The organism is Ditibartonella choladocola (genome assembly GCF_002007565.1).
In the GTDB taxonomy this organism is placed as follows: domain Bacteria; phylum Pseudomonadota; class Alphaproteobacteria; order Rhizobiales; family Rhizobiaceae; genus Bartonella; species Bartonella choladocola.
Genome location: NZ_CP015625.1, coordinates 1,095,758 through 1,153,428 on the forward strand (window position 1 = coordinate 1,095,758; position 57,671 = coordinate 1,153,428).

At 46.5% G+C, this 57,671-nt stretch carries 54 protein-coding genes, 3 tRNA genes and 2 pseudogenes (2 of these 59 running past the window's edge); 44 read left to right on the plus strand and 15 right to left on the minus strand.

Translation table 11 applies throughout. The annotated features are described in order from the left end of the window. From tig to BBC0122_RS04930, 9 genes and pseudogenes are all read left to right on the plus strand, one after another. A protein-coding gene (gene tig, locus BBC0122_RS04890) for a trigger factor (protein WP_077991844.1) crosses the window boundary here: on the plus strand, window positions 1-914 show its 3' portion. The gene continues 583 nt to the left of window position 1, outside the view; 914 of the gene's 1,497 nt are visible here — the last part of the coding sequence; its start codon lies off the left edge, out of view; it ends in the stop codon at window positions 912-914. Window positions 915-1,053: 139 nt separating this feature from the next. Next, window positions 1,054-2,553 (plus strand): Asp-tRNA(Asn)/Glu-tRNA(Gln) amidotransferase subunit GatB, encoded by a 1,500-nt coding sequence (gene gatB, locus BBC0122_RS04895; RefSeq protein ID WP_077991846.1) that lies wholly within the window; start codon window positions 1,054-1,056, stop codon window positions 2,551-2,553. Window positions 2,554-2,558: 5 nt separating this feature from the next. Beyond that, the gene (locus tag BBC0122_RS04900; RefSeq protein WP_225868152.1) at window positions 2,559-3,134 is read left to right on the plus strand and encodes a GNAT family N-acetyltransferase; all 576 of its coding nucleotides are present in this window, start codon (window positions 2,559-2,561) and stop codon (window positions 3,132-3,134) included. 16 nt (window positions 3,135-3,150) lie between these two features. Further along, window positions 3,151-3,549, plus strand: coding sequence for an NADH:ubiquinone oxidoreductase subunit NDUFA12 (locus tag BBC0122_RS04905; RefSeq protein ID WP_077991848.1), 399 nt, complete (start codon window positions 3,151-3,153; stop codon window positions 3,547-3,549). Window positions 3,550-3,642: 93 nt separating this feature from the next. Next, window positions 3,643-4,070, plus strand: a pseudogene (locus BBC0122_RS04910) (DUF2155 domain-containing protein). Window positions 4,071-4,651: 581 nt separating this feature from the next. Then, window positions 4,652-5,155: a hypothetical protein gene (locus BBC0122_RS04915; RefSeq protein WP_077991849.1), complete on the plus strand. Its 504-nt coding sequence runs from the start codon at window positions 4,652-4,654 to the stop codon at window positions 5,153-5,155. Window positions 5,156-5,365: 210 nt separating this feature from the next. Continuing rightward, window positions 5,366-5,707, plus strand: coding sequence for a L,D-transpeptidase (locus BBC0122_RS04920; RefSeq protein ID WP_257788085.1), 342 nt, complete (start codon window positions 5,366-5,368; stop codon window positions 5,705-5,707). A 137-nt stretch (window positions 5,708-5,844) separates the two neighbouring features. Next, window positions 5,845-6,915: a hypothetical protein gene (locus tag BBC0122_RS04925; RefSeq protein WP_149866638.1), complete on the plus strand. Its 1,071-nt coding sequence runs from the start codon at window positions 5,845-5,847 to the stop codon at window positions 6,913-6,915. Then, window positions 6,899-7,618 (plus strand): rhomboid family intramembrane serine protease, encoded by a 720-nt coding sequence (locus BBC0122_RS04930; protein ID WP_225868153.1) that lies wholly within the window; start codon window positions 6,899-6,901, stop codon window positions 7,616-7,618. The genes BBC0122_RS04925 and BBC0122_RS04930 overlap by 17 nt, the downstream gene beginning before the upstream one ends. A 96-nt stretch (window positions 7,619-7,714) precedes the next feature. Here the strand turns inward: BBC0122_RS04930 and BBC0122_RS04935 are convergent, their stop codons facing one another. Continuing rightward, on the minus strand, window positions 7,715-8,548 hold the full coding sequence (locus tag BBC0122_RS04935) for a TrmH family RNA methyltransferase (protein ID WP_077991854.1): 834 nt from the start codon (window positions 8,546-8,548) through the stop codon (window positions 7,715-7,717). 206 nt (window positions 8,549-8,754) lie between these two features. Here BBC0122_RS04935 and BBC0122_RS04940 point away from each other — a divergent pair. From BBC0122_RS04940 to rpoC, 12 genes are all read left to right on the plus strand, one after another. Continuing rightward, window positions 8,755-8,839: transfer RNA gene (locus BBC0122_RS04940), tRNA-Tyr, on the plus strand. A 23-nt stretch (window positions 8,840-8,862) separates the two neighbouring features. After that, window positions 8,863-8,936: transfer RNA gene (locus BBC0122_RS04945), tRNA-Gly, on the plus strand. A gap of 162 nt (window positions 8,937-9,098) precedes the next feature. After that, window positions 9,099-10,274: an elongation factor Tu gene (tuf, locus tag BBC0122_RS04950; protein ID WP_077991855.1), complete on the plus strand. Its 1,176-nt coding sequence runs from the start codon at window positions 9,099-9,101 to the stop codon at window positions 10,272-10,274. A 47-nt stretch (window positions 10,275-10,321) separates the two neighbouring features. Beyond that, a tRNA-Trp gene (locus tag BBC0122_RS04955) sits at window positions 10,322-10,397 on the plus strand. A gap of 360 nt (window positions 10,398-10,757) precedes the next feature. Next, entirely contained in the window at window positions 10,758-10,970 is a 213-nt protein-coding gene (gene secE / locus BBC0122_RS04965) for a preprotein translocase subunit SecE (protein ID WP_077991858.1), read from the plus strand. Between the two features lie 19 nt (window positions 10,971-10,989). Beyond that, a complete protein-coding gene (nusG, locus tag BBC0122_RS04970; RefSeq protein WP_077971157.1) occupies window positions 10,990-11,520 on the plus strand; it encodes a transcription termination/antitermination protein NusG in 531 nt (176 codons plus the stop codon). Window positions 11,521-11,687: 167 nt separating this feature from the next. Then, complete coding sequence (gene rplK, locus BBC0122_RS04975) at window positions 11,688-12,116, plus strand: 50S ribosomal protein L11 (RefSeq protein WP_077971159.1); 429 nt, start codon at window positions 11,688-11,690, stop codon at window positions 12,114-12,116. Between the two features lie 4 nt (window positions 12,117-12,120). Further along, window positions 12,121-12,822 (plus strand): 50S ribosomal protein L1, encoded by a 702-nt coding sequence (gene rplA, locus BBC0122_RS04980; protein ID WP_077991859.1) that lies wholly within the window; start codon window positions 12,121-12,123, stop codon window positions 12,820-12,822. A 319-nt stretch (window positions 12,823-13,141) separates the two neighbouring features. Continuing rightward, window positions 13,142-13,660, plus strand: a complete 519-nt coding sequence (gene rplJ / locus BBC0122_RS04985; protein ID WP_077991861.1) for a 50S ribosomal protein L10 — start codon at window positions 13,142-13,144, stop codon at window positions 13,658-13,660. A gap of 99 nt (window positions 13,661-13,759) precedes the next feature. After that, on the plus strand, window positions 13,760-14,131 hold the full coding sequence (rplL, locus tag BBC0122_RS04990) for a 50S ribosomal protein L7/L12 (protein WP_077991862.1): 372 nt from the start codon (window positions 13,760-13,762) through the stop codon (window positions 14,129-14,131). 354 nt (window positions 14,132-14,485) lie between these two features. After that, complete coding sequence (rpoB, locus tag BBC0122_RS04995) at window positions 14,486-18,625, plus strand: DNA-directed RNA polymerase subunit beta (RefSeq protein WP_077991864.1); 4,140 nt, start codon at window positions 14,486-14,488, stop codon at window positions 18,623-18,625. Between the two features lie 147 nt (window positions 18,626-18,772). After that, window positions 18,773-22,981 (plus strand): DNA-directed RNA polymerase subunit beta', encoded by a 4,209-nt coding sequence (rpoC, locus tag BBC0122_RS05000; RefSeq protein ID WP_077991865.1) that lies wholly within the window; start codon window positions 18,773-18,775, stop codon window positions 22,979-22,981. Window positions 22,982-23,136: 155 nt separating this feature from the next. Here the strand turns inward: rpoC and BBC0122_RS05005 are convergent, their stop codons facing one another. Beyond that, window positions 23,137-23,520, minus strand: coding sequence for a VOC family protein (locus BBC0122_RS05005; RefSeq protein WP_077991867.1), 384 nt, complete (start codon window positions 23,518-23,520; stop codon window positions 23,137-23,139). Between the two features lie 309 nt (window positions 23,521-23,829). On the opposite strand from BBC0122_RS05005, the gene BBC0122_RS05010 reads away from it, so the two are divergent. After that, a complete protein-coding gene (locus BBC0122_RS05010) occupies window positions 23,830-24,054 on the plus strand; it encodes a hypothetical protein (RefSeq protein WP_077991869.1) in 225 nt (74 codons plus the stop codon). A gap of 121 nt (window positions 24,055-24,175) precedes the next feature. Here BBC0122_RS05010 and BBC0122_RS05015 read toward each other — a convergent pair whose 3' ends face one another. Beyond that, complete coding sequence (locus tag BBC0122_RS05015) at window positions 24,176-24,559, minus strand: hypothetical protein (RefSeq protein WP_077991871.1); 384 nt, start codon at window positions 24,557-24,559, stop codon at window positions 24,176-24,178. 437 nt (window positions 24,560-24,996) lie between these two features. Between BBC0122_RS05015 and BBC0122_RS05020 the strand changes: the two genes are divergently transcribed. Then, on the plus strand, window positions 24,997-25,383 hold the full coding sequence (locus BBC0122_RS05020) for a MerR family transcriptional regulator (RefSeq protein ID WP_077991873.1): 387 nt from the start codon (window positions 24,997-24,999) through the stop codon (window positions 25,381-25,383). A gap of 44 nt (window positions 25,384-25,427) precedes the next feature. Here BBC0122_RS05020 and BBC0122_RS05025 read toward each other — a convergent pair whose 3' ends face one another. Then, window positions 25,428-26,396: an acetyltransferase domain-containing protein gene (locus BBC0122_RS05025; RefSeq protein ID WP_077991875.1), complete on the minus strand. Its 969-nt coding sequence runs from the start codon at window positions 26,394-26,396 to the stop codon at window positions 25,428-25,430. 96 nt (window positions 26,397-26,492) lie between these two features. Between BBC0122_RS05025 and BBC0122_RS05030 the strand changes: the two genes are divergently transcribed. From BBC0122_RS05030 to BBC0122_RS05040, 3 genes are all read left to right on the plus strand, one after another. Further along, window positions 26,493-27,170, plus strand: coding sequence for a nitroreductase (locus BBC0122_RS05030; RefSeq protein WP_077991876.1), 678 nt, complete (start codon window positions 26,493-26,495; stop codon window positions 27,168-27,170). 376 nt (window positions 27,171-27,546) lie between these two features. Beyond that, window positions 27,547-28,944, plus strand: coding sequence for an L-serine ammonia-lyase (locus tag BBC0122_RS05035; RefSeq protein WP_077991878.1), 1,398 nt, complete (start codon window positions 27,547-27,549; stop codon window positions 28,942-28,944). Window positions 28,945-28,954: 10 nt separating this feature from the next. Beyond that, window positions 28,955-29,386 (plus strand): DUF1489 family protein, encoded by a 432-nt coding sequence (locus tag BBC0122_RS05040; RefSeq protein WP_077991880.1) that lies wholly within the window; start codon window positions 28,955-28,957, stop codon window positions 29,384-29,386. A gap of 35 nt (window positions 29,387-29,421) precedes the next feature. Here the strand turns inward: BBC0122_RS05040 and BBC0122_RS05045 are convergent, their stop codons facing one another. Both BBC0122_RS05045 and BBC0122_RS05050 read right to left on the minus strand, forming a co-directional pair. Next, window positions 29,422-29,697, minus strand: a complete 276-nt coding sequence (locus BBC0122_RS05045; RefSeq protein WP_077991882.1) for a hypothetical protein — start codon at window positions 29,695-29,697, stop codon at window positions 29,422-29,424. 42 nt (window positions 29,698-29,739) lie between these two features. Next, window positions 29,740-31,194: a D-alanyl-D-alanine carboxypeptidase gene (locus BBC0122_RS05050; RefSeq protein ID WP_077991883.1), complete on the minus strand. Its 1,455-nt coding sequence runs from the start codon at window positions 31,192-31,194 to the stop codon at window positions 29,740-29,742. A 255-nt stretch (window positions 31,195-31,449) separates the two neighbouring features. Here BBC0122_RS05050 and clpS point away from each other — a divergent pair, with 255 nt between their 5' ends. Beyond that, a complete protein-coding gene (gene clpS, locus BBC0122_RS05055) occupies window positions 31,450-31,812 on the plus strand; it encodes an ATP-dependent Clp protease adapter ClpS (RefSeq protein ID WP_369805229.1) in 363 nt (120 codons plus the stop codon). A 6-nt stretch (window positions 31,813-31,818) separates the two neighbouring features. Continuing rightward, window positions 31,819-34,164, plus strand: a complete 2,346-nt coding sequence (clpA, locus tag BBC0122_RS05060) for an ATP-dependent Clp protease ATP-binding subunit ClpA (protein WP_077991885.1) — start codon at window positions 31,819-31,821, stop codon at window positions 34,162-34,164. A 94-nt stretch (window positions 34,165-34,258) separates the two neighbouring features. Here clpA and BBC0122_RS05065 read toward each other — a convergent pair whose 3' ends face one another. Genes BBC0122_RS05065 through BBC0122_RS05075 form a run of 3 tightly spaced genes read right to left on the minus strand, consistent with a single transcriptional unit; the run spans window position 34,259 to window position 35,919 of the window. Beyond that, on the minus strand, window positions 34,259-34,681 hold the full coding sequence (locus tag BBC0122_RS05065) for an HIT family protein (protein WP_077991886.1): 423 nt from the start codon (window positions 34,679-34,681) through the stop codon (window positions 34,259-34,261). A 53-nt stretch (window positions 34,682-34,734) separates the two neighbouring features. Next, on the minus strand, window positions 34,735-35,454 hold the full coding sequence (locus BBC0122_RS05070; protein WP_077991887.1) for a glycerophosphodiester phosphodiesterase family protein: 720 nt from the start codon (window positions 35,452-35,454) through the stop codon (window positions 34,735-34,737). Between the two features lie 3 nt (window positions 35,455-35,457). Beyond that, the gene (locus BBC0122_RS05075; RefSeq protein WP_077991888.1) at window positions 35,458-35,919 is read right to left on the minus strand and encodes a RidA family protein; all 462 of its coding nucleotides are present in this window, start codon (window positions 35,917-35,919) and stop codon (window positions 35,458-35,460) included. 163 nt (window positions 35,920-36,082) lie between these two features. Between BBC0122_RS05075 and BBC0122_RS05080 the strand changes: the two genes are divergently transcribed. The 14 genes and pseudogenes from BBC0122_RS05080 (at window position 36,083) to lpxB (ending at window position 50,300) form a co-directional block, all read left to right on the plus strand. Then, a complete protein-coding gene (locus BBC0122_RS05080; protein ID WP_077991889.1) occupies window positions 36,083-36,907 on the plus strand; it encodes a cell envelope integrity EipB family protein in 825 nt (274 codons plus the stop codon). Window positions 36,908-37,120: 213 nt separating this feature from the next. Beyond that, a complete protein-coding gene (gene rpsB, locus BBC0122_RS05085; protein WP_077991892.1) occupies window positions 37,121-37,897 on the plus strand; it encodes a 30S ribosomal protein S2 in 777 nt (258 codons plus the stop codon). A gap of 119 nt (window positions 37,898-38,016) precedes the next feature. Continuing rightward, complete coding sequence (gene tsf, locus BBC0122_RS05090; protein ID WP_077991893.1) at window positions 38,017-38,940, plus strand: translation elongation factor Ts; 924 nt, start codon at window positions 38,017-38,019, stop codon at window positions 38,938-38,940. Window positions 38,941-39,089: 149 nt separating this feature from the next. Next, complete coding sequence (gene pyrH, locus BBC0122_RS05095) at window positions 39,090-39,809, plus strand: UMP kinase (RefSeq protein WP_077991894.1); 720 nt, start codon at window positions 39,090-39,092, stop codon at window positions 39,807-39,809. A gap of 27 nt (window positions 39,810-39,836) precedes the next feature. After that, window positions 39,837-40,397, plus strand: coding sequence for a ribosome recycling factor (gene frr / locus BBC0122_RS05100; protein ID WP_077991895.1), 561 nt, complete (start codon window positions 39,837-39,839; stop codon window positions 40,395-40,397). Between the two features lie 27 nt (window positions 40,398-40,424). Then, window positions 40,425-41,155, plus strand: a pseudogene (locus BBC0122_RS05105) (isoprenyl transferase). 76 nt (window positions 41,156-41,231) lie between these two features. Then, window positions 41,232-42,047 (plus strand): phosphatidate cytidylyltransferase, encoded by an 816-nt coding sequence (locus BBC0122_RS05110; RefSeq protein ID WP_077991896.1) that lies wholly within the window; start codon window positions 41,232-41,234, stop codon window positions 42,045-42,047. 15 nt (window positions 42,048-42,062) lie between these two features. Further along, window positions 42,063-43,211, plus strand: a complete 1,149-nt coding sequence (rseP, locus tag BBC0122_RS05115) for an RIP metalloprotease RseP (protein WP_077991897.1) — start codon at window positions 42,063-42,065, stop codon at window positions 43,209-43,211. 228 nt (window positions 43,212-43,439) lie between these two features. Next, a complete protein-coding gene (gene bamA, locus BBC0122_RS05120; protein ID WP_077991898.1) occupies window positions 43,440-45,854 on the plus strand; it encodes an outer membrane protein assembly factor BamA in 2,415 nt (804 codons plus the stop codon). Between the two features lie 47 nt (window positions 45,855-45,901). Further along, a complete protein-coding gene (gene lpxD / locus BBC0122_RS05125; RefSeq protein ID WP_077991899.1) occupies window positions 45,902-46,945 on the plus strand; it encodes a UDP-3-O-(3-hydroxymyristoyl)glucosamine N-acyltransferase in 1,044 nt (347 codons plus the stop codon). Window positions 46,946-46,949: 4 nt separating this feature from the next. Then, on the plus strand, window positions 46,950-47,429 hold the full coding sequence (gene fabZ / locus BBC0122_RS05130) for a 3-hydroxyacyl-ACP dehydratase FabZ (RefSeq protein WP_077991901.1): 480 nt from the start codon (window positions 46,950-46,952) through the stop codon (window positions 47,427-47,429). 9 nt (window positions 47,430-47,438) lie between these two features. Next, complete coding sequence (lpxA, locus tag BBC0122_RS05135) at window positions 47,439-48,266, plus strand: acyl-ACP--UDP-N-acetylglucosamine O-acyltransferase (RefSeq protein ID WP_077991902.1); 828 nt, start codon at window positions 47,439-47,441, stop codon at window positions 48,264-48,266. A gap of 2 nt (window positions 48,267-48,268) precedes the next feature. Further along, entirely contained in the window at window positions 48,269-49,141 is an 873-nt protein-coding gene (locus BBC0122_RS05140; RefSeq protein ID WP_077991904.1) for an LpxI family protein, read from the plus strand. Further along, complete coding sequence (gene lpxB / locus BBC0122_RS05145; RefSeq protein WP_077991906.1) at window positions 49,134-50,300, plus strand: lipid-A-disaccharide synthase; 1,167 nt, start codon at window positions 49,134-49,136, stop codon at window positions 50,298-50,300. Before BBC0122_RS05140 ends, lpxB begins: the two co-directional genes overlap by 8 nt. Window positions 50,301-50,564: 264 nt before the next feature. Here lpxB and BBC0122_RS05150 read toward each other — a convergent pair whose 3' ends face one another. The 5 genes from BBC0122_RS05150 to BBC0122_RS05170 form a co-directional block, all read right to left on the minus strand. Beyond that, window positions 50,565-51,341 (minus strand): amino acid ABC transporter ATP-binding protein, encoded by a 777-nt coding sequence (locus BBC0122_RS05150; protein ID WP_077991907.1) that lies wholly within the window; start codon window positions 51,339-51,341, stop codon window positions 50,565-50,567. Between the two features lie 18 nt (window positions 51,342-51,359). Beyond that, window positions 51,360-52,613: an NAD(P)/FAD-dependent oxidoreductase gene (locus tag BBC0122_RS05155; RefSeq protein WP_077991909.1), complete on the minus strand. Its 1,254-nt coding sequence runs from the start codon at window positions 52,611-52,613 to the stop codon at window positions 51,360-51,362. Window positions 52,614-52,655: 42 nt separating this feature from the next. Beyond that, a complete protein-coding gene (locus BBC0122_RS05160) occupies window positions 52,656-53,363 on the minus strand; it encodes an ABC transporter permease (RefSeq protein ID WP_077994512.1) in 708 nt (235 codons plus the stop codon). Beyond that, on the minus strand, window positions 53,363-54,082 hold the full coding sequence (locus BBC0122_RS05165) for an ABC transporter permease (RefSeq protein WP_077991911.1): 720 nt from the start codon (window positions 54,080-54,082) through the stop codon (window positions 53,363-53,365). The genes BBC0122_RS05160 and BBC0122_RS05165 overlap by 1 nt, the downstream gene beginning before the upstream one ends. Window positions 54,083-54,149: 67 nt before the next feature. Continuing rightward, window positions 54,150-54,902 (minus strand): transporter substrate-binding domain-containing protein, encoded by a 753-nt coding sequence (locus tag BBC0122_RS05170; RefSeq protein WP_077991915.1) that lies wholly within the window; start codon window positions 54,900-54,902, stop codon window positions 54,150-54,152. 236 nt (window positions 54,903-55,138) lie between these two features. On the opposite strand from BBC0122_RS05170, the gene BBC0122_RS05175 reads away from it, so the two are divergent. Further along, window positions 55,139-55,324 carry a hypothetical protein gene (locus tag BBC0122_RS05175; protein WP_077991918.1) on the plus strand — a complete coding sequence of 62 codons (186 nt, stop codon included), beginning with the start codon at window positions 55,139-55,141 and terminating at the stop codon, window positions 55,322-55,324. Between the two features lie 123 nt (window positions 55,325-55,447). Here the strand turns inward: BBC0122_RS05175 and BBC0122_RS05180 are convergent, their stop codons facing one another. After that, entirely contained in the window at window positions 55,448-56,350 is a 903-nt protein-coding gene (locus tag BBC0122_RS05180; RefSeq protein ID WP_188318085.1) for a LysR family transcriptional regulator, read from the minus strand. Window positions 56,351-56,507: 157 nt separating this feature from the next. On the opposite strand from BBC0122_RS05180, the gene BBC0122_RS05185 reads away from it, so the two are divergent. Then, on the plus strand, window positions 56,508-57,671 hold the 5' portion of the coding sequence (locus BBC0122_RS05185) for an MFS transporter (RefSeq protein ID WP_077991922.1). The gene runs 141 nt beyond the window's last position; the window shows 1,164 of its 1,305 coding nt (coding positions 1-1,164); the start codon lies at window positions 56,508-56,510; its stop codon lies off the right edge, out of view.

The following is a 57,671-nucleotide window of genomic DNA, read 5'->3' on the forward strand; positions in this document are numbered from 1 at the left end:
TCGTTCTTGGTTCAAAACAGTTTATTCCGGGTTTTGAAGAACAGCTTATCGGCGTAAAAGCCGGAGATAAAAAGGTCATCACAGTAAAATTCCCTGATGATTACAATGCAAAACATCTTGCCGGTAAGGAAGCAACTTTCGACATCACTGTAAAGGAAGTTTCAAAACCGGACGAACTCAAGATCGACGATGAGGCCGCCAAAAAGCTTGGTCTCGAATCACTGCAAAAGCTTCGCGATGTCATTCGTGAGCAGATTGAAAATCAATATGGTACAATTACCCGCCAAAAGGTAAAACGCCAGATTCTTGATGCTCTTGACAATGATTATGATTTCGAGACACCTGAACGCTTGGTCAATGTGGAATTCAATAATATCTGGGCACAGATTACCAATGAATTGAAGCAGGCCGGTCGCACTTTCGAGGATGAGGAGACAACAGAAGAAGCAGCTCGTGATGAATATCGCAAGCTTGCCGAACGCCGTGTCCGCCTTGGTCTTGTTTTGTCCGAAATCGGTGAAAAGGCCGGAATCAACGTTTCGGAAGATGAGTTGCAACGTGCGGTTTACGATCAGGTTCGTCAGTATCCCGGACAAGAAAAGCAGATTATCGAATTTTTCCGTCGCACTCCCGATGCAGTTGCCAATTTGCGTGCACCGATCTTTGAAGAAAAGGTTGTCGATCATCTCTTGGGCAAAGTCAAAGTTACTGACAAGAAAGTAACGGCTGAAGAACTGCTGAAAGAGGACGAAGACGAAACGTCGCCGAAGAAATCCGGCTCCAAGAAGAAGGCTGAAAGCAAGAAGTCCGACGACAAAAAGTCGGATGAAAAGAAAGCTGCTTCAAAATCTCAGAGTGAAGAAAAAGCTCCGGCCAAAAAGCCGGCTGCCAAGAAAACAGCCAAAAAAGATTGATTTGCTTTTGAAAGCGAATTTATGGCCCGGTTTTTCCGGGCCTTTTTTATAAGCCCGACACTCTTTACTTGCACTTGGCGCTTGTTTGGACTAGCCATTAGAGACAATTTTATTTTGAAATAACTATGATGGATTTCTGATGACAATCGTTGATGCCCGCACAGCTGACCCGAAACGTTTCATTTCTGGAGCTACCGGTGACTGGGAAGTCATTATCGGGTTGGAAGTACATGCACAGGTAACCTCCAATTCAAAACTTTTTTCCGGTGCTTCGACAAAATTCGGAGCCGAACCCAATGCGCATGTGTCACTCGTCGACGCGGCGATGCCGGGAATGCTACCTGTCATTAATCTCGAATGCGTAAAACAGGCTGTACGAACCGGATTAGGACTTAATGCCAAAATCAATTTGAAGTCGGTGTTCGATCGCAAAAATTATTTTTATCCCGATTTACCCCAAGGCTATCAGATTTCACAGTTTGAGCAGCCGATTGTCGGCGAGGGAAAAATCACCATTTCGGTGGGGCCGGACAAGAAAGGTGAGTTCGAGGATGTAGAAATCGGTATCGAACGTCTCCATCTCGAACAAGATGCAGGAAAGTCTATTCACGACCAACACCCGACAATGTCATTTGTTGACCTTAACCGCTCTGGCGTTGCCCTGATGGAGATTGTTTCCAAGCCGGATTTGCGTTCATCGGATGAAGCAAAAGCCTATGTGACCAAGTTGCGTACCATTGTGCGCTATCTTGGCACATGCGACGGCAATATGGATGAAGGCGCAATGCGTGCCGATGTTAATGTCTCGGTGCGTCGTCCGGGAGAGGATTTCGGCACAAGGTGCGAAATCAAAAACGTCAATTCGATCCGTTTTATCGGGCAGGCAATCGATTACGAAGCACGTCGACAGATAGCGGTTCTTGAGGACGGCGGTACAATCGATCAGGAAACAAGGCTGTTTGATTCCGCCAAAGGTGAAACACGGCCGATGCGTTCCAAAGAAGAAGCGCATGACTATCGTTATTTTCCTGATCCCGATTTGCTGCCTTTGGTTTTCGACCAGAAATTTGTCGATGACCTGAAAGCCGGATTGCCGGCCTTGCCGGATGAAATCAAGTCGAACTTTATCAATGAAATGGGGTTGAGTGCCTATGACGCCTCGATCCTTGTGAGTGAAAAAGCGATTGCGGATTTCTTCCAGGCCGTTGCCGAAGGTCGCGATGGTAAACTTGCCGCCAATTGGGTGATTAACGATTTGCTCGGCGCTTTGAACAAGGCAAGTCTTGATATTTCGCAATCTCCGATGACGGCAGATCAACTTGGCGGAATTATCGACCTTATCAAAGAGGGTACGATTTCAGGTAAAATCGCAAAAGATCTCTTCGAGATTGTTTGGAATGAAGGCGGAAATCCTGCGAAAATCGTTGAAGAACGTGGAATGAAACAGGTGACCGACACCGGAGCTATCGAAAAGGCTGTCGATGAAATCATTGCTGCCAATCCGGATAAGGTTGCACAAGCCAAAGAAAAACCGACTCTGGCAGGCTGGTTTGTTGGTCAGGTTATGAAAAAGACCGGTGGCAAGGCAAACCCGCAAGTGGTGAACAAATTGATAAAGGCAAAACTTGGGATTGAATAACGATCATGTGGATTCGCACTGCATCCAAGGATGATATCAATGCTATTCATGATCTTCTGATCGAAACATGGCATGCTGTATTTGATGATCTCGTCGGACGTGAAGAGGTAGACCGTAGAATCTCCCATGATTATACGCCCGACATATTGAAGAAAATGCTCAGCCGTCCCGCATCCGAATTTATCGTCGCAGATGATGGCGAACTGCTTCACGGGGTGGCTTATGCAGCGCAGGGCGCTGTCAAGGGTGATTCGGAAATAGCTCTTGTGTTTCATTTATGTGTAAAGCCGGAAAGTCAGGGGCAGGGGATCGGTCAACGTTTGTTGATAGAACTTGAAGAAGCCTTTCCTGCTGCGCGGAAAATTCGTATCTCGCTCAATAAAAAGACGAGCGGGCGCAAAAATTCTTTGAAGAACAAGGCTATAAAAGACTGGGGAAAAATAGCGACAATGTCCCGAACGATGATATTGTGTTCGAGAAAACGCTATTTTGACAATGTGAATAATAACTTGCTTTTAATGCTGTCGGGCTGCATAACATTTAAAGTTTGTTATTCGTTTGAAGCTTATGGGCTGGACTGAAGGAGCTCGCACTGAAATGGCTGGTATCTGGAAACAGGTTTTTACGTGGTGGAATGGTAACACCATCAATACGCGGTTTTTTACGTGGCTACATGGCAAGCGCGTCGGCGAGGACGAGTTCGGAAATATCTATTATGAAGGTGGCCTTCATAAAGACGGTTATCCACGTCGCTGGGTCATTTATAAGAATTATTCCGAAGCTTCGACAATTCCCGCCGGTTGGCATGGCTGGATCCATCATCGGACAAATACACCACCAAGCGCTGAAAATTATCACGCACGTGAATGGGAAAAGCCGCATCACCCAAATCTCACCGGCACAAGTCAGGCCTATACGCCAAAAGGCTCGATTACACATCATGGTGAGCGGCCACATGTGACCGGCGATTATGATGCCTGGACACCGGGTAAATAATTAAACAGTGGCGGACAAACCGAAGGTTTCCGCCATATTGCCATAATTGGCAGATAAGCTTCGGGCTTTAATTGAAGTTGTTGATGCGGTGCTATGAAATTTTTTAAACCGTTTCCAAAAAGTTGCTTATTTGCCGTGATTGGCGTTGCCGGTATCCTCGCTGGCACCACGTCGGTATTTTCTCAGGAAACAACACGTTTGAGCAATCCGGTTGCCGTCTTTTCGGGGCTGGATAAAATAACCGGCCGTATTACAACATTCGATGTCTATATCGGCGAGACATATCAATTTGGTGCGTTGCAAGTAACCCCGCGTGTCTGTTACTCGAACTCGGCAGATGAGGCAACGCGTACCGATGGATTTGTTGAAGTCAATGAAATCACGTTGGACAAAAAATAAAACGCATTTTCACAGGGTGGATGTTTGCCGACAGTCCTGGTCTTAATGCTGTCGAGCACCCGATTTATGATGTTTGGCTGAAAGACTGCAAACAAAAATCGAAAGTTCCCGCACCTCAGTGATCTTTCTGAATTGGCATTTATTATTCATTTCATCCGGTTCATGTAATGGGTGGGCAATCGCCGTGCTATTCCCCCCATAACAATGCGAATGTTGTCTGAAATCGGCATTAACCGGTTGGAAGCTGTCATTTTCCGGAAATCTCTTGGTTGAAATCAACATTTTACGCAGGATAGCCGTTTGTTTTTTCAAAACTTCAGGCAAAAGCACCGGTCATCTGAAAGGCGTGAATCCGGAATGTTCTGACGTGACACTGCTTTTGGTGCAAGGCCATCCCGAAAGGAAATCTATTTTTCACCCAAAGGCCGCTTAATCCGGTTTTATATGAAATGGATATTAAAAATTATAAAAAGCTTGGCCCCGTCAATAATTGTGACTTCAAGTCTTCAAGCGATTTGAATTACACATTGCGAAGTTGAAAAGTTAATATTCGGGCGTGATGTTCGTTGTTTTCAGAAGCGGATTGCCTTTATTTTCGATTTATTTGCGTTTTTATATCTCAAACAACAAGGCTTAAGCTTGGCGTAAGCGTCGCGCATTAATCTTTCAATCGGAAAATCCGCAGTGTTTCAGAAGGCGCAACATGCTGTCAATTCGTTTTGTGAAAAAGAGTCTTGCTTATCTGATTTTGGCTTGTTGTCTCACCGCCTGCCAGTGGACAACAGAACCTTCAACAACACATGATTATTATACGCGTGTTACGGAACTTAGCTCCAAAAGTTTCTATTTTACGAACAATCCTTTGATACAACTGGAAATGCAGGCAAAATGGATAAGCAATCAAGGTTACGTCATTGATACGATCGCAACGTCTACAAACAGCAACGATCTTGATATTAGTCTGGCATGGTCGCAGAAACGAAACTATCGTTATGTTGCACGGGAAAAACTGAATATAGTTTGTACGATCGGATGTACAAATTCGGAAAAAGGCCGCATTTTTATTCCTGAAGATGAATTTCGCCAATATGCTGTCAGCGGATTTATTTTTAAACTTGTCGGGCGCGGGAATTATGTTGACGGATTTCTTGATAAAAGAGCTTTTCAGCAAGTTCTTGACCAGATGCAATCCATGCCGAAATATTGAATATCAAAATCAATTTATCAGGTAAAAATTCAACGATTTTTTATTTTTTCATTTCCTTTAGTTTTTTAGCGTTTTACGCTGGGCTATGAATTTTTTGAAAGTAAAGTGGGGTGGGGATGCAATGCGTTGGAAAATATCTGCTGTTTTTATGGGAGTGTTGGTACCGTCATTTTTTTGACAGATTTTGCTTTGGCTGACGACTTATTGGCGTTGGTGAATGTATCGGAACAAACAATGGTCGTTAAAAAAAACGGCAAGACACTTTATCATTGGAAAGTATCGACAGGCCGTAAAGGTTATACGACGCCAAGCGGAACTTTCAGACCCGTCAGAATGCATAAAATGTGGCGGAGCAGAAAATATGACAACGCGCCTATGCCTTATGCGATTTTCTATAACGAAGGCTATGCAATCCACGGAACTTCATATGTAAGCAGGTTAGGTAGCCCTGCAAGCCATGGCTGCATACGCCTGAATACGGCAAATGCGCAGATACTCTATAAAATGCTGCAAGAAGCGGGGCCGGAAAATTTGAAAATTGTGATTAAATAATGGTTTGTAATCACCGGAACTGGCCAGCATTTTTTGAACATTATCAAATATGGTTTTATTGCGTAGCAATCGTTATAGGGCTCGTTACCGGATGCTTTTCGCCAATATCAGGTTTTGCCAATCGAGCATTACAAGTGATGTTACCTCTATTGCTGCTTGTCACATTTTTGCAGGTTCCGTGCGCAGCAATTGTCAATAGTTTCAGTGACAAACGTTTTATTGCGGGGCTAATCGTCGGCAATTTCCTGTTTATTCCGGCTCTCGTGTTTTTATTATTATGGTCGGGTTTGTCGTGGCTGGATTTTCCGGATAAACAGCTTTCTTTTTCGACATTAACATCCGGCAACAATCCTTATCTTTACTTTTCCCTATTTGGAGCAATCCTGCTTTGCGCACCTTGTGTTGATTATGTTGTGTCTTTTTGCCGTATGGCAAAAGGTGATGCCACAGCTCTGACTGCGATGCTTCCGGTTTTATTGATCGTCCAACTGTGTTTTCTGTTTCTTTGGGGGGTAATGGGCTTCGGGAATACCACAACTCTTGCAGATGAACGGCAAAAAATCGGTGAATTTTTGTTTTCGGTTGTCTCGGTTCTGGTTTTACCGTTATGTATTGCCTGGCTTCTTCAGGGAATATCCCGTCATAACAAATTCATTTCCACTTCGACTTCGGTCATGGAAAAAAGTGTCGTTCCTGTTACCGCACTCACATTGATGGTTATCGCTACCTATGCCAGTTCGGAAATTTTTTCGACATTCAAAAATTGCTGTTCTGCTGCGGAAAATACGAGTTTATTTGGCCTGAATAATCGGCTATCGGGCGAAAATTTACCTATGCTCGATAATGCTGAACCCGTTTCTTGTTGTGATAAAAAGCAATTATCCGGTGCATTTTTATACGGGGTTTTATTTTATGCGCTATATGCCTTTCTTGCGCCATTTATCGGTTTTTTAACTGCAAAATTAACGAGGCTTGGCCGGAAAAAGGCAATTGCTCTGAGTTTTAGTGTTTCCACGCGAAATTCTCTGGTTTTGTTGCCACTTTTGCTATCTATAGCACCCTCTGGTGGACGCGCTCTGATTACCGGCGTTGTTTTGACACAAACCTGCGTCGAACTTGTTGCCGAAATTATATATTTACGTTTGATACCGCGTTACGCACAAAAACATTTCCGATGTCAGGAGACTGAATGTGAACAACGACTATAACGACCACGCTTTTAACCGAAGGCAACACACACCGCTGTTCAATATACCAACCATCATCGTTATCATCGTTGCGGTATGTGCTTTCAGTTTTTTAATTCCGGAATATTTCTTTTCACCCCGAAACTACGATATATTTTATACCTATCTCGCTTTTATTCCCGATTTCTTCAGTCATGCTTTCCTGAAATTCTGGTATACACCGGTCAGCTATTCATTTTTGCATGCAAGCCTCATGCATGTTGGCGTCAATATGATGTGGCTTGTGATATTCGGCTCACCGCTTGCCAACCGGATAGGCAGTTTGAGGTTTATTGTCTTCTGGTGTGTATGTTCGGCTGCCGCCGCTTTTGCGCATTTATACATTTATCCCGATAGTTATGTGCCGATGGTTGGTGCGTCAGGTGCCATATCCGGTATGATGGGAGCTGCTGCACGCTACGGTTTTAGGCAGGTGCAAAATCAAGGATATAGACAAAGGTCGGAATTTGCCGGACCGATTTTATCCATAGGTCAATCACTGGTCTCGAAGAATGTCGTCGTTTTTATCGGTACATGGATCATCATCGACATCATTACTGGCATTGCGACACCATCTATCGGGGGGGAAGAAAGTTCAATCGCCTGGGTGGCACATATTGGCGGGCTGTTAGCCGGTTTCTTTCTCATAGGAATATTTGACAAACGCAGAAATCAGGAACTTTAGCAGCCACCTGATTCCGGTCGGCATGGTGTTTTCTCAATTTGATGAAAAACCGGCTTGATATATCCGGCGTTGAAAAAATCCGGAATGAAATCCGGATTATTTTTTTGTGAGATAATTGCGTGCAGCATAAAGCGAAATGGCTGCGGCATTGGAAACATTCAGGGATTTTATCGCTCCCGGCATATCGAGGCGGGCAAGCACAGAAACAGTTTCGCGTGTCTTTTGCCTCAATCCTTTTCCTTCAGCACCAAGAACGAGGGCGATATGACCGCCTTTCAAACTTGGTTCGAGAGGAAGTGGTCCTTCCGAATCAAGTCCGAAACTCGTGAAACCGGCTTTGTGTAGTTCTTCGAGTGCGTCTGCGAGATTGCGCACGGCAATGTGGTCTATAAGTTCCAAAGCACCGGAGGCAGCTTTTGCAAGGACTCCGGTCTCCTGTGCCGAATGCCTGTTCGTTGTAATAAGAGCACCGGCATCGAATGCAACCGCCGAACGCATAATAGCGCCGACATTGTGCGGATCGGTGACCTGATCGAGCACGATAACAAGATCGGTATCGGAGAGTTCGTCAAGCGAGCGTGGTTTCAAAGGTTCTGTTTCGAGAACGACACCTTGGTGTACCGCCTCGCTACCGACAAGCGAATCAAGCACTTTCGGCGCAACCACTTCCACCGGACAATTTAATTCTGATTCGTCGAGACCAAGACGGTCAAACGCGTTTTTTGTGACAGAAAGCTTCTTGAGTTTGCGCTTTTTATTGCGAAGGGCGGCAGCAACCGTATGGAGGCCATAAAGCCGGAGTTCTCCGTCATTAAAGGGTGACGGTTCAATTTTCGGGCGGTTGTTTTTTTCACCTCTTAAGCCCGAACGGTCACGATATTGGCGGCGTAGTCGGGCGTAATGGGAATCTTTTGGAGTTTTTTCGTTCATGGTTTTCTATAGCCGATTGCTTGTCCTATCCGATACTAAAAAATGTGAAAAAAGAATTTTTTGATATTAAAATGAAAAGAACGGAATTTAACCTGTTGACAGAGGCAATGCTAAACGGCATAACGCCCCACACAAACAGAACGAGTTCTTTATGTATTTGGTCTGGTTGTATATGCCTTATCGCGCAACTTCGCTAGGTATTTAATGGAGGGGTGCCCGAGTGGTTAAAGGGGACGGACTGTAAATCCGTTGCTTTATGCTACGTTGGTTCGAATCCAACCCCCTCCACCATTTACCGGAGCCGGAGTCAACGTGCGGGTATAGCTCAATGGTAGAGCAGCAGCCTTCCAAGCTGAATACGCGGGTTCGATTCCCGCTACCCGCTCCAAGCGTTCGTTAGCGATAAAGCAATAAAATATTGGGGTAAAACTCCATTGTGACCAGACGGAAGTTTCCGTTTATTAGATGTAAGCCGGTTTGAAGTTTTAATCCGGTAATGTTCGGTTCTGAAACCCTGTAAGGGTGTTAACAAGACGAGAGATCGACGGCGATGGCAAAGAGCAAATATGAACGTACGAAGCCGCATGTAAATATCGGCACGATTGGTCACGTTGACCATGGTAAAACAACGTTGACGGCAGCGATTACAAAGTATTTTGGCGAGTTCAAGGCGTATGACCAGATTGATGCTGCGCCGGAAGAACGCGCTCGTGGTATCACGATTTCTACAGCACACGTAGAATACGAGACAGAGAAGCGTCACTACGCCCATGTCGATTGCCCCGGACACGCTGACTATGTCAAGAACATGATTACCGGTGCTGCCCAGATGGACGGTGCAATTCTTGTTGTTTCTGCTGCTGATGGCCCGATGCCCCAGACACGCGAACACATTCTTCTTGCCCGTCAGGTTGGTGTTCCTGCTATTGTTGTTTTCCTGAATAAAGTCGATCAGGTGGACGACGAAGAGCTGTTGGAACTGGTTGAACTTGAAGTTCGCGAACTTCTTTCAAAATATGATTTCCCCGGCGACGAGATTCCGATTGTCAAGGGTTCGGCATTGGCTGCTCTTGAAGGCACCAACAAGGAAATCGGTGAAGATGCTGTTCGTCTTTTGATGCACGAAGTTGATGAATATATCCCGACTCCGAAGCGTCCGATCGACCAGCCTTTCCTTATGCCGATTGAAGACGTGTTCTCGATTTCCGGTCGTGGTACAGTTGTGACCGGCCGTGTTGAACGCGGTATTGTCAAGGTTGGTGACGAAGTTGAAATCGTTGGTATCCGTCCGACGACAAAGACCACAGTGACCGGCGTTGAAATGTTCCGCAAGCTTCTTGATGAAGGTGAAGCAGGCGACAATATCGGTGCTCTTCTTCGTGGTATTGAACGTGAAGGTGTTGAACGTGGACAGGTATTGGCAAAGCCCGGTACTGTTACACCGCACACCAAGTTCAAGGCAGAAGCCTATATTTTGACAAAGGATGAAGGTGGTCGTCACACACCATTTTTCACCAATTACCGTCCGCAATTCTATTTCCGTACGACAGACGTTACCGGTATTGTAACATTGCCGGAAGGTACAGAAATGGTTATGCCGGGTGATAACGTTACGATGGATGTTACACTGATTGTTCCGGTTGCTATGGAAGAGAAGCTCCGCTTCGCTATCCGTGAAGGTGGCCACACGGTTGGTGCCGGTATTGTTTCCAAAATCATTGAATAGTCAAGAGAAAGACAGACATGCAGTTTGGTGTGTCTGTCTTGACGTGAAGGGGTATAGCTCAGTTGGTAGAGCGGCGGTCTCCAAAACCGCAGGTCGTGGGTTCGAACCCTACTGCCCCTGCCATTTTTTTCAATTAATACCGGATAGATGTATGGGTGCGGTTTTTTTATAAAACCTGCTTATACATTTTTGTTTTTTATAGACAGGTGTTTTTGAAAAAAGTCGGCAAAAGGGTCGCAACTATCGTTGCTATTCGTCACCGGTTTGTTGCTAAACGAATAATCGCTGTTTGCCGTGATTCATTTTTCGGCCAGTTCGGGTTATTAATTGTGCGAAGTTTTGGCTTGTAATTTTATGAATAACGCTTTATTTAGTGTTAACAAGGAAATCGCGTGAGGCTGGGTGATTGGCCTTTCGCGGTTTTGGCATGTTTAAAGTAGATTTTGTGATTCGCGATATAATCAGGAAAACATAGGGAAAGTGATGGCTGCCAAGACAAACCCCATTACCTTTATCAAACAGGTTCGTGCCGAGACTGCAAAAGTAACCTGGCCGACACGTCGCGAAACAACAATTTCGACAGTTATGGTTGTTTTGATGGCAGCTTTTGCGGCTGCATTCTTTTTCATCGCAGACCAGATTATGAATTTTGGCGTTTGGGAGAGTATTGATCTTCTAAAACGTCTTTTCAGCTAATAGTTCAAGGAAAGTAACCGTGGCTGCTCGTTGGTATATTGTTCAGGCCTATTCGAACTTTGAAAAAAAAGTTGCAGAGGCTATTGAAAAGGAAGCAAAGCTGAAAGGCTTGGATCATCTGTTCGAGAAAATTCTTGTTCCGACGGAAAAAGTTGTAGAAGTCCGTCGTGGGCGCAAAGTTGATTCGGAACGGAAATTTTTCCCCGGCTATGTTCTTGTTCGTGCGGATTTGACGGATGACGTTTATCATCTTATAAAAAACACGCCGAAGGTAACAGGCTTTTTGGGGTCTGACTCCAAGCCTGTACCGATTACCGATCGGGAAGCGGATCAGATTCTTAATCAGGTTCAGCAAGGGATTGAACGTCCGAAGTCCTCAGTTTCGTTTGAAGTCGGCGAACAGGTTCGTGTTGCTGATGGTCCATTTGCTTCATTCAATGGAATCGTTCAGGAAGTCGAGGATGAAAGATCCCGCCTGAAGGTGGAGGTTTCGATTTTCGGACGTGCTACTCCGGTCGATCTCGACTTTGGTCAGGTCGAAAAGCTCTGATTGATTTTTCAAAGAACACTCGTCGGAAGCAAGGTGTTTTTGAAATTGGATTGTGGAAGGTGATTATAACTTTAGCCGGTTATATGAGCCAGACCACAAAACTGCAAAACCGGTTATCCGGTTATATAAACCGCCGATTTTCGGCATAGTTAAAAAGGCAGATTATTATGGCTAAAAAAATTGCAGGCCAGCTTAAGCTGCAGGTACCGGCAGGGGCCGCCAACCCGTCTCCGCCAATTGGACCTGCTCTTGGTCAGCGCGGCATTAATATTATGGAATTCTGTAAAGCATTCAATGCTGCTTCTCAGGAAATGGAGAAGAATTCTCCGATACCGGTCGTTATTACCTATTATCAGGACAAGTCTTTCACTTTTTCGATGAAGACGCCTCCGGTTTCCTATTTCTTGAAAAAAGAAGCAAATTTGAAATCGGGTTCAAAAGAACCGGGCAAAACAGTTGCCGGCACGATTTCGCGTGACAAGGTTCGCAAAATTGCGCAAGCCAAGATGAAAGATCTTAACGCCAATGACGTTGAGGCTGCTATGCGTATGATTGAAGGTTCAGCCCGCTCGATGGGTCTACAGGTGGTGGGCTAAGATTATGGCGAAGATAGCAAAAAGACTTAAAAAAATCCGTGAAGGTGTAGACTTCAACAAGTTGTATCCTCTGGATGAAGCGGTCAAGATGGTGAAAGACCGTGCGATCGCCAAATTTGACGAAACAATCGAGATTACCATGAATCTGGGTGTTGACCCCCGCTATGCAGACCAGATGGTTCGCGGCGTTGTCAATCTTCCGAATGGAACAGGTCGTCACGTACGCGTTGCAGTTTTTGCTCGTGGTGATAAAGCTGAAGAGGCAAAAGCAGCCGGTGCCGATATTGTTGGTGCCGAGGATTTGTTCGAGACCGTAAATGGCGGTACAATCGAATTCGATCGTTGTATTGCTACACCGGATATGATGCCGTTGGTTGGTCGTTTGGGTAAAATTCTTGGACCGCGTAGTTTGATGCCGAACCCGAAAGTGGGTACGGTTACACCTGATGTTGCGGCTGCAGTGAAGGCTTCCAAAGGCGGCGCGGTAGAGTTCCGTGTTGAAAAAGCCGGTATTGTACATGCCGGTGTTGGTAAAGCTTCCTTTAGTGCCGAGCAGATTGCCCAGAATGTGAAAGCATTTGCCGATGCAGTTTTGAAAGCCAAGCCAACAGGCGCCAAGGGTGATTATCTGAAGCGTGTCGGTCTTTCTTCAACTATGGGTGTTGGTGTCAAGATCGATTTGGCAACGGTTCGTCCGGAGCAATAAGAATTCAGCCAGTTTTGTTACTGGCGTACTAATCCGGGCTTTTCAGGAAGTCCGGGTCATACCGGGGAAACCCGGAATGTCCTGTCCGAGATTGTGGGTGACACATTAAGTGTCTTAATAGAATTTGAACCTGCATGAGACTGGGGTAATGACCTTGATGTTTTCGAGACTAAAAGGTTTGAACCAGCGTTGCCTTTGAGTGCTTTTCAAAAAAAAGCGTGAAAAAGGGGACAGGATCCTCACTGATAACAGAAATGGTTCTGTTATCTCAAGGCAACCCGACAGGTTTTTGATAGAACCTGTTAAATGGAGAGAGACAGTGGATAGAGCGGAAAAACGCGAATTTGTCACATGGCTCAATGGGACTTTGAAAGAGTCCGGTTCGGTCGTTGTGGCTCACTATTCCGGTCTGACAGTTTCACAAATGAACGAACTTCGTTCTAAAATGAGTGAAGCTGGCGGCGCCGTTAAAGTCGCAAAAAACCGCCTTGCCAAGATCGCTCTTAAGGGCACGGATTCGGAGTCGATTTCAGATCTGTTCACCGGACAGACACTGATCGCCTATTCTTCGGACCCGGTGACAGCACCGAAAATTGCTGTCGAATTTTCTAAAGCTAATGACAAGCTTGTCATTCTTGGTGGCGCTATGGGTGCTACGAACTTGAACGCGGACGCTGTGAAGTCTTTGGCTTCGTTGCCGTCTCTGGACGAGTTGCGTGCGAAACTGGTTGGAATGATTTCCACACCGGCTACCCGTATTGCTCAAGTTGTCAAGGCACCTGCCGGTCAGGTTGCACGTGTTATTGGCGCATATGCCCGCAAGAACGAAGCGGCTTAAGGCTGTTTCGCAAGCCGGCTATAGACGCTTAAAACAAGTCTTTTTAGTCGGTTCGCTGTTAAACAATTGGTTAAACCTTTTATTTGAAGGAATATAAAAATGGCTGATCTCGCAAAGATCGTTGAAGACCTTTCCAACCTCACCGTTTTGGAAGCTGCAGAGCTTTCCAAGATGCTCGAAGAAAAATGGGGCGTTTCGGCTGCTGCACCGGTAGCTGTTGCTGCTGTTGCTGGCGCTGCTGCTCCGGCTGCTGAAGAAAAAACTGAATTTGACGTTATCCTCGTTTCTGGCGGCGCCCAGAAGATCAACGTCATCAAGGAAGTTCGCGGCATTACAGGTCTTGGCCTTAAAGAAGCCAAGGATTTGGTTGAAGGTGCTCCGAAGCCCGTTAAAGAGGGCGTTTCCAAGGACGAAGCCGAGAAACTTAAAGAACAGCTTGAAAAAGCTGGTGCAAAGGTTGAACTTAAATAAGTTCGCAAAACCGGTGGGCTTTCGCTCACCGGTTCCACATCCGCAAGGATGGAAACGAGCTTTGGATTGAACCCTTTTCCTGACAGTTCGGTGGCTGTCAGGAAACGGGTTTAAACCGTTCAAGGACATGACATTAGAATCAACGATTGGATGGTTGGTCGTCGGTCTTTGAGAAAACAAGGCGCTCCGGTTGCATGGGGGTTGCCAATCAACATCCGGTTCCGGATGTCTGATGTAAAACAAGTAAAGTGTAGATCGCTATGATCTACTTGAACTGGTTCGCTTTAAGCGGATTAATGATGTATTGTTCTTAAGGAGTGAAAGCTCCTGAAAGGCACAAATCGAGGAGCGACGATGGCTCAGACCCTTTCATTTAATGGTCGCAGGCGCGTGCGCAAGGTATTCGGAAAGATTCCCGAAGTGGCCAAGATGCCGAACCTTATTGAGGTTCAAAAGGCTTCTTATGACCAATTCCTGATGGTTGATGAACCAAAAGGGGGAAGAAAAGACGAAGGCTTGCAAGCAGTATTCAAGTCGGTATTTCCGATAACGGATTTTTCGGGTGCATCCATGCTCGAATTCGTCCGTTACGAATTTGATCCACCAAAGTTCGACGTTGAAGAATGTCGGCAACGCGATCTTACATATGCGGCACCTCTTAAGGTGACGCTGCGTTTGATCGTATTTGATATTGATGAAGATACCGGTTCCAAAGATATTAAAGATATCAAGGAGCAAGATGTCTATATGGGTGATATGCCCCTTATGACAGATAACGGTACGTTTATCGTCAACGGTACGGAACGTGTTATCGTATCCCAGATGCACCGCTCACCGGGTGTATTCTTCGATCACGATAAGGGAAAATCCCATTCTTCCGGCAAACTGTTGTTTGCTGCTCGTATCATTCCATATCGTGGTTCATGGCTCGACATCGAATTCGATGCCAAGGATATTGTTTACGCACGTATTGATCGGCGCCGCAAGATACCTGTCACAAGTATTCTGATGGCGCTCGGAATGGATGGACAGGAAATCCTGTCGACATTCTATAATACGGTTACTTTCAAACGTGCCAAAGATGGTTGGCGCATTCCTTATTCGGCTGAACGCTATAAGGGAATGAAGTTGCTGGCTGATCTTGTTGATGCCGATACGGGTGAAGTTGTAGCACAGGCAGGCAAAAAGCTCACAGCTCGTGCGGCAAAGCAACTTGTCGAAAAAGGGTTGAAAGAGATCAAGGCGACAGAAGACGATCTTTATGGTTCCTATCTGGCCGAAGATATTGTCAATTACGAAACCGGTGAAATCTATCTTGAAGCCGGTGACGAGATTGACGAAAAGACTCTTCAGGTTTTGCTTGACCAGAATGTCGACGAAATCAATGTTCTCGATATCGACCATGTCAATATCGGTGCATATATTCGCAACACACTCGCGGCTGACAAAAATCAGAGCCGGCAGGATGCATTGTTCGATATTTATCGTGTTATGCGCCCTGGCGAACCGCCCACACTTGAAACAGCCGAAGCGATGTTCAATTCGCTGTTCTTTGATCCGGAGCGCTATGATCTTTCGGCCGTCGGTCGCGTAAAGATGAACATGCGTCTTGATCTTGATTGTCCGGATACGATCCGCATTTTGCGCAAAGAAGATATTCTGGCAGTTGTCAAGACACTTGTCGAACTGCGTGATGGTCGTGGTGAAATCGACGATATTGATAACCTCGGTAACCGTCGTGTCCGCGCTGTCGGCGAATTGATGGAAAACCAGTATCGTATCGGTCTGTTGAGGATGGAACGCGCCATCAAGGAGCGTATGTCTTCAATCGAGATCGACACGGTTATGCCGCAAGATCTTATCAATGCCAAACCGGCTGCTGCTGCTGTGCGTGAATTCTTCGGATCGTCGCAGTTGTCGCAATTTATGGATCAGACCAATCCGCTTTCGGAAATTACCCATAAGCGGCGTCTGTCGGCATTGGGACCGGGTGGTCTTACCCGCGAACGTGCCGGTTTCGAGGTTCGCGACGTGCATCCGACCCATTATGGTCGTATCTGCCCGATTGAAACACCGGAAGGTCCGAATATCGGTCTTATCAACTCGCTTGCAACATTTGCCCGTGTCAACAAATATGGATTTATTGAAAGTCCGTATCGCAAGATCATTGATGGCAAAGTTACACGCGAAGTCGTTTATCTTTCGGCTATGGAAGAGTCCAAGCACTATGTGGCACAGGCAAATTCCAACCTGTCGGATGACGGCAAATTTGTTGATGAATTCGTCGTTTGTCGTCATGCCAACGAAGTGTTGATGGCACCGCGCGAGAATATCGACCTCATGGACGTTTCGCCGAAGCAGTTGGTTTCTGTTGCTGCAGCGCTTATTCCGTTCCTCGAAAACGACGACGCGAACCGCGCTTTGATGGGTTCCAACATGCAACGTCAGGCTGTGCCTCTGGTTCGCGCCGAAGCACCGTTTGTCGGAACCGGTATGGAACCGATTGTTGCCCGTGACTCCGGTGCTGCAATTGCAGCCAAACGAGGTGGCATTGTCGATCAGGTTGACGCAACGCGTATTGTTATTCGTGCAACACAGGATCTTGACCCGACCAAATCGGGTGTGGATATTTATCGTTTGCACAAATTCCAGCGCTCCAACCAGTCGACCTGTATCAACCAGCGTCCTTTGGTTCGCGTTGGCGACCATATCGAAAAGGGCGATATCATTGCTGATGGTCCGTCGACCGATCTCGGTGATCTGGCTCTTGGTCGTAACGTTCTCGTCGCGTTCATGCCTTGGAACGGCTATAACTATGAAGATGCTGTTCTGTTGTCCGAACGGATGGTTGCAGAAGATGTATTCACCTCGATCCATATCGAGGAATACGAAGTTTCTGCCCGTGATACGAAACTTGGACCGGAAGAGATCACACGTGATATTCCGAATGTTTCGGAAGAAGCACTGAAGAACCTCGATGAAGCCGGCATTGTTTATATCGGTGCCGAAGTTCAACCCGGTGATATTCTCGTTGGCAAGATCACGCCGAAGGGTGAAAGCCCGATGACACCGGAAGAGAAACTCTTGCGAGCTATCTTCGGTGAAAAGGCTTCCGATGTTCGTGATACGTCAATGCGTATGCCTCCGGGGGCATTCGGTACAGTCGTTGAAGTTCGTGTTTTCAATCGCCACGGCGTTGAAAAGGACGAACGTGCAATGGCTATCGAACGTGAAGAAATCGAGCGTTTGGCGAAAGACCGTGATGACGAACAGTCCATTCTGGACCGCAGCGTTTATGCACGCCTTGTCGATATGCTGAATGGAAAAACGGCTATTGAAGGGCCTAAGGGCTTCAAGAAAGGCACAAGCCTTACTGAAGCTGTCATGAAAGAGTTTCCGCGTTCACAGTGGTGGCAATTCGCCGTCGAGGATGAAAAGCTTCAGGGTGAAATCGAAGCATTGCGCAAGCAATACGACGAATCCAAGGATGCTCTCCAGCGTCGCTTCATGGACAAGGTTGAAAAAGTCCAGCGTGGTGACGAAATGCCTCCGGGTGTCATGAAGATGGTCAAGGTTTTTGTTGCTGTTAAGCGCAAAATCCAGCCGGGTGACAAGATGGCCGGTCGCCATGGTAACAAGGGTGTTGTTTCGCGCATTCTGCCGATTGAAGACATGCCGTTCCTTGCAGATGGTACACATGCCGATATCGTGTTGAACCCTCTGGGCGTTCCGAGCCGAATGAATGTCGGGCAAATTCTCGAAACCCACCTTGGTTGGGCTTGTGCCGGTATTGGCAAGCAGATAGGCGATTTGTTGGAAGCTTATCGTAAAGGCGGAGACATCAAGCCGTTACGTCAACGGATCGAGGATATTATTCCCGATAATGACCGTAACGAGCCGATCCGCGAATACGATGATCCAAGCATTGTTCGCCTTGCCGACCAGATGAGCCATGGTGTGTCGATTTCGACACCGGTTTTCGATGGTGCACATGATGCCGACATCAACGAAATGTTGAAAGAAGCAGGACTTGCAACATCGGGTCAGGTTCAACTGTTTGATGGCCGTACCGGTGAACCTTTCGATCGTCAGGTGACAGTGGGCTATATTTATATGCTCAAACTGCACCATCTGGTTGATGACAAGATTCACGCCCGTTCGATCGGACCTTACTCGCTTGTTACCCAGCAACCGTTGGGTGGTAAAGCACAGTTCGGTGGTCAACGTTTCGGCGAGATGGAGGTCTGGGCACTTGAAGCTTATGGTGCCGCTTACACCTTGCAGGAAATGCTGACAGTGAAGTCTGACGACGTTGCCGGACGTACCAAAGTTTACGAAGCTATTGTTCGTGGCGATGATACGTTTGAAGCCGGCATACCGGAAAGCTTCAACGTTCTGGTTAAGGAAATGCGGTCTCTTGGGCTTAATGTCGAGCTTGATGATACGCGTGAATTATTGGCTCAGCAGCAAAACTTGCCGGATGCAGCCGAGTAATCGGAAAGGTGCGCCCAAGAGGGCGCACCTCCATTGGCTTTTGTTAAGTCGAACAAATAGATTTCTACTGAGATAGGTTTTTGTTTATCAATGGACAAAAATGACTATCGCAACGGGTTTTAGATAAAACCCCTGAAGGAGAACGGCATGAACCAAGAGGTCATGAATCTTTTCAATCCTCAGGCGCCTACACAGACGTTTGATTCCATCAGGATATCAATCGCCAGCCCTGAGAAGATTCTGTCCTGGTCTTATGGCGAAATCAAAAAGCCTGAGACCATTAACTACCGTACGTTCAAGCCAGAGCGTGACGGGCTTTTCTGCGCACGTATTTTCGGGCCGATCAAAGATTATGAATGTCTATGCGGCAAATACAAGCGCATGAAGTATAAAGGCATTATTTGCGAAAAATGCGGCGTTGAAGTAACTCTTTCACGTGTTCGCCGCGAGCGTATGGGGCATATCGAACTTGCTGCTCCAGTCGCACATATATGGTTTTTGAAATCACTGCCGAGCCGTATCGGTACACTTCTTGATATGACTCTCAAGGATATCGAGCGTGTTCTTTATTTCGAGAACTACATTGTAACCGAACCCGGATTGACTTCGCTCAAAATGCATCAGCTTCTTTCCGAAGAAGAATATATGATGGCGGTTGACGAATTCGGGCCGGACCAGTTTACCGCTTTGATCGGTGCAGAAGCGATCTATGAGCTGCTCGCAGCAATGGATTTGCAGAAAATAGCTGCCGATCTGCGTGCGGAACTCGCAGAGACGACATCGGATTTGAAAATCAAGAAATTGATGAAACGTCTGAAAATCGTCGAGAATTTTATCGAGTCCGGAAATCGTCCGGAATGGATGATTATGAAGGTTATTCCGGTTATTCCTCCGGATTTACGCCCGTTGGTTCCGCTTGATGGTGGCCGTTTTGCGACATCCGACCTTAACGACCTCTATCGTCGCGTTATCAACCGTAACAACCGTTTGAAACGTTTGATCGAACTTCGCGCACCCGGCATTATCGTACGCAATGAAAAGCGTATGTTGCAGGAAGCCGTCGATGCTCTGTTCGATAATGGTCGTCGTGGACGTGTCATTACCGGTGCCAATAAGCGGCCGCTGAAATCGCTTTCGGATATGCTGAAAGGCAAGCAGGGACGTTTCCGTCAAAACCTGCTTGGTAAGCGCGTCGATTATTCCGGTCGTTCGGTTATCGTTACAGGTCCTGAACTGAAGTTGCATCAATGCGGCTTGCCGAAAAAAATGGCTTTGGAACTGTTCAAGCCGTTTATTTACGCACGCCTCGACGCAAAGGGTTTTTCGTCAACCGTAAAACAAGCCAAGAAGCTCGTTGAAAAAGAACGTCCTGAAGTTTGGGATATTCTCGAAGAGGTTATCCGTGAACACCCCGTTCTTTTGAACCGCGCTCCGACCTTGCACCGTTTGGGTATTCAGGCTTTTGAACCGACCTTGATTGAAGGTAAGGCAATCCAGCTTCATCCGCTGGTTTGTACCGCTTTCAACGCGGATTTCGATGGCGACCAAATGGCTGTCCACGTACCGCTGTCGCTTGAAGCCCAGCTTGAAGCCCGCGTCCTGATGATGTCGACCAACAATATTCTGCATCCTGCCAATGGCGCGCCGATTATTGTTCCCTCGCAAGATATGGTGCTCGGCCTTTATTACCTGTCGATTGTTTGCGAACATGAACCGGGTGAGGGCATGGCGTTTGGTGATATGGGTGAATTGCAACATGCGTTGGATAGCAAAGTTGTAACGCTTCACACAAAGATCAAAGGCCGCGTTAAAAGTGTTGACGCCGATGGCAATATCGTCTCGAAAATTTACGACACAACACCGGGACGGCTTATCATCGGTGAAACATTGCCGAAAAATCCGAACATCAAGTTCGATATCGTCAATCAGGAAATGACCAAAAAGAACATTTCCAAGATGATCGACCATGTTTACCGTCACTGCGGGCAAAAAGAAACAGTGATGTTCTGCGACCGCATCATGTCACTCGGTTTTGCCAATGCTTGCCGTGCCGGCATTTCGTTCGGTAAGGACGATATGGTTATACCGGAAAGCAAGGCAAGACTGGTTCAGGAAACCGAGGCTTTGGCCAAGGAATATGAACAGCAATATAATGACGGTCTTATTACACAGGGCGAAAAGTACAACAAGGTTGTCGACGCTTGGGGTAAATGTACCGATCGTGTTGCCGACGAGATGATGAAACGTATTCAGGCGGTTGAATTCGATCCCGTAACAGGGCGTCAAAAACCGATGAATTCGATTTACATGATGTCCCACTCCGGTGCTCGTGGATCGCCGAACCAGATGAAGCAGTTGGGCGGTATGCGTGGCTTGATGGCTAAACCTTCGGGCGAAATCATCGAAACGCCGATTATCTCCAACTTCAAAGAAGGTCTGACTGTGAACGAGTACTTTAACTCGACACACGGTGCCCGTAAGGGACTTGCCGATACAGCCTTAAAGACTGCGAACTCCGGTTATTTGACCCGTCGTCTTGTTGACGTTGCTCAGGATGCTATCATTTCCGAGGTTGATTGCGGAACGGATAAGGGCCTGACAATGCAGGCGATCGTCGATGCCGGTCAGGTTGTTGCCTCTCTCGGCCAACGTATTCTTGGTCGTACCGCACTTCATGATATTATTCATCCGACTACGGGCGAAGTTATCGTTGAAGGCGGCCGCATGATCGAGGAAGCAGACGTTGCCAAGATCGAAGCTGCCGGTATCCAGTCTGTCCAGATCCGTTCGGCACTGACTTGTGAAACCCGCGTCGGGGTTTGCGCCAAGTGCTATGGTCGTGATCTGGCACGTGGTACACCTGTCAATCAGGGTGAAGCAGTGGGTGTTATTGCCGCGCAGTCTATCGGCGAACCCGGTACACAGTTGACAATGCGTACATTCCACTTGGGTGGTACTGCACAGGTTGTTGATACTTCCTATCTGGAAGCATCCTATGAAGGTAAGGTTGAACTGCGCAATCGTAAGGTTGTTCGCAATTCTGAAGGCCATCTGGTCGTTATGGGCCGTAATATGGCTATCCTTATCAAGGATGAAAATGGCAAGGAACGCGCTTCCCACCGTATTACCTACGGTGCCCGCATCTTCGTCGATGATGGCGATGTGGTTAAACGCGGCCAACGTATTGCCGAATGGGATCCGTATACCCGTCCGATTATGACTGAAGTCGAGGGCTATGTCGGGTTCGAGGATATGCTTGACGGTCTGTCTGTTACAGAGACAACCGATGAATCAACCGGTATCACCAAACGTCAGGTTATTGACTGGCGCGCCAACCCCCGTGGTGCAGAACTCAAACCTGCCATTGTTATCTATGCGGATAAGAAGGGCAGCAAGATTGCCAAGCTCTCGAAGGGCGGTGATGCGCGTTACATGATGTCGGTGGAAACCATTCTTTCGGTTGAACCGGGTGCTCATGTCAAAGCCGGTGACGTGATCGGACGTCTGCCGATGGAAAGCGCCAAGACCAAGGATATTACCGGTGGTCTTCCGCGTGTTGCCGAGCTTTTTGAAGCCCGTCGTCCAAAGGATCATGCCATTATTGCTGAAATTGATGGTACAATCCGCTTTGGACGCGACTACAAGAACAAACGGCGTATCACGATCGAACCGAATGATGACACGGTCGAGCCTGTCGAATATCTTATTCCGAAGGGCAAGCCGTTCCATCTGCAGGATGGTGACCAGATAGAAAAGGGTGATTACATCCTTGACGGTAATCCGGCACCGCATGATATTCTGGCAATCAAGGGCGTGGAAGCATTGGCTTCCTATCTCGTCAACGAGATCCAGTCGGTTTATCGCCTTCAGGGTGTTGTGATTAACGATAAGCATATCGAAGTCATTGTTCGCCAGATGCTGCAAAAAGTCGAAATTACCGATTCCGGTGATTCAGGCTATATTCCGGGTGACAATGTCGACCGGATCGAGCTTCAGGAAGTCAATGATCGGCTCATCGAAGAAGGTAAGAAACCGGCAAGCGGTAATCCTGTCTTGTTGGGTATTACAAAAGCTTCGTTGCAAACGCCGTCGTTTATTTCGGCTGCTTCCTTCCAGGAGACCACACGCGTGCTTACAGAAGCTGCGGTTGCCGGAAAGATGGATACCTTGCAGGGCTTGAAGGAAAACGTTATCGTTGGTCGTCTTATCCCTGCCGGTACAGGTGGCACAATTGCCCAAATCCGTCGTATTGCCACAGCTCGTGACGATTTGATCGTTGACGAACATCGCAAGGCAAATGGCGGTGATAAAGCAAATGCAATGTTGTCGGATATGACACATACGGCTGCTGAATAAGCCCATTATTTGGCTGGTTTTGGAAAAAAGAAAAGCCCGACTTAACGGTCGGGCTTTTCTGTATATTAATGTTTAAATCTGTCTATTAATGTTTAAAAAATTTCGGGCTTGAAAGAGGAAAGCCGGTTTTTAGAAAGAAATTGTCCGATCAGTTATCATTTCAGATATTCGGAAATTTCAATCAGATTCAAGTCTGGGTCACGTATGTAAACGGAACGGATTTTCCCGTTCGCTCCGGTGCGCTCGACAGGACCTTCAACAATAGGACAGTTGCTCTTTTTCAGTTGAGTAATGACCATATCTAGCGGAAGTTTTGATATGAAACAAAGATCGAGACTTCCCGGAACGGGTAGGTGAGCTTTCGGTTCATATTCCTTGCCATATTGATGGAGATTGATCTTCTGATTGCCGAAGCGGAGTGCAAAACGGTTTTCTCCGAAAACTTCGAGTTTCAGTTGCAAAACGTCGGTATAAAAGCGTTTGGTCGCTTCCAAATCGATACAGGTCATAACAATATGGTCAATGTGGTCGATAAACATAGAGAGTCTCCGGAACAGTTTGTTTCTTGATGATTGTTCGGAATATAGGCAGAAATCGTTCCCGATAAAGTGGATGACATCATTTCATTATGATGAATATTTATCTCTTCGTTATCTATTCCAATATAGGGATGCGAATTTTTTAAAATAATGTTTGATGGTTGTCTAAGAGAAAATAGCGACATCATTTTTGAAATGGTTTTTAAGTAATGTTTATTTGTTTTTATGTATTATTGTTCAAAAAATATGAAAACACTAAAAAAACAGAAATAAAACCGGTTTTAAATTTGAAAATTTTTAGCAATAGCAATGTCCTTATTTTTTTATGAAACAGTAACGGCTTTTATTGGAGGTATTTTTGCCTCTCCAACGATTGTAAAAGAGGCCATACGCCGTAACCGAAAAATTGTGATGACAAATGGCAAATTTTTTAAATCCGTTTTTATTGATACTGGTCATGTGTCCGGTGCATTTCAGCTTGTTGGAAAAGTGCGAGCAAAAGCCAGAAGCGTTAATGAACGAGGGAGGCGATAAAGTCGGTAAAGCCGCGTTACAAAATCCGGAACGTTCTACAAATCGGGGCTTTGATTTATCAATGTCCCCGTTGATGTTGGCAAAATCATTCACTTGAAGGATCATCGCCGTCTGGAAAGGATCAATGATCCTCTTCATCGTGATGGTGGTCGCCGATTTCGATATTTGCATCGTCGAGAGTAAGCTCGTGACGCTCGCATGTCTGGTACATCCAATTGGTAAATTTTACTTTCAAACCATTCAGAGAATAAAGATCCGTGTAATAGATACGGTTGGTGGCCATACACCAGGGAACGTCTTTTTCTTCAATGCCCGATTGTTTGTGGAGAAGTTCCGTAACGTATTGAATTCCTTCCTCGCAATCAGGCGTTCTGCAATAATTTTTGTCCTGTGCAAACGCATATAGCTCGGAACGTCCGAGTTGATTGACGAGGTAGTTGAATGACAAGGGAATGGCGACAATGACGAGTACAATAAAGCCAATGATCCATTTTTTTTTCTTCATGATGGCATACTTCAGAAGGAGTACTCTTGAACGATAAAGATTGGTCGTTTTCTATCATAAACGGGTTTTGCAGGTTCATATAGAGCATAATTGCATCACTGCTTTAAAAAATGCTGCATGAATCGGGTTGGCTTTGTTTTGAAACGCTATATAGGGTTGATCTATTTTCAGTGTTCCGCTTAATGATTTTATTAACTGTTGACGGGGAAGGCCGGTTTCGCAACCGGTTATTTATGTTAAACGGGTTTGCAAGTTTCTGGCGAAAGTTTTTATTATCGGTTGTTTCGCCCGCTATGTTAAACATATAATTGATTTCAACAATATTTGTTTTGCAACTATCCGCTATTGCACCATCGGTTTGCAAAACTATTGTGGAAAATAAAGAGGGATAGATGAGGGTTCGTGAGGTTTTTGATCGTACCCTGTTTAGTTGACTTATGCATGAATATTATTCAATCGGTGAACTGACAAGGGAATTCGGTGTAACGACGCGAACATTGCGCTATTATGAAGATCAGGGGCTTATTGTTCCGATGCGCAGGGGGCGTACACGGCTTTACACCGAGCTTGATCGCCATCGTCTTCAACAAATATTCAGAGCCAAGCGCCTCAATTTTTCGCTTGCCGAAATCGCCTCGCTCTTGACAGTTACAACAGCTCCGCTTGATGAGGCAATAAAGGTCGAGAATGTCTTGCACGATATCAAGGAAAAACGCGAAGATCTCAAACAGATGCGTCGGGACATTGATGAATCATTACACGAGCTTGAACGTATTGAGGAAATATGTTTTGAGCGTTTGGCCGAACGCGATGTCAATCGTTAGAAGTCCGGCAACCGGTTGTCTTTCGCATGGTTTTAGCGTGCCATCTAATCAAGTTTATTTACAATTCCTGCCCAACATTCATTAACCGGTTCTTGTAGCCTTTCATCTGTTTCTGTTATTTCTCCTTTAGACAATGGCGAAATCAGTTTTCGTGCTTCGATTTTGTCAAACACACAAGTGCAAAAATCGGAACATAAGTGGCCGTTTGGTTGACTTTGACGGCATTCGCTGACGCAAGCTTTCTCCATTGGTGCCCTCAAGGCTTCGGGAGAAGGGGGAAAAACAGAAGAGATACAATAGAGGATAGCTAACAGAACAGGTTGGTGAACCAGATAAAATATGAGGCTGTGGCGCCCGATGAGCTGCAAGAATTTGTTGAGCCATTGTGGGCGGATGCCGTTTTGTAAATATGTCAATAGATGAAAATTGTCGCAGATGCGGGCTGTTGTAAGCCCTAAAAGAGCTGCGCCAAACCACGGAAAAACCGGAACATAATCAAATGAGGGACGGGGATAGCTCGAAAATCCGGTCCATAACAGATAAGGTGCGTTGAAAACATCGGATTTCAGTATGAACGGCAATAGAACGAAAATAAAAATAGCCAAAAAATTCAACACAAGCGGCGTATGCAAAAATAACAAGCCGATGACCGTCGCCACTGCTATTTCATGTAATATTCCGAAATAGATGAAGCCTTGCGGCATGATAAAATAGGTAACGATAGAAACAACAAAAGCAGCCAGTACGATGATCGACAAGCGTCGGAAATAGGTTGAAACGTGGAGTTGTTTTCCCTGTGCAAGATAGAGACTGAAACCGGAAATAAACAGGAAGCAAAACGCGACAATACGCGCCAGAACGCGCAAACTGCCTTCCGCCGGAACTTGTGGGGCAATATAGGAAAAATAGCTCAAATCCCAACTGAAATGGTAAACCACCATGCCAATGAGTGCGAGCCCACGAATAAGATCAACCTTTTGTAATCGTATTTTAATGGTTTCAGGCTGGTTCATATCTGTATCCTTTGCTATCTATCTATCACAAAGTTTTTGCTTTGCTTGGGTAAATTAGCCTGTGTGTTCATTTTTCCTGTGGGTGGAACATAAAAAATGACCAGAATTGAAAAATTTTGCGACGTCGTAAAAAGCCGAAAATCAATTCGCGCTTATCTGGAAAAGGATGTCGACCGGAAGCTGGTGGAAGACATATTACAACTGGCTTCGCGCGCGCCTTCGGGAGCGAATATACAGGCCTGGCAAGTGGTTGTCGTTCATAATGGAGCATTGAAAAAACTTGGCCGGAAACTTTTCGACATGTCGGTTTCCGGCATAAAAGAAGAATGTGAATATCAATTCTATCCCCGCTCCTGGCGTGAGCCTTATCTCGCGCGACGGCGTAAAGTCGGCTGGGATCTTTATCGGGCGCTTGGAATTGCACGTTCGGAAAGAAGCAAAATCGAACGCCAGCAGGCGAAAAATTTCATGTTTTTTGGAGCGCCTGTCGGTCTTATTTTTACAATGGATCGGGATATGGAACTTGGCAGTTGGCTGGATTTGGGAGGTTTTATCCAGACAATTGCATTGGTGGCGCGCAGTTTCGGCCTTGATAGCTGTATTCAGGCGGCCTTTTCCGAATATCATAACACAATATCGCAAGAACTGGATATTCCTCCCGAACGACAGGTCATTTGCGGGCTTGCTCTCGGCTATCGGGATGAAAACGCGCCTGAAAATAATTTCCCGACCGAACGTGTGCCACTCGAAGAGTTTGTACGTTTTGTCGAGTGATGCCGGATTGTGTGTAAAACGGGATATATTGTGTGTAAAGCGGGATATATTGTGTGTAAAACGGGATATTTTGAGTTCCTGATGTTGGAACTTGGCTAAAAAATTTTGTTGAAAATTATTTTTTTTAATTTTTTTTAATGTTGTCTATTTGTCGTTTCACCATTATAGCTTGAGACAATTCAGTTACAGGTTGATTGTTTTGTTATTTTATAGGTGCTTTATGGATGAAATCATTGAAAAATCTTGTTGGAGCATCGCTATAAAAGCAACGATAGTGCTTGTTGCTGTTATTTCCCTTATTTACCTTACAGTGGGTTTTTAAGCTTTATGTTGGGGAATTCCTGATTGTTGGACATTGACGTGTTCGATTAATTCCATGTTTCTTTCGGTCTTTGAACTCTTTAAAATCGGAATTGGTCCGTCGAGCTCGCACACAATGGGTCCGATGACTGCGGCCAATATGTTTCTTGAAGAGATATTGTCGGGTAATTGGCCAAAGCCGAGCCACTCGTCAATTGTGCATTTGCGAGCATTTCTACATGGGTCGCTGGCTTTTACCGGCGTAGGCCATGCGACTGACAGAGCGGTCATTCTCGGCTTGTCGGGAGAGGCGCCGGCAACTGTCGATCCCGACGCGATGGATAGTATCGTTCGTCGTGTATACGAAAGCGGAGAGGTTCATCCGCATGGACATCCTGCATATCGTTTTTCTCCTGAAACGGATCTGATATTCGATTACAAGACACCGTTGCCAGCGCATACCAATGGTCTGGTTTTTGAAGGCCTCGACGAGATGCAAAATGTGCTGTTGCGCCGCGTTTATTATTCTATCGGCGGCGGTTTCGTGGTGACAGAAGACGAAATAAACCGGATCGAGCACAACAGCAGTAACGATAGCTCTTCAGTGCCTTTTCCTTTCGCCACTGCGAAAGACATGCTTGATATGGCAACCCGATCAGGTTTGACAATCGCCGAAATGAAACGCGCCAATGAAGAAACACGTATGACGCGCAGCGATCTGGATGAGGGGCTCGACAAAATATTCTTCGCAATGAAAAGCTGTGTTGAACGCGGACTTGGTCATGAGGGAGAATTGCCCGGAGGACTCCACATTAAACGCCGGGCAAAAAAGCTTTACGAGAAACTGATCGGTGACAGCAAAAAGAATCAGTTGAGCCCGTTGTCGGCAAATGATTGGCTGTCGACATATGCTATTGCTGTTAACGAAGAGAATGCAGCAGGAGGGCGCGTTGTTACAGCGCCGACCAATGGCGCGGCGGGCGTTATTCCGGCAGTGATCAGCTATTATTTGCGCTTTTGTGCCGATGCCAATAAGAGCGGGGTTCGGGATTTTCTGCTCACCGCCGCAGCAATCGGCGGAATTATCAAATCCAACGCGTCGATTTCGGGTGCTGAGGTCGGTTGTCAGGGGGAGGTGGGTTCTGCTTCTTCTATGGCAGCCGCAGGCTTGACAGCCGTTTTGGGAGGTTCGCCCAAGCAGATCGAAAACGCGGCCGAGATTGCGCTTGAACATCATCTCGGAATGACGTGTGATCCGGTTGCCGGTCTCGTTCAGGTTCCGTGCATCGAAAGAAATGCGATGGGAGCCGTCAAAGCCGTAACGGCTGCTTCATTGGCACTTCACGGTGATGGTCACCACTTTGTGTCACTTGATGCTTGCATAAAGACAATGAGGGAAACCGGACACGATATGAGCGATAGATATAAGGAAACCAGCAAAGGTGGCCTTGCAGTTAATGTGACGGATTGCTAAATCTTCAATTATGACGCTTCACATGGTAAAATTATGCGTTGGTTGTTCCTCGATTGAAGACCTCGCAGCCTGGGTTGATTTTCGGCTTGCCGAATTACGTTTGGCGGGAGAAAAGCCGGAACAGTATCATATTACCCGCATGGTTCCCAAAAAAATTGATGAACTCCTCGACGGGGGGTCGCTTTATTGGGTTATGAAAGGTAATATCCAGTGTCGACAAAAATTTCTGGACATCCGCCCGTTTACGGACGAGGAGGGAATTCATCGTTGTAAGCTTGTCCTTGATGACAAGATTATTCCGACCGAATGGCAGCCAAGACGTGCCTTTCAGGGGTGGCGTTATCTCAAGATAGATGAAGCACCCAAGGATGATTTGAACGGAAGCAAAAACCGCTTACCTCCTGCGTTGAGGCAGGAACTTGCTGATCTGGGGCTGTTATAATCTTTCGATGGAATGCGCAATCACACACCCGGTTTTTAACTGTTGGTTGAACCGAGGCGAAGTTTTACGCCGAACGAACCCCGCGGGCTTGCAACACGCAAATGGACGCGAACCGGCGGCAAAGCCATGCGGCGGTTGCGTTGCGTTTGGCAAATCAACAGGCCGAGCAGGGACCGTGTGCTCAAGCCATTGGGCGTGGCTTTCAAACCGTGCAATTTCAAGGCTGCTTGCTGAAGCGACCGCAAAGTGAGTAACGGGTTCTCGAAATTGTGAGAACGGGCTTTTAACACCATATCAGTTGCATTTTCCATGGCTCAATTACCTTTTACGCAAAACTCGAAAATTGTTCTTGATTATTGTGTTATCGCATAGCAGTTAAAATTTGCTTTCTTTAAAACCGAACATGCGTCCCAGGCCGCTTTTTTTGAATTAAATCCGACGAAGCGTGCGCGATAATAGCGTTGGCCGTCTTTATCAAACACTTGGGTATAGGGTTTTGCGTTTGAAAGAGCGGAACGGGCGGCGTCGGAAGCGTTGGAAAGCATGTCTGTTGCCTGTTGTTGATTGGGCAGGGAGCCAATCTGGATGGCCCAGCCATTCTGACCGGCATTCGCGGGAGCTGATGCGGTGATAACAGGATCAATAGCACCGGATCGGGCAGTTCCGGCTTGTGGTTTTGAAAGGACCGCTTCGGTTGCTTCTTTTACCGCAGGTGCATTGGATTGGGATGTGCTCGCAAGTGCTGTCAAAACATCTGAAGCATTATCCGGTTTTTTGGCGGTTGGTGCGTCGGCGACTGCTGTACTTGTGTCGGCTGTGGCATTTGTGACATCCGCTTTTGCAATAACCGCGATTTTATCGGCTTTGACATTCGGCATATTTGCTTTTGTTACCGGAATGGGAGCGTTATTGACTTCCGGTAAATCGTATTGGGTGGCAGCCATGAGCGGAGCGCGTGTTTTACCACGACTGGCTTCCGGCAGATAACGGCGTAAGAGTTCCGCCATATGCACATCACGTAATGCCGAGGAACGCCCGCCCATCACGACCGCAACAATGGAACGACCGTCGAGGCGCATGGACGTTGCCAGATTTGAACCCGACATGCGGGTATAACCGGTTTTAATACCATCAACGCCTTTCATATCGCGGACAAGGCGGTTATGACCGTTGATTGTTTGGCCGCGGAATTGAAAACTCGTCGTCTTGAACCAGTCATATTGCTTCGGGAAATGTTCACGCAAAGCAAGTGAAAGAATGGCGAGGTCACGGGCAGTCGAATAGTTTTGTTCGTCCGGTAAACCGGATGCATTGGCAAAATTGGTATTCATCATACCGAGCCTTCTTGCCTTTGCTGTCATAATCTGGGCAAAACGGGGTTCCGAACCGCCAAGATATTCACCGATAGCGGTTGCGACATCATTTGCCGATTTGGTTATCAAAGCTTTTGCGGCAAGTTCGGCAGGAATTGTCTGGCCGGCGCGAAAGCCGATTTTTGTGGGCGGACGCGAAGCAGCATAGGCCGAAACCGGAATCGGTGTGTTTGGCGTAACCCTTCCGGATTGCATAGCCTCGAAAAGCAGATAAAGCGTCATCATTTTTGTAAGAGAGGCCGGATAACGACGTGCATTTCCGTTTGCCTCGAACAAGGTTCTTCCGGTATTGGCATCAATCACTATTGCTGCATATTTATCGGCATAAGCGCTCTGGGGAGCGGCTTTTGCACAAGTGATAGAAACAGAAAATACGAGTGTTGCAATGGCGGCTGTTCTGAAAAAATTAGCTACTTTTTGGTAGGCTTTTTGCACTTTGAATTACCCTTGATTTCGCCAAACAGAATGAGCGTCAGAGTAGGCTCTGCCGCTTCGGTTGCAGGAAGACTAATCCGACAGCGTTACCAATTTATTTATAAGGGCAAAATTTTTCTTGAATCTAAATAGTCGAAGCGGAACCTAAATGGTGGAAAATGATATAAAACTGTTATCAAACCCGCTATCCGAGGCCTTATAATCTGATAAAAATACATTACATAAATTGCATTCGATAGAGAAAGAAACGCAACAGTGATACAAAGCAAGTTTGAAAGATTAAGCGGCCATAATGATGAAAGAGCTGGCGATAATCCGGAAAATTTTGAAACCGGTATCGCTACCAAAACGCTTCCCAAGGTTAAAAAGCCGGACTTTTATCGCGTCCTTCTTTTGAATGATGATTATACGCCGATGGATTTTGTTATATTTGTTTTACAGAAGTTTTTCCGTAAAAATCGTGAAGACGCAACGCGTATTATGTTGAATGTTCATCACACCGGCGTTGGCGAATGCGGTGTTTATTCTTATGAAGTGGCAGAAACAAAGGTTGCACAGGTTATGGATTGTGCCCGCGAAAACCAGCATCCTTTACAATGCGTAATGGAAAGAAAGTGATCCCCCATGCCATCTTTCACAACCAGCCTTGAAAAGACACTCCATAGAGCACTCATGATAGCGAGCGACGCGCATCAGGAATATGCGACGCTCGAACATCTTTTGCTGGCATTGCTTGATGATGTCGATGCCAAAGCAGTTATTCAGGCTTGCAATGTCGATATTGAACAATTGCGCTCGCGATTGACACAATATGTCGAGTCGGAACTTGATGCACAAATCGGAGACGACGAGGATACCAAGCCGACCAATTCGTTCCAACGTGTTATTCAACGTGCCGTAATTCATGTTCAATCGGCAGGGCGTGATATTGTTACCGGAGCAAATGTGCTTGTAGCGATTTTTGCCGAAAGGGAAAGTTTTGCTGCCTATTTTATGCAAGAACTCGGAATGACCCGTTATGACGCCGTGAACTTTATTTCTCATGGTATAGCGTCTGAAAATGGCGCCGCGAGTTTTCCGCTCGGTGGTGCCGATGACGAACTGCCCGGTAGTGAACAAGCATCCGCAAAAGAAACAGATGCGCTATCGGCATATTGTATCAATCTCAATGAACGTGCCCGTCAGGGAAGAATTGATACGCTCATCGGTCGCAATAAAGAAATTGCGCGGACAATCCAGATTTTGTGTCGTCGTTCAAAAAACAATCCGCTTCTCGTCGGTGATCCCGGCGTTGGCAAGACGGCAATTGCCGAAGGCTTGGCAAAACGCATTGTTGATGGTGAAGTGCCTGAAGTTTTGAACGATGCAACGATTTTTTCCCTTGATATGGGAATGCTGGTCGCCGGTACCCGTTATCGCGGTGATTTTGAAGAACGTCTCAAACAGGTCGTTAAGGAGCTTGAAAACTATAAGGGTGCTATTCTTTTTATCGACGAAATCCACACCCTTATCGGAGCAGGGGCAACGTCGGGCGGTAGTATGGACGCTGCCAATTTGTTAAAACCGGCACTTTCTTCGGGGCTTATCCGTTGCATCGGTTCGACCACTTATAAGGAATATCGCCAAATATTTGAGAAAGATCGTGCATTGGCGCGCCGCTTCCAAAAGATAGATGTTAACGAGCCTTCGATTGATGATGCGATCGAAATATTGAAGGGTTTGAAGCCATATTTCGAGAACTTCCATAAGATCAAATACACCGATGAAGCGATGAAAGCATCTGTCGAACTTTCTTCGCGTTATATGTCTGACAGAAGATTGCCCGATAAGGCTATTGATGTGGTCGACGAAACCGGTGCTGCGCAAATGCTTCTGCCTAAAGATAAGCGGAAAAAAACCATTGGTGTGAAGGAAATAGAGGAAACAGTCGCAACAATGGCGCGCATTCCTCAAAAGACTGTATCGCGTGATGACCGCAAGACGCTGGCAAATCTCGAAAAAGAGCTGAAAAGTGTCGTTTACGGGCAGGATAAGGCAATTTCAGCTCTTGCAGCCTCGATCAAGCTCGCCCGTGCCGGTCTTAGAGAGCCTGACAAGCCGATTGGCAGCTATCTGTTTTCCGGTCCTACAGGGGTTGGAAAAACCGAGGTTGCAAAACAGCTTGCGGCTTCACTCGGAATCGAATTGTTACGCTTTGACATGTCGGAATATATGGAACGGCACACTGTTTCACGGTTGATTGGCGCGCCGCCCGGATATGTCGGTTTCGATCAGGGCGGGTTGTTGACCGATGCCGTCGACCAAAATCCTCATGCTGTGCTTTTGCTTGACGAGATAGAGAAAGCCCATCCCGATCTTTATAATATTCTGTTACAGGTCATGGATCATGGCAGGCTCACCGACCATAATGGCAAAGAGATTGATTTTCGCAACATCATTCTCATCATGACAACCAATGCCGGTGCTGCGAATATGGCAAAATCCGCAATCGGCTTCGGTAAAACGGAACGCGAGGGCGATGATGTCGAAGCAATCAACCAGCTTTTTCCGCCTGAATTTCGTAATCGTCTTGATGCTATTATTCCATTTGCACCGTTGTCGGAACCGATTATCCATCAGGTTGTGCAGAAGTTTATTTTGCAACTCGAAGCACAGCTTGCCGACCGCGATATTACGTTTGAACTAAGCGCGGCTGCCACAAAATGGTTGGCCAATAAGGGTTATGACTCACATATGGGAGCACGCCCGTTATCGCGTGTCATTCAGGAATATATCAAGAAACCTCTTGCTGAAGAAATACTATTCGGCAAGCTGCGTCACGGTGGAACAGTCAAAGTAATGACTGATGAAACCGATAAGAACAAGCTTGCCTTGAAGATAATCAGCAACGAAACACAGGCAAATAAAAAACAGACCCGATCAATAAAAACAGATAAGCGACGGGTTAAAAAAACGACGCCAGCCGATTAAGAAAAACCTGACCGACTGTTTGAATGATCGGTCAGGTTTTTTAGAATAATTTCAACTATTCGCCAGATAAAAGGGAGCCCGAAAAAACAGCTTTTTATAAGGCTGCACGGATTTTTGCTGCCGATTGTTCCAGCGTTTTGGTGTCAACCGGTTCACCACTATGGGGTTTTAGCGGCACATTTTCAAAACGTGGAATGACATGGAAGTGAAGATGGAAAACCGTTTGGCCGCTCGCCGGTTCATTGAACTGCATAACTGTAACGCCATCCGCATTGAAGGCCTTTTTTACGGCCTTGGCAATTTTTTGCACGACCTTGATGACTTTGGAGAGCGTTTCGGGATCGGCATCCAAGAGATTGCGTGAACCTTTGCGCGGGACGATAAGAGTATGTCCCTTTCCCTGCGGCATCACATCCATGAAGGCGACAACATCATTATCTTCATAGACCCGTATCGAAGGAATATCCCCACGAATCAATTTTGCGAAAATATTATTTTCGTCATAGACCTGTTGCATTTTTTCCTCGTTCGATAGATTAACAGTTGTATTTAACCAATTGAAAAAACGATTTAATTAATTCCAGTTGGCTTAAACCCTTCAAAGATCATCTGATCGGCATTAATGCGTGCTCTTTCCCATTCTTCCGCGTTATGGATTGTCCATGCAAGAACCGGCATTGCCAGTTTTTCGCGGGCAAACCTTACAAACGGATTTGCCAATTGGCGAAAATTATAAGCAACGAACTCCATATCATGAGCCAGCATTGCAAAATGTTCTTCTATCTCTGAACGCCGATTTCCTTCGGCTTTTATCCCGTGTGGTATCGCATGATCGGCAAAACGCACACGACGTAAAATGTGTACATCTTGCGACATGATTGCCGAGCTGTTGGGATAAGAAATCAGCAATTCAGTCACTCGCGATATCAGTCCTGCATCTTCACCGTCGTTCCCTTCAAGATTTACCAGAATCGGCACTTTTCCACCAATGTTGTGAAGAAGGGTCTCGAACGGGAGAATGCGCGGCTTGCCGTCATCCGAGCGAATTTTTTCGATTTCGGATGACCGTAAGTCGATAATACGCAAGTTTTTTCCGGTTACCTGTTCCAGCGAAGCGCCATGAAAAACCATAGGCACTCCGTCGTGAGACAATTGAACGTCGCAACAAATCGTATAATTCTCAAGGGCTGCCAGCTCGAATGCAGGGAGTGTATTTTCCAGAACCGTTTTGTCACAACCATGAAGACCACAATTGGCAATGGGCCGTTTTGTTAACCAGTCAAGCCGCATCGCTCAAATTTCCAGAATAGCTTCCACTTCTACAGGTACGTCCATGGGCAGTGTCGCAACTCCGACGGCTGAACGTGCGTGTTTTCCTTTGTCTCCCAAAACATTGACAAACAAATCCGATGCACCGTTAGCCACTTGCGGAATATCGGTAAAATTGGGATCGGCGGCGACAAAGGCAGTGACTTTAACAACCTGTTTTATTTTACCCAAATCACCAAGAGCAGCTTGTGCTTGCGCCAGAATATTGATTGCACAGGCTTCTGCCGATTTTTTTGCCTGTTCGGCATTCACTGTTCTGCCGACTTTTCCGATAGCGACAGGTTTGCCATCGCGCAGCGGAAGCTGGCCTGAGATATAGAGTTGATTACCAGAACGTCTGGCGGTCACATAGTTTGCTACAGGTTGTACAGCAGCGGGGATTTTGATGCCTAGTTTTTCTAAACGGCTTTCAATCGTGTCGGACATTTTCTACCTCTTTATCCCGTCATTTCATATTCGCTTGATTTATATTCGCTCAATAACGCATTTCTTTTTATATGGAAATGCGAAGTTTAAAAAAAGAAATTTACTCGCTTTGTATCTAGCATATATGATAACGCCAAGCTCAGTTAAAAACAGGAATATGTGGATGCCAAGGATTCTCGTTACCATTGCTTTTTTTATTCTGGGTCTTGGCGTAGCGCAGGCCGAAGAAAAAATTGTCATGGTTCCCCATACGGCAATCTATGATCTACAGCTCGAAACTGCATCGGATAAATCCGGTATTTCGGGTCTCGTCGGCCGTATGGCCTATGAATTCAACGGTTCATCATGCGAAGGTTATACAACCCGTTTTCGATTTGTCACACGGATTGATATGACTGATTCACCGGCACGGCTTACCGACCAGCAAATGACAAGCTTCGAGACGGCAAATGGCAAAGAGTTTCGTTTTGTCAGCAAAACCATCATAGATCAGGAAGTGACCAGCGAAACAGATGGCGTTGCCAAAATTGCCAAAGGCGAAATGGTTGTCAATCTGAAGAAGCCCAAAGAAAAAGAAGTCAAACTGAAATCGGCTGCATTTCCTACAATTCAAACGATAGAAGTTATCCGTCAGGCAAAAGCAGGTCGCCACTTCTACCGGACCACGCTTTTTGACGGCTCGGACGACGCCGACCGTTTGACGGATGCGACAGTGGTGATAGGTGATAGGGTGGAAGCCAAAGCTGACAATGAAACCAAAGTCATGGGAAAGCTCGGTAACGAACCCTATTGGCCGGTAACGATTTCCTATTTCAATGATGACGAAAATCAGGATGGCTTACCTGTTTATCGCACGAGTTTTCTGTTGTATGAAAACGGCGTGACCCGCGACCTTGTGATGGATTACGGGAATTTTTCAGTACGCGGAAAATTGCAGACATTCAAATTGTTCGACGTACAACCAGCAAAAGAAACCTGTAAAGAATAGCCTGTTGGTCAAAACCTGCTTGTTGAATTTCCGATTTTTCGTTAGAATATTATGAGTGATGTCAAAAACACTTGAAAGTTTTTTCAACTTCACTTAATTAACCCGACATTCCACACACGGAAATAGGGGAGTTGCGGGAGAAATCCGCAATTTTCCGCCGGTGGCAGTTTTTCTGCCTCTTTCCGTGGAGGTTCAACCGGAAAGGATAAAAAAATGGCATTGCCAGATTTCACTATGCGCCAGCTTCTGGAAGCCGGCGTTCACTTTGGTCACCAGACACATCGCTGGAACCCGAAAATGGCTCCCTATATTTACGGGCAGCGCAATAATATTCACATTATCGATCTCGCACAGACTGTTCCATTGCTTCATAATGCATTGAAGGTGGTTTCGGATACTGTTGCCCGTGGCGGCCGTGTGCTTTTTGTAGGCACAAAACGTCAGGCTTCCGACATTATTGCAGAAGCTGCAAACCGTTCGGCCCAATATTATGTCAATGCTCGCTGGCTTGGCGGTATGTTGACAAACTGGAAAACAATTTCCAATTCCATTCAACGTCTGCGCAAGCTTGATGGAATTCTTGCCAATGAGGCACAAGGTTTTACCAAAAAAGAACGTTTGAATCTTGAACATGACCGCGAGAAACTCAATCGTGCGCTCGGCGGTATCAAGGATATGGGATCGGTTCCCGATCTTCTGTTCATTATTGACACAAACAAAGAAAAAATTGCAATTGACGAAGCCAAGCGTCTTGGCATTCCGGTGGTCGCTGTGATTGATACAAACTGCGATCCGGATAATATCAATTACCCGATTCCCGGTAACGACGATGCATCTCGTGCCATTGCGCTTTATTGCGATCTCGTAGCCAAAGCAGCATTGGACGGTATTGCCCGTCAGCAGGGCGCTATGGGTGTTGATCTTGGTGCACAGGCCGAAGCACCGGCCGAACCTGCATTGGAAAATGAAGCAACTCCTGCCGCAGAATAATGAATAGATTGGCACCTCCTTTTGAACGAGAGGGTGCCAAAATCAAGGATATAGGATCGCGGGCGTGCCGAGGGATAATCCTTGCACGCTTTCGCCGTTATTAAGATTAAGAGGTAAATATGAGCATTACCGCAGCACAGGTGAAAGAACTTCGCGAATTGTCAGGCGCCGGTATGATGGACTGCAAGGCAGCGCTTGCAGAAACAAATGGCGATATGGAAGCAGCCGTTGACTGGTTGCGCAAAAAAGGCATTGCCAAGGCCGATAAGAAGGCAGGGCGTACGGCTGCCGAAGGTCTTGTCGGCGTTGCTTCGGACGGCAAAAAGGCTGTTCTTGTTGAAGTAAATTCCGAAACCGATTTTGTCGCCCGTAACGATGCGTTTCAGGATATTGTTCGCAATATTGCCAAGGCCGCTTTGGGTACTGACGGTACATTGGAAAAAATTTCGGTTTCGGTTTATCCGGGATCAGACAAAACTGTCGCCGAAACTCTCAAAGATGCAATCGGTAAAATCGGCGAAAACATGACATTCCGTCGTTCTGCCGAACTTTCGGTCGATAATGGTGTCATTGCTACATATATTCACAACGGCATCGGCGACGGATTGGGAAAAATCGGTGTTCTTGTTGCTATCGAAACCAATGGTGACAAAGAAGCAGCCGAACATTTCGGTCGTCAGGTTGCTATGCATGTTGCCGCTACCAACCCGTTGGCTCTCACCGCCGAAGAGGTTGATCCGGCTGCTGTCGAACGTGAAAAGGCAATTTATTCCGAACAGGCCAACCAGTCGGGTAAACCTGCCAATATCGTCGAGAAGATGGTAGAAGGCCGTATGCGCAAGTTTTTCGAGGAAGTTGTGCTTCTCTCGCAGGCTTTTGTCATCAATCCCGACCAGACTGTAAGTCAGGCTCTAAAGGAAGCCGAAAAAGAAATCGGTGCTCCGGCAAAAATCACAGGCTTTGTCCGCTTCGCTCTGGGCGAGGGGATTGAAAAGGCCGAAAGTGATTTTGCAGCGGAAGTTGCAGCGGCAGTAAAAGGCTAATTTCTGACAAAATTCGGTTTATTTGCTTGAAAGCGATGCTTTTAGCATTGTGAGAAGCAAAAAAAACGTTGTAGAGAGGGCATCGCGTGACAATGCGATGCCCTTCGTGTATCGAAGGCACAGTCAAATTTTGCATTCGGAGACTACAGATGACAAATAAGCCCCTCTATAAACGGATTTTATTGAAAGCTTCTGGCGAGGCTTTGATGGGGGGGCAAAGTTTCGGTATCGACGTTTCGGTGGTGGATCGTATCGCTAAAGATATTGCCGATGCTCATGAAATGGGCGTCGAAGTCGGAGTTGTTATCGGTGGCGGAAATATTTTTCGGGGCGTTGCGGTCGCGTCGAGAGGTGGCGATCGGGTTACCGGCGATCATATGGGGATGCTGGCAACGGCAATCAATTCGCTTGCGCTGCGCACATCGCTGACCAAATTGGGCGTGGATGTGGTTGTTCTATCTGCCATTGCTATGCCGCAAATTTGTGAAAGTTTCTCGCAACGAAAGGCTGTCGGCTATATCAGTCAGGGTAAAGTCGTCATCTTCGCAGGTGGTACAGGAAATCCCTTTTTTACTACCGATTCGGCTGCCGCCCTCAGGGCTGCGGAAATTGGTGCGAATGTGTTATTGAAAGCTACACAGGTTGACGGAATTTATTCTGCCGATCCGAAAAAGGATCCGAATGCAACCCGTTATGACCGCTTGACACATGAAGAAGTTATCCGAAAAGGACTTGCAGTTATGGATACAACTGCAATTACTTTGGCTCGTGAAAATCATATTCCCATCATTGTCTATTCCATCGGCGAAAAGGGTGGATTGGCAAATGTGCTGAATGGTACCGGACGATACACAGTTGTATCCGAATAATATCAAACGAATTGAAGGAGAATTAGCATGAGTGACGCTACAAATATCGACGATCTCAAGCGCCGTATGGATGGCGCCATTTCATCATTCAAGCATGAGCTTACGGGTTTGCGGACAGGGCGGGCGTCTGTAAGTCTGCTTGAGCCGATTACAGTCGAGGCCTATGGCTCGACTGTTCCCCTTAATCAGGTTGCCAATATTGCTGTACCGGAGCCGCGTATGTTGTCGGTTTCGGTCTGGGATAAGTCAATGGTAAACGCTGTCGATAAAGCGATCAGAGAATCTTCTTTGGGTCTTAACCCGATTACAGACGGTACAACATTGCGTATACCTTTGCCGGAACTTAACGAAGAACGTCGCAAGGAGCTTGTTAAAATCGCTCACCAATATGCCGAGCAGGCTCGTGTAGCAGTTCGCCATGTCCGTCGTGACGGAATGGAAGGTTTGAAAAAAGCTGAAAAAGACAGCGAAATCAGTCAGGATGAAAGCCGGATTGCTTCCGACAAAATTCAAAAATTGACCGATACGACAATCAGTGAAATTGACAAGATTCTTGCAGCCAAACAAGCGGAAATCATGCAAGTTTGAAGATTATCACTGCAACAGGTTGAAACAATGCTTTATCCACGACACATCGCGATCATAATGGATGGAAATGGCCGTTGGGCGCGGACACGTGGATTGCCCCGTATTGCCGGTCATAAGGTCGGTATGGAAGCACTTCACCGGATTGTCCGCCATGCCAGTCGTAACGGTCTCAAGTGGTTGACCGTATTTGCGTTTTCATCGGAAAATTGGTCTCGTCCGGATGAAGAAGTCAATCACCTGATGGGCTATTGAAGCTGTTCATAAAACGTGACTTGAAAGAGCTTCGCGAAAACAATGTCCGTATACGTGTCATCGGTGAGCGTGAAGGGGTTCCTGGCGAAATTGCGAAATTGCTTCAGGAAGCGGAAACGACAACAAAAGAGAATGATGGCCTTAATCTTGTTGTTGCGTTCAATTATGGCGGTCGCGCTGAAATCGTCCGCTCGGCCAAGAAAATGATAAAAGCAGTGGCCGAGGGGCATATCAATGTAGATGACATTGACGAGAAGGTTTTTTCAAGCTGTCTCGACACATATGATATGCCGGATCCCGACCTCATTATCCGCACCAGCGGCGAACAGCGTTTATCAAACTTTTTGCTTTGGCAATCTGCTTATAGCGAGCTTTATTTCGCTTCCTGCTATTGGCCGGAGTTCAACGAGGAACAGCTCGATATTGCTGTATCGGATTATTGGTTGCGTGAACGCCGTTTCGGACGGGTTTATGAAAAAGACAAAGAAAAAGAAGAATTGCCATGACATTGCTCTGGATGATGAAAAATGCGGGGTGCAGGGCTTTGGTTCCTCATGAATTCTTTTATGGAGCGGAATAACAATGTCTAATCTTCTCATGAGAATTCTGACGGCTGTTATTTTTGCAGTTGTGGCGCTTTTTCTGACATGGGAAGGTGGAGCGGCTTTCGCCTTGTTTGCCTGGTGTGTTGGCGGTTTCGTGCTCTTCGAGTGGCGTGGAATCACAAAGAGCCGTTGGCAAAAAGTCGATGATATTCTTGCAAGCGTGTTTTATGTCGTTTTTGGTGTTCTGCTTGTTCTTGATTATTCGGCTCCGCTTATATTCGTTACAATTGCTGTGGGGGCGATTATCCTTGCACTAAGGTCGCTTGGCAATGCAGGCTGGGTAGCAGGCGGATATCTTTACGCCACTTTGCCGGTGGCGTCACTCACTTATCTAAGAGGCGAAGAACCGTTCGGGTTCGGCGCAATTATTTTTCTTTTTGCGATTGTTTGGGGAACCGATATTGCCGCCTATTTTAATGGCCGCTCGCTGGGAGGGCCGAAACTTGCGCCGAAGTTTTCTCCCAATAAGACATGGAGTGGTGCGATCGGAGGTGCTCTTGCCGGTACAGCAGGCGGCTGTCTTGTTGCGTTTCTTGCAGCGGATACAACACCAGCCAATCTGTTTATTCCTGTTCTTGCTTTTGCTCTTTCGGTTGTGTCCCAAATTGGAGACATCTCGGAATCATGGGTGAAACGAAAATTCAATGTCAAAGATTCAGGGCATTTTCTACCAGGGCATGGCGGGTTTATGGATCGCGTTGACGGATTGGTATTTGCCGCCATTCTGCTCTATCTTGTCGGTGCAATTTTTGCAGATATGACTGTCCCTTCCAATATGTTTAACCTGATCTGAATGACGGAGCCTTTCTTGGAAACGATGAGTTTTATTACCGGTGTCGGAGCGCCGGTATTACGTGTTGTCGGAGTGATATGTGTCATCATGGTCATTATTTTTGTCCATGAAATGGGGCATTATCTCGTCGGGCGCTGGTGTGGTATCGGTGCGAGCACTTTTTCACTGGGGTTCGGACCGGAAATTTGTGCTTTAACGGATAAACGCGGAACACGTTGGCGTATCGCACTCATACCGCTTGGCGGCTATGTGAAATTTATCGGTGATGAAGATGCCGCCGGAATGACATCGAAATCGGACGCGGCAGCACTTCCCGGCTCCTTTGCATCGGCCGGTGCATGGGCGAGGGCTGCAACCGTATTTGCGGGGCCCTTTACCAACGCAATTTTCACTGTGGTCGTTTTGTCGTTTTTCTTTTTTTCTTACGGAAGAATAACGGTAGAACCGGTTATCGGCTCATTGGTTGAAGGTGCACCGGCAATGTCGGCCGGATTGAAAACGGGCGACCGTTTCATAACCATGGACGGGCAAAAGGTCGAAAGTTTCGATGATCTCATCTCCTATGTCTCTCTTCATGGAGATGATCCGGTCAATTTCGGTATGGAGCGCGCCGGTTCACCCTTTTCAGTCACGATAACGCCAAAACCTACCGAGCGGGATGACGGCTTCGGCAATAAAGTGCGTGTCGGCATGATCGGGGCCGGTGCGCCGGTTGATCCGCATAATCCGCAAAGATTAGATCCCGCTTATGAACGACATATTGATTACGGTTTGTTTGGTGCAATTGGCGAGGCTACGGACAAGTCGGCATTTATTGTTGTGCAAACTGTGCGTTTTCTCGGCCGCTTGATTGCCGGAAGAGAGGATCGTTGCCAATTGAGCGGACCGTCAAAAACCGCGACAATCGCCTGGCAGGTAAGCGAAACGGGATTTATGTCGCTGCTCAATTTTACGGCATTTCTTTCGATAGGAATCGGCCTCATTAATCTTTTTCCACTGCCTCCGCTTGATGGCGGGCATCTGGTGTTTTACGTCATTGAAGGCATTATCGGGCGTCCGGTTCCAAAACGTATTCAGGAATCGATATTCACAATCGGCTTTATTGCGGTAATGGCTTTTATGTTATTTGCAATATCCAATGATTATTTATGCTGGTTCGGTTGATTAAGCTGTGTTAACAGTTTATCAAGTTCTACGGTAATTCTGATTGAAAATGGTGTAAACTGTTTACCATATTTATGAAATGCCGTGGCATACATGCCACGGTTTATAAAGAAGTAGGCAGAATTTAACGGAAGGCCTTGCTTGTATAAAAAAACCCGTTATTAGGGGTATATAAGCATTTTTGGACGCAATGTGTCCGGAAACAAATAAACAAGGGTAAAGAAGCCAATGACGGCGAATTCGAAATTTCTTAGCGCAGCATCTGCACTGGCACTTACGGTAGCAATGGCCGTTCCGGCAACTGTAGCTGTCTCGGTCTTGGGGATGGGGGTTGCACAGGCGGCTGTCGTTCGCTCCATCGAGGTTCATGGCAATCAGCGTGTTGACGCACAGACGATTCGTGATAACACGGGTATCAAAGTCGGGAAGAATTTTTCCAATACCGATATTGATGAAGGTTTGAAACGGCTCTTTGCAATGGGTCTGTTCTCCGACGTCAAGATGAATCAAGTCGGGAGCACGCTCGTCGTAACCGTTAAGGAATACGAAGTCGTCAATCAGGTGCTTTTCCAGGGCAATAAAAAGGTCAAGGATCCGGATTTGCAGCGTGTTATCTCGCTAAAACCACGCGAAGCTTTTGATCCGGCCAAGCTTGCATCGGACGAGCAGGCTATCCGTGATGCATATCGTTATGTAGGTCGTAATGACGCCGCCGTTTCTGCCCAGACTGTTGATTTGGGGCAAGGGCGTGTCAATGTTGTCTTCAAAATCACAGAAGGCAAGAAGACCAAGATTGATGATATTACATTTGAAGGCAACAAGGCTTTTGGTAACCGCCGTCTACGTGATGTTATCGCTACCAAGCGCTCGAACTTCCTTTCATGGCTGACACGTGGCGACGTTTACAGTGATGATCGTCTTCAGGCCGATCAGGAAGCTCTTCGCCGTTTTTATTTCAATCACGGCTATGCCGATTTCCAGATTGTTTCGGCTGATGCGACCTTTGATGAAGCAAGCAATTCTTATAAAATCAAGTTTGTTGTTGATGAAGGCGCCCGCTACAAATTAGGCGATGTTCAGGTTGATAGCACGATCGAGGGTGTTGATACCCAATCGATGCAAAAAGTGCTCAAGACCCATGAGGGTGACGTTTATTCGGCCAAGCGCATTGAAGATTCGGTTTTGGCAATCAACGACAAGGTCGCTGATTCCGGTTACGCTTTTGCCAAAGTCGAACCACGCGGTGACCGTGATTTCAACAATCATACAATTTCCATTGTTTATAATATCGATCAGGGGCCGCGCGCTTACGTCGAACGTATTGAAATCCGTGGAAACGACAAAACCCGCGACTATGTTATCCGTCGCGAACTCGATTTGAACGAAGGTGACGCTTATAACCAGACAATGGTTCAGCGCGCCAAGCGTCGTCTTGAGGGGCTTGGTTTCTTCCAGACGGTCAATGTTTCGACTGCTCCGGGTTCCGAACCCGATCAAGTTATCCTTGTCGTTGATGTAACTGAAAAATCAACCGGTGAATTTTCTATCGGTGGTGGTTATACAACCGGCGGTGATTCGCCGGGGGCTTCGGTTGAAGCTTCTATCACGGAGCGTAACTTCCTGGGGCGTGGCCAATATGTTCGTATTGGCGCCGGTGCCGGTGAAGATGACGCACGTAATTACAATTTGTCGTTCACCGAGCCTTATTTCCTTGGCTATCGTTTGTCGGCAGGATTTGATATTTTCCGCCGTACATATCGTATGAATGACGATTATGATGTTAAACAAACTGGTGGTTCAATTCGTTTCGGTGTTCCGATTACCGAGCAGTTGACCGGTAGTATCGCCTATAATTACGTTCAGGAAGAATATAATCTCGACCATAAGGGGCACTATAGGAAACTTGCAGCGCAAAACGGTACAACTAAAGAACAAGAGGAAATGAAAGATTATTCCGGCGCTATTATCGAGGCTTCCGAGAATAGTCCGTGGACCCGTTCTTCAGTTAGTTATGGTTTGACCTATAACACGATTGACGACATGAAAAATCCACATGATGGTCTCTTCATTCGCGGTATTCAGGAATATGCCGGTATCGGTGGCGACGCCAACTTCCTGAAGACAACCGGTAAGGCTATGATGTACAAGACGATTTCTGAAACATATGATCTCGTCGGTCTGTTGTCTGTCGGTGGCGGTTATATTCACGAAATCGGTGACGATGGTGTTCGTATCTTCGATATGTTCAAGAGCAATTCGGACATGATTCGCGGTTTCAAATATAACGGTATCGGTGCACGCCAACGGTCTTCGGATGGGGATAAATACTTCCTCGGTGGTACGACCTATATGAATGCTACAGCGGAAATCCAGTTCCCGATGCCGGTTGTGCCGGATAGTCTGGGTATGCGTGGCGCGTTCTTTGCCGATACCGCGACATTATATGGCAATAATTATGAGCCGAGTATTCCCAATGAAAATCCGGTTACGGGTGATGATAGCGCATGGCGTGCATCGGCCGGTGTCAGCTTGATGTGGGCTTCTCCATTTGGCCCGTTGCGTTTTGACTATGCTTGGCCTGTTGCTAAAGAGAGTGGTGATCGGACACAGAACTTCAACTTTGGTGTCTCAACCAAGTTCTAATTTTTCCTTTCTCCCGACCGGACAGGGTCGGGAGAGAAAGTGTTCTGATGGCGGATTCATTATTTTTTACGCCGTCCCGACAGTTGACTGTTGGAGAGGCGGCAGCTTTGACAGGTGCCGCTTTACGCAATCCTGAACAGAGTGCTTTGGTTATAGAGCATCTTTCTTCGCTTGATAATGCGGAGCCGGGCTCGCTGGTTTTTGTTGAAAACAGAAAATTTGCAAAAGCTTTGCGTGATAGTCGGGCACTTGCAGTTTTTTGTTCGGAAGACGTTGCTTCCAAAGTTCCTGATAATATTGCTACACTGGTAACGCCGTCGCCTCATCGCGATTTTGCGATGATCGGGCGTATTTTGTTTCCCACTGCTGCAAAGCCGGCACCATGGTTCGGCGAATATGGTATTTCCCCGCAAGCTTTTATTCATCCCGAAGCAAAGCTCGAAGAAGGTGTTACGGTAGAAGCCGGTGCCGTTATCGGGAGAGGCGCTGAAGTGGGGAGCGGCACACTTGTTTCTTCAACTGCTGTGATTGGTGAAAATTGCCGCGTGGGGAGAGAATGCTATATCGCGCCATCGGTTTCAATCCAGTATAGTTTCATAGGCAATCGTGTCCATCTCTATCCGGGGGTTAGAGTCGGGCAGGATGGATTCGGGTATGTTGGTGGTCCGGGCGGAATTGAAAAAATACCGCAACTTGGTCGGGTTATTATTCAGGATGACGTGGAAATAGGTGCCAATACAACGATTGATCGTGGTGCACTGAAAGATACGGTGATCGGTGAAGGTACAAAGATTGATAATCTTGTACAAATTGCCCACAATGTCCAGATCGGGCGCTATTGTCTTATTGCAGCGCATTGCGGAATCGCCGGCAGTTCCACGATAGGTGACATGACGCAGCTTGGCGGCAGTGTCGGTCTGGCAGATCATGTCAAAGTCGGGTCACATGTTCAGATTGCTGCTGCAAGCGGCGTTATGAATGATATACCCGATGGAGAAAAGTGGGGAGGAAGTCCCGCTCGACCTATTAAACAATGGTTCCGTGAAGTTGCAGCTCTTAGAAATATGACAAAGTTCAATAAGGAGAAATGACGAGATGAATGCTGCTGTCGAGAAAAACAGTTTGGAAGCAGTTGATATACGCAAGCTCTTGTCTATCTTGCCTCACCGCTATCCATTTCTCCTCATTGACCGCATTGTTGATATTGACGGCGATCGTTCGGCAACCGGTATCAAAAATGTTACGGTGAATGAACCACATTTTACCGGCCATTTTCCGGAAAATCCGATTATGCCGGGGGTGCTCATTATTGAAGCCATGGCTCAGACAGCAGGGGCAATTTCTTTGCTTGTGCAGGGAGATGAAAAACCCGGTGTTGTTTATCTCATGACAGTTGATAAAGCAAAATTCCGTAAACCGGTTGTCCCTGGCGATCAGTTAAAGCTCCATGTCAAGAAATTGAAACAACATGGTGGAATTAGGCGCTTTTCCTGCGTTGCAGAAGTTGACGGAAACCGTGTGGCGGAAGCGGAAGTCGCAGCTATGATTGCTGTTGGCGATAATAAAGAAGAATAGGATAATAGAATGGCCGGTGTTGAAATTCATCCAACTGCGATTGTCGAAAAAGGTGCGGAGCTTGGAACCGATGTCAGAATAGGGCCATTCTGTCACATTAGCAGCGACGCGGTCATTGGCGACAATTCTCGTCTACTCAGTCATGTCGTTATTATGGGACCTACTACATTGGGTGAAAATGGTCTTGTCTATCCGAATGCGGTACTGGGCGGGGATCCGCAAAACAACAAACACAAAGGTGGGCGCACCACTTTGGTTATCGGAAAAAATTGTATCATTCGGGAAGGTGTCACGATGCACCGCGGATCTGATACAAGTCGCGGAACAACGACCGTTGGCGATGATTGCGAATTTTTGGCTTATGCGCACGTTGCACATGATTGCGCTTTGGGAAATCATGTCACTTTTTCCAATAATGTAATGATCGGCGGACATGTTGTCATCGGTGATTATGTGATTATCGGTGGAGGCGGCGCGGTTCATCAATTTGTTCGTGTTGGCCATCATGCTTTTGTTGGCGGCTTGGCTGCATTGGTTGGCGATCTCATTCCCTATGGTTCTGCCATCGGTGTCCATGCATGGCTCGGAGGCTTGAATATTATCGGCATGAAAAGGTCGGGATTGCCGCATAAGGAAATTCATGCGGTGCGCCATGCTGTTCCCATGCTCTTTGACAGAACCAAACCGGTCAAGGAAAGAGCCATTGATGTGCGCAATGCTTATCCCGATTCAAAAGCTGTCATCGACATTATCGATTTTATTGAAGCCGATCACAAACGCGCTTTTTGCACGCCAAAACTGGAACATACCATTAGCAGCGACGACACTGGATATTGAATATGGGGAAGGGCGACACAAAACGTAGCCTTTCCGGTCGTACTGCTATCATTGCAGGTAATGGTGTATTACCTTTGGCTGTGGCCAAAGCCATTCAGGAAAGAGGCGAAAAACCGTTTCTGGTTCCCTTGAAAGGCGAGGCCGATTCGAGCCTTTATAATTTCGATCATTGCGAAATATCGGTCGTGCAACTGGCAAAATTGATAAAGGCTTTGAAAAAAGCCGACGTCAAGAACGTTATATTGGCTGGCGGCGTAAAAAGCAGACCGAATTTGACAGATTTGCGTCCGGATTGGACAACGATCTCGGCTTTGCCAAAATTATTCCGGGCGTTAGGGCAGGGTGATGATGCATTATTGAAAGCATTCATCAGTGTTGTGGAAAAATATGGATTTCATGTTGTTGGAGCGCATGAGGTTGTTCCGCAATTATTGGCACCGATAGGCTTTAACCTGACAAAAAAACGCGCCAATGATAAAAATTGGCGCGACATCATGTTGGCAGCAAAGGCTGCGGCGATATTGGGAAAACTTGATATTGGTCAGGGAGCAGTTGCAGTCAGAGGGCGTGTCGTGGCTGTCGAAGGGGCGGAGGGAACCGATAATATGTTACGTCGTATCAAGGAAATGCGTGAGGAAAAACGTATTCCGCCAATTGGCGGGGTGCTTGTAAAACGTACGAAGGCGCAACAGGATGAACGGGCCGATCTACCGACAATTGGTCCCGAAACGATTATCCGCGCCAAAGAATGTCTATTGGAGGGGGTTGCAGTCGAAGCCGGACGAACTTTCATTGTTTCATTGAAAGAAACGGTCGAGCAAGCCGACAAATCTTCGATGTTTATCGAAACTTTCGGAAAAAACGATTATGTCTGACGGTCGTTTGAAAATTGCTATCGTGGCGGGTGAAGAGTCTGGCGATCTTCTCGGTGCTGATCTTGTTTCGTCACTGGCGCGAAAGACGGGGCGAAATATCAAGCTGATCGGAGTTGGCGGCAGCCACCTTGAAGCACTTGGGCTAAAAAGCGTCTTTAATGTCGACGATATAGCATTAATGGGACTTGGAGCAGTCTTGAAAAAACTGCCGAAACTGATCCTCCATATTCATCGTTTGGCGCATTTTATTGCCGATGAAAAGCCCGATTGCCTCATTATCATTGACAGTCCCGATTTCACGCACCGTGTGGCAAAAAAAGTAAGGAAGCTTTCGCCGGAAATTCCGATTATAAAATATATTGCTCCATCTGTCTGGGCATGGCGTCCCGAACGGGCGAAAGCAATGTGTCCCTATATTGACCATGTCCTTGTCGTTTTGCCGTTTGAAAAACAGGTTATGCGCGATTTGCAAGGCCCGCCTGCAACTTATGTCGGGCATCGTCTGTTGACTTATCCGCCACTGGTAGCGATTGAAAAGTTGAGATCTTCTCGCATCGAGGAAGTGAAGCACGCACCAACAGTTGTGGTTTTACCGGGTTCGAGACATTTTGAAATTCGCGGTTTGATGCCGATATTCGGGCAAGCTTTGGAAATATTGAAAAAGCGCCGGCCGGATATAGAATTTGTTTTGCCTACATTGCCGCGTCTTGCCGATCAGGTACGAAAATTTGCAAGCGAATGGACGGTTAAAGTCAATATTGTTACCGGTGAGGATGAGAAATGGGCAGCGTTTGCCAAGGCCGACGCTGCTTTGGCAGCTTCAGGTACAGTATCGCTTGAATTGGCATTGGCCGATGTTCCAATGGTGCTCGGTTATAAAGCCGATCTGTTTTCAAAAACTTTTATTTTGCCCAGAGTGAAAGTGTGGAGTGCGGCTTTGCCCAATATCATCGCCGATCGACCGGTTGTGCCGGAATATTTTAACGAATTTTTGCGTCCGGGTATGCTTGCAAGACAAATTGAACAATTGGTTGCTGCCGGACCGGTGCGTCAGGCTCAACTTGACGGATTTTCTCTCATTAGGAAAACCATGGCAACCACCTTGCCATCAGGTGAAATTGCTTCACAAACCATTCTTAAATATCTGAAACAGAATTAATTATCTTACTGACATTATTGCCAAAACAACATTCGGTGCGCGTGCGGGACAAGTCATTCAACGCCTGCACCAACACAATCTTGCCGAATGAGCACGTCTATTGTGGCAAAACCGGAATGATTATTTGTTAAAATTGTATCAGGCGGGTATTGAAGTGGGTTTAAAGGCGAGATTTGAGTGTAGGGATAGCCTGAAATGCCGCTTCAACCAATGTGGCTGAAGCTTGGCTCAGGTTGGGACCAAGAGTTCTCACCTGTAAACAGCTCAATGTTTGATTTTTGCCAGAAATTCCTTGGCTCGTTGATTATCAGGATTGGTGAAAAATTTATCGGGCGTTGTGTCTTCGATGATTTTACCATTTTCCAGAAACAGTACGCGTTCCGAAACTTCACGGGCAAAACCCATCTCGTGTGTTACACAAAGCATAGTCATGCCGGTGTCGGCAAGCTTGACGATAACATCGAGAACTTCGCCAACCATTTCCGGATCAAGAGCAGAGGTCGGTTCGTCGAATAACATAACTTTCGGTTCCATACAGAGCGCACGAGCAATGGCAACGCGTTGCTGTTGGCCACCTGACAATTGCGAGGGATATTTTTCGCTGTGCGTTTCGATACCCACTTTGCTCAGATAAGTCATGGCACGTTCTTTTGCTTGTTCTTTTGTAAGCCCCTGAACAGTCATTGGCGCAAGAATACAATTTTGCATGACTGTCATATGCGGAAACAAATTGAAGTGCTGAAATACCATGCCCACTTCGCGAAGAACTTTTTTCTGTTCCGGTTGAGGGGCACTCATTATATCGACGCCATAAATGTCGATGCTTCCTTGTTCGGGGATTTCAAGCTGGTTTATGCAGCGTATAAGTGTCGATTTGCCGGAACCGGAAGGCCCACATAGAACAATTCGTTCTCCAGCTTTAACATCAAGCGAAATATCGTAAAGTGCCTGAAATTCGCCGTACCATTTGTTCAATCCTTCAATGACGATAACATGTTCACCTTCTGTGTTTGTGTCGTTCGTTTGCTGAACTGCCGTCATTGCAGTTGTTCTCCGTTTCTATCTTGTAAAACGTGTTAGACTGAATAGATTGGGTGATGTCAATGGTTGTTCGCCCGTCATCATTCCGGCGAGCAATTTTCCACTGACAGGCCCCAGCGTCAATCCATGATGTGCGTGACCGAAATTGAGCCAAAGCCCATGATGTTTCGGAGCTTTTCCGATCACCGGCCGCATATCGGAAAGGCAAGGGCGTTCACCCAGCCATGGGCGGGCTTCGATAGGGTCGCCGAGCGGAAAAATGCTTTTGGCAATTTTTTCCACGCGCTTTATCTGTGTCCAATAGGCCGGCGCTTCCGGATTTGCAAATTCGATTCCTGTGGTCAAGCGAATTCCCTGACGCATCGGTGCAAGAACAAAGCCTGAAACCGGATCACAGATGGAATGGGCAAGAGACGTGTTTTGATCGACCTTCCGGTAATGGATGTGATAACCGCGCTTGATAGCGAAAGGAATATGATGATAACCGAACCGGTTCAGAAACCGAACCGACTGTGCACCGAGTGCAACAACAATATCGGGCGCAGAAACAGAGTGTCCCTGATCTTCGATCTGCCATGTGCCGTCGTTGTTTTTTGTTTTGAATGCATCGAGTTTTAAAAAAGATCCGCCCTGTTTTATAAAATAATTTGCATAAGCGGCAGTAAGACCATCCGGATCATTGACGGTTTTCGGGTCAAGCCAATGAATAGCACCGATCATTGCCGAACTGATGAATGGCACTCTTTCCTGCAATTTTTGCCGGTCGAGAATATCATAGGCAAGATGAAAACGTTGAAGTGTCAGAAGATGTTTTTTCGCTTCGTTGAACGCTTTCTCCGTATGGTAAATTTCCAACCAGCCTTTCGGTTCGATGAAAGACGTTGCTCCTGTTTTTGCGGCAAGAAAGTCATGTTCTTTGACACTATTTTCTATGAGTGGCAACATAGCCTGAGTGGCAATTTCAAGGTTCTTCTGTGACGATTGTTGCCAGAACCTGAAAAGCCAGGGGGCTATTTTTAGTAAATAGGTCCAGTCAAATCTGACATCCGGTTGCCGGTTCAAGGCATAGGCAAGAAGGCGGGAAAATTCTCTTGGGAAATGATAGGGGATGACGCTGGAGCGTTCAATCAGTCCCGCATTGCCGTAACTTGTTCCTTGTCCGGGGTCTTTTTTATCGACGAGACAGACATTATACCCTTTGAATTGAAGATGTAGAGCCGTGCATACGCCGACAATTCCCGCACCAAGTACGATAACATCAAATTTTTCCATTCAAACTACGTCCCGCAAGTCTCTTTTCAAAAAAAACGGAATCTAACGTAAATGCCGTGTCAGTCGACGTTCCGTTATGCCGATTGCGCGTCGAACCACTTCGACAATGAGCAGATAGAGCACCGCTGCCCAGATATAGACCTGAAAATCGAATGTGCGTGAGTATGCGAGTTTGGCTACTCCCATGATGTCGTAAACAGTCACAAGAGATGCGACAGCGCTGGCTTTGACCATAAGGATGAATTCGTTTCCGAGCGGGCGCAATGCCATAATCATGGATTGCGGCAAGATGACACGGATAAATGTGGTTCTTCCGTCAAGCCCCAAAGCTTTTGCCGCTTCATATTGACCGGTTGGTACAGATTGCATACTGCCGCGGAAGATTTCTGCCTGATAGCCAGCCGTGTTGAGTGCAAAAATCAATAAACAACACCACCACGAACTTTGGAAAAACCACCACAACCCGACGCTTTTCCATAGTTCGGTAAAAGACCCGATTCCATAGTAAAACAAAAACAACTGGGCAAGTAACGGCGAACCACGAAAAAACAGAATGTAAATTCGCGCAGGGATACGCAATGCCGAATATTTAGAGCGCACGGCAAGCGTTATGAAAATGCTCAAGAAAAAACCGGCGGTGTAGGAAAGCGCTACAAGCTTGATTGTGACAAAAAAACCGTCGACAAATTTCCAACCATAACGGGTCAATATATCCGGATTAACAAGAAAATGTAAAAAGTCGGGTATCATCATGCCGAAACCTTTTCATAACAGGCATTGGCACGCTTTTCCATAAAACGGATAATGAAAGAAGAGATTGCCGAAAAGATAAGATAAATGACACAGGCGGTCGAATAAAAGAACATCGGCTGTTTTGTTGCGGCCACTGCCAGATTGGTCTGACGCATAATATCGACAAGAGTAATGGTTGAAACCAGCGACGTATCTTTGAGAAGTGTCAGCCAATTGTTGGAAAGACCGGGCAGGGCATTGCGCGCCAACTGCGGTAAAATCACGCGAAAAAATGTTGTCGCGCGTGAAAGGCTCAGCGCTTTTGCCGCTTCATATTGGCCGCTATCCAGTACTTTGAAAGCACCAAGCCAGACTTCACAGGAAAAAGCTGCAAATACTGTTCCGAGTGCCAAAACGCCGGCAAAAAAGGCATTGACTGAAAATTCGGCATTTATATTGAAATGCGCCATGAGGGTTTGCACCAAGGTTTGTAATCCGTAATAGACCAGAAACAATGTGAGCAATTCCGGCAAGCCGCGGAATATTGCCGAAAAAACAGTGGCAACAAGCTGAAAAATCTTCACATCCGACTGAATCATCATGGCACAGACAAGGCCAAGGGGAAGACCAAGCGGCAGGCAGCAAAGCGCGAGCGACAATGTTACCCCCGCACCGGACAACATAACGATTCCCCAACCGCCACTGCCAAAAGAAAGCAATGACAAATATTCGATCATGAAAAAGCTCCGGCTATGTGTGGACAGCAGTCGATTGGATCGTTCACTACACTAAGACAATGCACGATCAATAGACATCGAACTGAAAATATTTTTTGGCTATTTTTTCGTAAGTCCCATCGGCTCTGATTTCGTCAATAGCTTTATTCAAGCGTGCTTTCAATTCATCCGAATTTTTCCGGATAGCGATGGCAACCGGTTCATTCGTTCCATCAAGCTCGCCCAGGACTTTGCAGCAATCTTTCCCTTCGTTTTCCAACCAGCTCATCAACGGGTATTTGTCATGGACAATGCCGTCGAGACGATTATTGAGCAAATCGCTATTCGCATCGTCGGCGGTTGGATAGAGTTTTATTTCAGCACCGGCAGGGCCATAGTTATCTTCTGCGTAATTGGCCTGGGCTGTACCGGCCTGTGCGCCGATGGTTTTACCCTTCATAGACTGGGGATCGACATCCTTGATGTCGGAATCCTTGCGAACCGCGACTGCAAGTTTTGTCGTGTAATACCGGTTTGTAAAATCGACCTTTTGCCTGCGTTCTTCCGTGGGAATCATGGAAGCAATGATGCCGTCATATTTTTTTGCAAGCAGCCCCGGAATGATGCCGTCCCAATCCTGTGCGGTGACAATGCATTCAACTTTCATTTTGTCGCATAGTGCATAAGCAATATCGATGTCAAAGCCATGAAGCTTGTTGTCGGAATCAACATAATTGAATGGCGGATAGGCCCCTTCACTTGCCAATCGCAAACTTTCTGCCTGTGCAGAGAAGCTGATAAAAAGGCTACCCAATATGAGTCCGGCTGCTAGAACTTTCATGTCTCGCTCCTATTTTGTTCTGCTTGAAACGGTTCCACATTCGTTAGTCTTAACGCGATCTTTTTGTGAAGGGCAACGGAAAAACGTTAATCCACTGATATATCAGGTAGAAAAGCGGGTTTTCCCAAGCCCAGTTGCAAAGTTTTGCTAAAAAGAAGAAATTTTGCGAAAAATCTTTATTAAACACAGGAACAATTCATCGCAGCAATCTATGCCCCGCATTGATGACATAGACTGTGGCGATCGATCCGGAACACATAGTATCGGCATTTGAAAACGGCGGGATTGGCGTAGAAAGCGGCAAGAAAGAATGGCTTGAAAAATTGCCGGTAGCCTATGCCAAAGAGAACATGCATTACCTGACCGGATCTGACAAAACATTATATAAAGCCGGTTATAACAGGCAATGCAATGTTGAATAAATAACGCATAAATAAAACGGGTAATGAAACAATGGATAACTCTGAAACCGAACGCTATTGAAAGTCTAGTTTCTCCCCATTAGCATTGTTGTTTATGAATGTTGATAACATTTTGTTATGGTGTCATGCGACGGGAAGGGGATTGCTACTTTGACGTTCTTTAACGAAGTCTATCAATAATTGCAAAGCTTCCTTACGTACGGGTTTTCGGTAAACGAGCTCGAAATCATATTCCCCTGAAAGCAATGGATGTGCGTCAAGCTTGATTCCGGAGGGGCAATTATAACGCGATATACTGGAGATAAATGTGTAGCCAAGGCCGCTTAATACCATTCCGAGACATGAATTGAAATCGGTCGCACAGGTGACAATGTCGGGACTGAAATTGGCTTTCCGGCATTCGACAAACAGGAAATCATAAAATTCGGGCGACATTTCACGCGGGAAAAACAGACATTTTTCATTTTCGAGTGATTTGAGTGCTTTATTGTTTTTGAAAATTCTACTTTCTGAATGACTGGCAATCAGAAGTTTGCAACGGGCAAGCAAAATGCCTGCTTTTGTTGTGTCGGCTTTCAACCGCCATGCCATAAAACCGGCATCAAGCGTTCCTTTGGTGAGCCGCTCCGATTGACCGACGGCGAGCGTCGGTTCGAGTGAAAGGTTTATATCGGGATAGCATTTACAAAAATCTTCGATAATTCCGACAACCAAAGGATTCCACGTATATGTCGGGGCAATGCCGATATGGAGTGTTTCCCTGACACCACTTGCTCTTCTGACGTTTGTAACCGCCAGATTGAGCGCTTGCATGATAGTCGAACTATCCTGCAATAATTGTTCTCCGGCTTTGGTCAGCTCGATACCCTTTTGCCGACGGATAAAGAGTTTTGCGCCAAGGTTTCTTTCCAGTTCCTTGATCTGGCGACTTAATGCCGGTTGCACAATAAAAAGACGCCTAGCAGCTTCGGAAATGCTGCCATATTGCGCAATAGCTTGAAAATAGCGGATCTGCTTTATATCCAATATTGACCAATCCCTTACATGAAACACTTTTACCCAATGACTCTACAAACAGTAGATGTCCATACTTTTTTGTTATGGCTTTTATTATGAAATAACAATCGAGAATTGGTTATGTTTCCGGTATTTTATCGCATGAGCCAGTTTGTAAGGAGAATTTATGCAAGACGCCCAAGCCCGAATGAAAAATCCGAACGAAGTGGAAAACCCGACAGTTTCCAGAAAAGTAATCATTGCTGCGGTGATCGGGGGAATGCTGGAATGGTATGATTTCGGCGCTTATGCACTTTTCGCCTATGTCATTTCCGATCAGTTTTTCCCGACGGGGAATCCGACCGTATCCATGTTATTGACATTTATTACATTTGCTATCGGCTTTTTAACGCGTCCGCTTGGAGCCGTTGTGCTTGGCATTTATTCCGATCGCGTCGGGAGAAAATCCGCACTTTCTCTAACAATGATTCTGATGGCTGTCGGCATGGGTATCATTGCGATATGCCCGACTTATGAACATATCGGCATTCTGGCGCCGATTATTATTGTGATTGCCCGTCTTATACAGGGTATTTCGGCAGGTGGTGAAATCGGTTCGGCTTTGTCAATCTTGGTGGAAACCGCTCCCGCTAATAAGCGCGGTCAATTTGCCGCCTGGCAGCAGGTCAGCCAAACCGGTGCTTTTCTTGTGGCTGGTATCATCGGTTGGGGTATTACCGCATTTCTGCCACGGGAAGACGTTGCTCTTTGGGGATGGCGCGTCGCTTTCGCTTTCGGGATGCTGGTTGCGCCTGTCGGCTTTTACGTTCGCCGCCAGATTGACGAATCTCCGGCATTTCTGGCCGAACGGGAAAAAACTGTTAAAGAGCATGTGCCGTTTACGATTCTGCTCAAGAACAGTTGGAAACCGTTATTGATCGGTATCGGCATTGTTATGATCTGGACAGTGACGAGCAAAACAGCAAGCTCCTTCATGGCAACTTACGCCATTAATAATCTGCATATGGCTTTGACTTCGCCTTATCTCGGCATGATAGTGGTGGGCGTAGTGTTATTATTCTGTCCGATTGTCGGTGCCTGGTCTGATGTTGTCGGCAGGCGGCCGATTATGATCGGCGCAGCAATAGCCATTCTTGTTTTTGCCTATCCGTCATTCTGGATATTATCGGCTTATCCGAATTTATGGGTACTTATCGGCCAGCAATTCTTTTATGCTGTTTTGATGGTGCTTTATACAGCACCCGCTTCCGCAGCTTTATCCGAACTCTTTCCGACAGCCTTTCGCTCGTCCGGTATTGCGCTTTCCTATAATATAGCGGTCACAATTTTC

What these genes read in the sequence shown, in the direction of transcription:
- gatB (WP_077991846.1), top strand. Translation starts at nt 1,054, where the DNA reads ATGACAATCGTTGATGCCCGCACAGCTGACCCGAAACGTTTCATTTCT.
- BBC0122_RS04900 (WP_225868152.1), top strand. Translation starts at nt 2,559, where the DNA reads ATGTGGATTCGCACTGCATCCAAGGATGATATCAATGCTATTCATGAT.
- BBC0122_RS04905 (WP_077991848.1), top strand. Translation starts at nt 3,151, where the DNA reads ATGGCTGGTATCTGGAAACAGGTTTTTACGTGGTGGAATGGTAACACC.
- BBC0122_RS04915 (WP_077991849.1), top strand. Translation starts at nt 4,652, where the DNA reads ATGCTGTCAATTCGTTTTGTGAAAAAGAGTCTTGCTTATCTGATTTTG.
- BBC0122_RS04925 (WP_149866638.1), top strand. Translation starts at nt 5,845, where the DNA reads ATGTTACCTCTATTGCTGCTTGTCACATTTTTGCAGGTTCCGTGCGCA.
- BBC0122_RS04935 (WP_077991854.1), bottom strand. Translation starts at nt 8,548, where the DNA reads ATGAACGAAAAAACTCCAAAAGATTCCCATTACGCCCGACTACGCCGC.
- tuf (WP_077991855.1), top strand. Translation starts at nt 9,099, where the DNA reads ATGGCAAAGAGCAAATATGAACGTACGAAGCCGCATGTAAATATCGGC.
- secE (WP_077991858.1), top strand. Translation starts at nt 10,758, where the DNA reads ATGGCTGCCAAGACAAACCCCATTACCTTTATCAAACAGGTTCGTGCC.
- rplK (WP_077971159.1), top strand. Translation starts at nt 11,688, where the DNA reads ATGGCTAAAAAAATTGCAGGCCAGCTTAAGCTGCAGGTACCGGCAGGG.
- rplA (WP_077991859.1), top strand. Translation starts at nt 12,121, where the DNA reads ATGGCGAAGATAGCAAAAAGACTTAAAAAAATCCGTGAAGGTGTAGAC.
- rplL (WP_077991862.1), top strand. Translation starts at nt 13,760, where the DNA reads ATGGCTGATCTCGCAAAGATCGTTGAAGACCTTTCCAACCTCACCGTT.
- rpoB (WP_077991864.1), top strand. Translation starts at nt 14,486, where the DNA reads ATGGCTCAGACCCTTTCATTTAATGGTCGCAGGCGCGTGCGCAAGGTA.
- rpoC (WP_077991865.1), top strand. Translation starts at nt 18,773, where the DNA reads ATGAACCAAGAGGTCATGAATCTTTTCAATCCTCAGGCGCCTACACAG.
- BBC0122_RS05005 (WP_077991867.1), bottom strand. Translation starts at nt 23,520, where the DNA reads ATGTTTATCGACCACATTGACCATATTGTTATGACCTGTATCGATTTG.
- BBC0122_RS05010 (WP_077991869.1), top strand. Translation starts at nt 23,830, where the DNA reads ATGTCCTTATTTTTTTATGAAACAGTAACGGCTTTTATTGGAGGTATT.
- BBC0122_RS05015 (WP_077991871.1), bottom strand. Translation starts at nt 24,559, where the DNA reads ATGAAGAAAAAAAAATGGATCATTGGCTTTATTGTACTCGTCATTGTC.
- BBC0122_RS05020 (WP_077991873.1), top strand. Translation starts at nt 24,997, where the DNA reads ATGCATGAATATTATTCAATCGGTGAACTGACAAGGGAATTCGGTGTA.
- BBC0122_RS05025 (WP_077991875.1), bottom strand. Translation starts at nt 26,396, where the DNA reads ATGAACCAGCCTGAAACCATTAAAATACGATTACAAAAGGTTGATCTT.
- BBC0122_RS05030 (WP_077991876.1), top strand. Translation starts at nt 26,493, where the DNA reads ATGACCAGAATTGAAAAATTTTGCGACGTCGTAAAAAGCCGAAAATCA.
- BBC0122_RS05035 (WP_077991878.1), top strand. Translation starts at nt 27,547, where the DNA reads ATGTTTCTTTCGGTCTTTGAACTCTTTAAAATCGGAATTGGTCCGTCG.
- BBC0122_RS05040 (WP_077991880.1), top strand. Translation starts at nt 28,955, where the DNA reads ATGACGCTTCACATGGTAAAATTATGCGTTGGTTGTTCCTCGATTGAA.
- BBC0122_RS05045 (WP_077991882.1), bottom strand. Translation starts at nt 29,697, where the DNA reads ATGGAAAATGCAACTGATATGGTGTTAAAAGCCCGTTCTCACAATTTC.
- clpA (WP_077991885.1), top strand. Translation starts at nt 31,819, where the DNA reads ATGCCATCTTTCACAACCAGCCTTGAAAAGACACTCCATAGAGCACTC.
- BBC0122_RS05065 (WP_077991886.1), bottom strand. Translation starts at nt 34,681, where the DNA reads ATGCAACAGGTCTATGACGAAAATAATATTTTCGCAAAATTGATTCGT.
- BBC0122_RS05070 (WP_077991887.1), bottom strand. Translation starts at nt 35,454, where the DNA reads ATGCGGCTTGACTGGTTAACAAAACGGCCCATTGCCAATTGTGGTCTT.
- BBC0122_RS05075 (WP_077991888.1), bottom strand. Translation starts at nt 35,919, where the DNA reads ATGTCCGACACGATTGAAAGCCGTTTAGAAAAACTAGGCATCAAAATC.
- BBC0122_RS05080 (WP_077991889.1), top strand. Translation starts at nt 36,083, where the DNA reads ATGCCAAGGATTCTCGTTACCATTGCTTTTTTTATTCTGGGTCTTGGC.
- rpsB (WP_077991892.1), top strand. Translation starts at nt 37,121, where the DNA reads ATGGCATTGCCAGATTTCACTATGCGCCAGCTTCTGGAAGCCGGCGTT.
- tsf (WP_077991893.1), top strand. Translation starts at nt 38,017, where the DNA reads ATGAGCATTACCGCAGCACAGGTGAAAGAACTTCGCGAATTGTCAGGC.
- pyrH (WP_077991894.1), top strand. Translation starts at nt 39,090, where the DNA reads ATGACAAATAAGCCCCTCTATAAACGGATTTTATTGAAAGCTTCTGGC.
- frr (WP_077991895.1), top strand. Translation starts at nt 39,837, where the DNA reads ATGAGTGACGCTACAAATATCGACGATCTCAAGCGCCGTATGGATGGC.
- BBC0122_RS05110 (WP_077991896.1), top strand. Translation starts at nt 41,232, where the DNA reads ATGTCTAATCTTCTCATGAGAATTCTGACGGCTGTTATTTTTGCAGTT.
- bamA (WP_077991898.1), top strand. Translation starts at nt 43,440, where the DNA reads ATGACGGCGAATTCGAAATTTCTTAGCGCAGCATCTGCACTGGCACTT.
- lpxD (WP_077991899.1), top strand. Translation starts at nt 45,902, where the DNA reads ATGGCGGATTCATTATTTTTTACGCCGTCCCGACAGTTGACTGTTGGA.
- fabZ (WP_077991901.1), top strand. Translation starts at nt 46,950, where the DNA reads ATGAATGCTGCTGTCGAGAAAAACAGTTTGGAAGCAGTTGATATACGC.
- lpxA (WP_077991902.1), top strand. Translation starts at nt 47,439, where the DNA reads ATGGCCGGTGTTGAAATTCATCCAACTGCGATTGTCGAAAAAGGTGCG.
- BBC0122_RS05140 (WP_077991904.1), top strand. Translation starts at nt 48,269, where the DNA reads ATGGGGAAGGGCGACACAAAACGTAGCCTTTCCGGTCGTACTGCTATC.
- lpxB (WP_077991906.1), top strand. Translation starts at nt 49,134, where the DNA reads ATGTCTGACGGTCGTTTGAAAATTGCTATCGTGGCGGGTGAAGAGTCT.
- BBC0122_RS05150 (WP_077991907.1), bottom strand. Translation starts at nt 51,341, where the DNA reads ATGACGGCAGTTCAGCAAACGAACGACACAAACACAGAAGGTGAACAT.
- BBC0122_RS05155 (WP_077991909.1), bottom strand. Translation starts at nt 52,613, where the DNA reads ATGGAAAAATTTGATGTTATCGTACTTGGTGCGGGAATTGTCGGCGTA.
- BBC0122_RS05160 (WP_077994512.1), bottom strand. Translation starts at nt 53,363, where the DNA reads ATGATACCCGACTTTTTACATTTTCTTGTTAATCCGGATATATTGACC.
- BBC0122_RS05165 (WP_077991911.1), bottom strand. Translation starts at nt 54,082, where the DNA reads ATGATCGAATATTTGTCATTGCTTTCTTTTGGCAGTGGCGGTTGGGGA.
- BBC0122_RS05170 (WP_077991915.1), bottom strand. Translation starts at nt 54,902, where the DNA reads ATGAAAGTTCTAGCAGCCGGACTCATATTGGGTAGCCTTTTTATCAGC.